This window comes from Corynebacterium sp. MSK047 (assembly GCF_030232285.1).
Classification (GTDB): Bacteria; Actinomycetota; Actinomycetes; order Mycobacteriales; family Mycobacteriaceae; genus Corynebacterium; species Corynebacterium jeikeium_D.
Genome location: NZ_JASPJI010000007.1, coordinates 57,309 through 114,979, shown reverse-complemented (window position 1 = coordinate 114,979; position 57,671 = coordinate 57,309). Strand labels below are relative to the sequence as shown.

Below are 57,671 nucleotides of genomic sequence, written 5' to 3'. Positions count from 1 at the left end.
GCTTTTCGAGCGCGTCCCACTTGAGCGCGTTGCGCAAAGACGTTGTAGTTCATGCGCTCAATTTCGCCGAGAATGTCTGAGTAGAGAATCTCCGCGGCACGGATAGCCTGACGCCCTGGCACCTCCAACATGTCCACGCCGCTGCTGGCTTCGGCATAGAGTGCGCGGTTGCGAGCGATGAAGAAGGCCAATGCCTGACGTACCGCCGGGGTCGTCTGTCCCGTGGCGGCACAGTAGCCGATCTCCTCGGTACCCACTCCGAAGGCCTCCCACTCATTCAGTGGTAGGTAAATACGGCCACGGCGAAAATCCTCGGCGATGTCGCGGAGGAAATTTGTCACCTGAAAGGCTTTTCCCAGGCACTCTGCGTAGGGGGTGGCTTCCTCACGGGAGACTCCTGTGCGGGTGCCTAGGATAGGCATCATCTCAAGGCCAATGACTGCTGCGGAGCCCCACATATACGAGTCGAGTTGCTCCCATGTTTCAAAATGCGCAATGTGGCACGATGTGTCGGGCACGTCCATCAACATGGAGTGAACAAAGTCCGCAGAGAGCTGTGGATCGATGTCGTAGTCGCGAAAAGTCTGTGCGGCCGCCGAGATGACGGCGCGGTCGCGGTCGCGGTGGACGTCGTCAAGCGAACCGATGACGACAGCTGAGTGGAAAAGCTCGCTTAAACGTGTGACCGTGGCTTCGATGTGCGTGGGGGAGCGGTCGGCGTCGGCGGGGCAGTCGACGTAGTCATCGACGATGCGTGCCCAGGCGTAGAGAGACCACACCGCACGCTGTTGGCGGGGTGCCAATAGTCGCGTGGCCAGGGAATACGTGCGACCGTGGGAGGCCATAATATCGCGGCAGAGCTCGTAGGACTGTGGCAGCGCGATTGTCGAGAGAGGCTGTGGGGTGGGCATGGACAACTATGCGACCTCGATCGACCGCGATAGGGGCGCTACCGTGGAATCCGTGTCTGCGGCGGTTTTATCGTCGCGCCACGGGTACTTCCAGCTGAACTTTCCAGTGGTCAGCCAGCCGACGGCCAGCCAGCCGAGAACGGTAATGATAACCATCCAGGGCACGTCGTAGAAGCGGTGATTGCCGCCGCCGGCGAAGGACAGCGACAGGATGAATGTGAACAACACGGTGCCTTGAATCACCCATCGTGGCGGGCGAATCGTTCCCATGGGAGTCAATAAGCTGGCGTAGTACCAGGGAAGTGCCACGGCATTAAATACGCAGGCCACCACGTAGGCGGCAATCATGCCAGCGACATTGTTACGAGGGGTGGCTCGGAAGTAGAACCAGGAGATCACGAGTCCCACCAGCATGATGATAGAGGAGACCACGCGTGTGTGGCTGACGATGACATTGAAACCGATGTCGTCGTTGAACCACGCCATGACGCCCGAGATCACACCAGCGACCGCTGACGGTGCTGCCAGGGGGTTAATCACCTTGGTATTGCCACTGATCTCGGAAATCCAGCCCCAGCTCGAGCCGGTCAGCCACGTCACCACTGCAAGCGTGCCGACGCAGACTGCGACCAACACGATGCCCACACCGGCAATCGCCGGAATCTTGCGCAGCATCTCTTGAACCGTGGCGATGGGCTCGCGCCTGGTCAACACAATCCACACGACGAAGGGAAGCGCCAGGACAGCGGTGGCTTTCAGCGCGACGCCGATTCCGATGAGGACAGCAGCGACCAGGCCACCCCGCATGTGCTCCATGTGCAGTGCGGCAACTAGTGCCAGGCTGACCAATCCGACCATCAGTGCCTCGTTGTGCATACCCGCAATCAGATGCAGTAGCACCAGTGGATTGAGCACACCGAGCCACTGTGCGAAAGCCGGATTTGCTCCAAGCTCCCGGGCGATTCGCGGGATCGACCAGACAATGGCGGCGAAGCCCAGCAGACACACAATGCGGTAGAGAATCACGCCGACGGTGATGTTGTCGCCGACAATCCGCGTGATGACCTCGCCAATTCCCAGATGCAGCGGGCCATACGGGGTGGTGGTATTCCGCCAATCTGCGGATACCTCCAGCAGCATCGGCCCTGGATTAGCTGCAGCTCCCTCGGTGTAGGGATCAAACCCATCGCGGACCATCGCGCCCTGCATGAGATACGAATAGACATCGCGAGAGAACAGCGGTGCGGCCAGCGCGAGGGGAATTGCCCAGGCCACCAGGATTGAATTGAACAGACGCAACGTGGACTCATCGCCGCCAGCGTTCGCTGGAACCGCAGCGTCTGCTGCGTCGCCAGCATGGGCAGAACCGGCCACAATGTCCCGGATGGTCCCCTTCGAGAACAGCAGTTCCCGCCCGATGCGCAGCCACGAGATAAGCAGCAGGGCGATACCTACCCAAATCACAATCTCACAGAAAATCTGACCGTGACCGTAGGTGATCCAGTCGAGTCCCAGAGCGTGGACAAGGCCGCCACGGTAGCGATTCGCACCGGAACCGTAGGAGCCCAGAGCAATGAGGATGCCACCGTAGACACCCAGCTGAGCACTCCGCGATAATTTCATGTCAACCTAAACAATCGATACATTGCTGATGCATTAATCCTAGTTGGTCAGTGACCACCGGCAGACATCCGGGAGACATTCATGAGCTAAGGCGTTTCAAACCGCTGTGCCGCAAGTCGTCCCGAAATCATGACCGTCGGCACGCCAACCCCCGGCACCGTCGTCGATCCCGCCAGCGTCAGATTCTTTGGCATCTTCGGAGAGAAGTTGCGGGGACGGAACGGCCCCGTCTGTCGGAACAGATGCGCCAGCCCAAACGGCGAGCCAACGCCCATGTCGCGTTCTTGCCACTGCTGAGGGGTATCGATCCGACCGACTCGCCACTTCGTAGAAATCCCGGTCAGTCCGCGCCGCTCCAGCTCAGCGGTTATGTTCGCAACGTAGTCCCCACTGATTCGTGACCAGATCAGATTGGCCGACTGCAAGTTTGGGCACGGCGCGAGCACACTGACGGGCTCCCACTGCACGCCGTTCGCATCTGTGACAATACGCTCCGGCGCGCTCACCGCAGGCCGGGTGACCAGCAATGATGGGTCCGACATTAGCTTTCCATGGCGCGGTGACGAGATCTCTTCAAAGGTTTCGTTCCACTTTTCGCCAAACGAAATCAGGTGATGCCGCTTCGGCCAGGTCGCAGTCTCCAAAACCGGAATCAGTCCGTGCGCCACCACCGCCGATGGGGAAAATCGAACTGGGAACAGCCGTCGCGCTCCCGGCCGCTTTACGACGCTCCGAAGGCCTCGCCGCTTCGATAAGCTACCGGCGGCAGAGGTATTCGCGTCGTGAAGCCAGCTCTGCACCACAGGTAAATCGGTCGTAGCGATGACGGCATCGGTGGGACGCTCGCCAGTTGCCGTGGTGATGGCGGAGACAAAGCCTGCCTCGTCGACTTTCAGCCCAGTGACATCAACGCCGAAGTCGATGGTTCCGCCAGCTCGACGGACGGCCTCGGCGAGCAACTCGCTGACGGCGCCTATACCCGAACCAAATGCGGGGGAGTGCGGATAGTAAACCCCCATCGAGGTATCCATGTGGGAAATGCAGCCGTAGACCGCACGGGCCTTAGCGGGAGGTACACCTGCGTAAAGCGCCTGGAAGCTGAAAACGCGAGCGAGATCATTATCTCCGAGGAAGGCACGAATCTTAGGTTCGAGGGCGCCGAAGGCACCGAGTCGGAGGAGCGCAGTGAGGTCGCGAAGCGCGCCGGGCCCGGTGAATAGGTCTGTAACGCGGTCAAAGCTGCGGGACATGAAGTTCTCGAAGCAGGCATTGAAGAGAGCTTGCAGCCACGTGCGAAGTTTGCGGTAACCGGCGACGGTGGAGTCAGAGGCACCGAAGCGCGCGAGTTCATCGGCCATCATGTCTTCGTTGGAAAACACGTCGAGTCCGCCGCGGGTGGCAAATTCCGCACGGTAGGTGGGCGTGATTGGGGAGGCCGAAAAACCCGGGTCGATATCGCGCGCGTAGAGGCCGACGGCGGCGAGGGCATCGTCGACAAGCGAGGGCATGGTCCATACAGTTGCGCCAGTGTCGAAGACCGCGGTGAGCGATTGCTCGTCGATGTCGACGGTGACGGGTTCACTGGCGCAGCGTCCGCCGACGAAACTTTCCCGCTCGACAACGGTGACATCGTAGCCATCGGCGATGGCGTAGAGCGCGGCGGTAAGTCCGGACAGGCCTGCGCCGATGATGGTCAGTCGTGGTTTGGAGCCCTTATGAGGACGAGTGACCGCACGTCGCAGACGCGGGGAATTAATGGGGGCACGAGTGGGGGAAGCAGCGGGCATGACTACGCAACACCTGGTCTAATGCTGACGAGCGGTGGCGCGAACGCCCATAGCAATGAGGTTCTCGCGCGACGTTGCAGGCAGGTCGGCATTCTCGATAGTGGAGAAAGCGCGGCTGGTCAGGCGGTCAATTTCACGTTCGACGGCATCGGCAGCGCCGGAATCAGCGATGAGATTTCGTAGCTCATCAATATCTGCAGCAGACGAGACCGCTCCCAGGCGTTCATCGATAAAGCGGGCCTTTTCAGGTGCGGAATCGCGGTAGAGGCTCAAAGCCTGGCCGACCAGGACGGTTCGCTTGCCCTCGCGGAGGTCATCGCCGGCGGGTTTGCCCGTGACCTCGGGATCGCCGAAAACGCCCAGCTGATCGTCGCGGAGCTGGAATGCCACACCGATATCGCGGCCGAAGCTGCGGTAGGCCTCAACCAATTCCGCTGGGGCGCCGGCAATCGCAGCACCAATGTGGAGCGGCCGCTCGATGGTGTAGGCGGCGGTCTTGAACAGATTGATTTTCTCAGCGGTCTCGACACGACTGTCCCGGCTGGCTTCGGCCGTGATATCGAGCAGTTGGCCGCCAAGTACTTCAGTGCGCATCGCCCGCCAGGGGACAAGTGCGCGGGTTAGCGCCTCCGAGCTGAGGCCTGAAGAGTGCATCATGTCATCAGCCCAGGTCAGAGCAACATCGCCAATGAGGATTGCGGCCGAAATACCGAAGCGGTCGGCGGCTCCATTCCAGCTATTGGCCTCGTGCTTGGCCTCGAATACCTTGTGGATAGTCGGTGCGCCACGGCGCGTATCAGCGTCATCGATGATGTCGTCATGAATGAGTGCACAGGCTTGAATGAGTTCCAGGGCGCTCACCGCGTTCATCACAGCCTGGGAATCCTCTGCTGGGGAGAAACGGCCTTCGAGGCCGCCTGCTCCCAACCACCCCTGCCAGGCGAAGGCTGGACGTACGCGCTTGCCCCCATTGAGGACGAAGGAGTGGAGCGAATCTATGGCCTCGGTGTATACCGCATCGACCGATGCGACATCGTCGCCACGGCTTTTGAGGTAGTTCTCCAGCGTTTTGGTAACAGTAGCTGGTACTTCGCGGGGCTGTAGCGCGGCCAAATCCAGTTCTTCGCTCATGTGAGCCTCTCGTCGATGACGGGTAATGCTGACTCAAGAATAGGACACCGCTTAGTATGAGTGACTATGTCCTCAACAATGCCACCGTCGCCAGGCCGCCAAGTGACAATCCGCCAGGCGCTTTCAATGCCGAGCGCGGGCAGTATTCCCTTCTCGGTCGAGTTCATGCCCCCGCGTGACGACGCGGCCGAGGAACGTCTTCTCCGAGCAGCTGAGGCTTTCCATGATCTTGGTGCCTCCTTTGCATCCGTGACCTACGGCGCCGGTGGTTCTAGCCGCGACCGCACCCTGCGAATCGCCCAGCGCGTTTCGAGGCAGCCGCTGACAACGCTTGTGCACCTGACATTGGTAGAGCACACTGTCGACGAGCTGCGGGAAATCCTGCGCTCTTATCTCAGCGCGGGGCTGACGAATCTGCTCGTTCTGCGTGGTGACCCACCGGGAGAACCGCTTGGCCCTTGGGTGGAGACCGAGGGCGGTCTGCACTACGCCAGCGAACTGATTGAGCTGATTAAGGCCGAGCCGGAGTTCGAGAAATTTGAAATCGGCATTGCGTCGTTCCCGGAGGGACATTACCGCTCGCCGGATTTGGACCATGACACGCAGTACACGCTGGCCAAGCTGCGCGCGGGAGCCGAATACTCGATTACGCAGATGTTCTTCGATATTGAGCACTACTTGCGCCTTCGAGACCGCCTGGTGGAAGCCGACCCAGTGCACGGTGCCAAGCCCATCATTCCGGGGCTGATGCCGATTACATCGCTGCGCTCAGTGCGCAGGCAGGTTGAGCTCTCCGGGGCACAGTTGCCATCCGATTTGGAGGAACGCCTGATTAAGGCAGCAGATGGTGACGAGCAGGCCAATAAAGATGAGATTCGCAAGATTGGTATCGAGTTTTCGACCAACATGGCAGAGCGGCTCATCGCCGAAGGCGTGCCGGGGCTGCACTTTATGACTATGAACTTCGCTCGCGCCTCCCAGGAAGTTTTGCACAACCTCGGCATGGCGCCCGAATGGGGCACCGGCCAGGATATGCTGCGCGGCGGTTTTTAATTGCTAAAAGTCCTGCATGTCGCGAACTCTTCGCGCCCACAGGACACCTAGCACTGAGGCTAGGACACCGGCGGCTGTGGTCACACCGGCAAATAATAGGAATTGATTCCGCTTGGTGGATCCAGCCGGCGACGAAGCCCATACATTATGGTTCTCGCCACTGGCGAGCTGCCATTCCACCTTGTTCGGTTCGGTCTGGCGGCCATTGGAGTCAGTAACCTGCTCCGGGAACGCGACGACGAAATCAACCTTCGCGCCGGGCAGGTGAGTCAAATCCATGTGGCCGTTCATCGAAATCTTGCCGCCACCGGTACGGTCTAGGTCGATGTCTACGCGATCGTCGGAAAGCTGTCGGAGCGTATCGGTGAGTTCAATGAAGTGCAGCTCGTTGAACGAGACTTCCATCTTTCCTGTGGAGGAGTCGATTACTCCCTGCGAGACGCGGTCGGAGAGATCTTCCGGTACTTGCCACTGCTCAAATTGGGAACGGACTTCCTCCGTGGGTGTTACGTGAATTGTGCCCGAGACCCTGTCGTCGCCGGAAATGGTAATGCCAGCCTGTGCGTCAAAGCAGCCGCTGAGCGGCAAGATAGCGGCAATTCCGGCTATTGCGGTGGCAATGCGCAGAGGCGAAAGCCGTCGACGTGGTGTGGAAGGTTCACTCGGTGATGATGTCACGGGGAAGATCTACTCCTAGAACTGCGAAGGGACGGGAGTCCCCTGTGAAATAAAAGTTCCTTAAAACATCCTTGAAACCAAATTGGCGGTAGAGCTGCCATGCCCTATTGGCCTCATTCGGGTATTCCGGGGTTGACAACAGAACTCGCGTCTCTGGGCGGGAATCGACCAACTCGCGGAGCAGTCGTTTACCGAGTCCCCGCCCCTGAAAGCTGGGGTGTATGTGAATCTCAGACAGTTCGGCGTAGTTGCCCAAGAGCTTGACGACGTCCGGTAGCGAGCGCCCGTCCATGAGCAGTCCATCTCTTACCTGGCGATACCACCAGTGCGTGTCCAATCCTGTACGGCAGTAGCCGATGCCGACCAACCTGCAGCGCGGGTCGCGGAGAGCCTGGGCAGGGGAGAGCTCTTCGGGGTGAGCTATGGCTGCAGCAGCCATGAAGCCGGGTTGAGTGGTTTGCTTCTGCCATTCGTGGAGACGACCGGGCAAGATCGCGGGGTTGTACTGCATCGCGGTGATGTAGAGAGCCACTGCTTCTTGCAGGCGGAGATTGAAGTCTCCTGCTGTCATCGGAACCACGCTGTATTTCACAGTGACCAGATTAGCGACTTAGACGAACTTAGTTGTGAGATTACTGCAATAACATCGAGTCGAACAGGTGTGCGAAAGTATGCCTGGCGTAGTCCGGGGTTGGGGATAGATTGCAGTCAATCCCGCTAAGGAGAAGCGGAAAATCCGTGCTCATGTGAATGCTGTGTGAAAGGAGAAGCAGGGTGGTGGCAAGGTCGAACGTGGTGGAGTTTAGGGCGATTTCGCAGTCGGGTTCGGTCGCCCCGGTCGGTGTCTCAAGGCAATCGCTGGAGCTGCTGGGGCGGGCAGAGGCTCTGCTAGCGAATGCTCGGAATGCCAGCTCTGATGAGATGTTGGAGCTTTCCTACTGTGCGGCGCTGCGTTGCGCAGGCGCGCTGTTGAATCGCGACGATGTGTCGGTGGCTGGGGGTTCTGGCTCGGGCGCTCGTTCGGGCTCGGTAGTTAAGCGTCGTCGTTCGGCAACACAGAGTGCCTGGTTGCGTTTAAAGAAAGAGCAGCCCGAATTTGATAGCTGGGTCACCAAGTTTGAGCAGTTCACCGCGCTGCGTGAGGAAGTCCGGTTGGGTATTTCGCGTCGCATTGACTCTCGGCGGGCGCAGGAGTTGTGGGATTTAAGTTGTGCATTCTTGGGGGCTGTCCGGGCTGAGCTGGGTGTTCTGCCCGCAGCTGCGTAAGCCGGTGGGGGCGTGTTAGAGCGTTGCTTTCCTAAATAAATGGGGGATTGTTCGGATTCATGGAACAATAGAGGTGAGTCGCCCGTTGAAGGGGTAAGAATGAAGCTAACGGACGCCGCGTTAGCAGCACGTGGCCTGTAATTAACTTTGTTGTATCGGCATTGTTAGTTGAGGGGTCAAGGCTCGCCAGTATCGCGGTGGGCAATGCTCAAGTAGGCGATGGAGGAATTGTGGGACTATCTGAGCACGAACAGCGGATGCTCGACGAAATCGAGTCTGCACTCTACGCTGAGGATCCTAAATTTAGTTCGACGATGGCCGGAAATGCGTTCAGCTTTCCGGAGGAAAACAGCGCACCTCGTGGGTTTTCCATCCAGGTTTTTGCGCTCATGCTCCTCGGTCTGCTGATGTTGATTGGCGGCGTCGCTCTTTTCTCTGTGAGCAATTGGTTCATTGTGTTATCGGTTGCCGGCTTTGGCCTTATGTTCGGTTCCGGCGTTTGGGCTCTGACCGGCGCCGGTAAGCAGGAGAAGGCTAGTTCTGCTTCGGGGCTGAGCTTTGGAAAGACTAAGTCCGGGGCGGCAAAGAGTCGTCGAGGGACCTCGGGTAGCCGTGGCTCCTCTGGTGATTCCACGTTGGAATCGCGTTTCCGTGGCCGCTTCGAGGGGCGTTAGGGGATAAGCCTCAAGAATTAACAAGTGAGGGCAAGCCAGCGATGGCTTGCTCTCACTTTTTTGTTTTTCTAGACGTGAATCGTCTCCACAAGATCTCACCCACTTTGCCCCACCCCGAGTCTCCACTTTCCCCCACTTAGCTATTGGGATGGAGGAATTCTTATCTGCGGTCGTTGTTGGTATCTCCGAAAGTTTGGCTCTGGCGACATAAAATTGCAGGTCAACGCGCTAAGTCTGGCGACCAGGTTGAATCTGGATGGTTTTTAGCAGGTAAGTGGTGGGTAGTGGGGCGTAAACTGCTTTCTGTTAACAATGTGGTTGGTGTGGCGTCGTTATCGGCGTGGTTGCGGGTGGGTGCCCCACTTTTTATTCGCGCTTTAATTGTCGAGGTGATTCTTTAAAAGTCCAGGTCAATTGGGTTAAAGTGGATGTCCTGGCGGCGGGGTTGCGCTGATTCTGTGACTATTTTTCTTCTTCTTGTGTTGATAGTGGCAGATAGTGGGGTAAAGTGGGGCGTGATGTTGATTGAGGTTGGTCAACATTGCAGAAGTGAATATCCGATTTGCGCTTAAAGTTTGGCGAGATTTTGGCACTGCGGTAAAGCACAGCCCTCCGGCTCTGCTTGAAGGCAACGCCTAAATCCCTGAATTCGGTAAGCGTTTGTGCGTTGACATTGAGGTTGACACGGGGATAGGAGGCCAGTGACGCATGTTTCTGGGCACCTATACGCCGAAGCTTGATGACAAAGGGCGCCTGACGTTGCCAGCGAAGTTCCGTGAGGATCTCGCAGGTGGCCTGATGGTCACTAAAGGGCAGGATCATTCTCTGGCGGTGTATCCGAAAGAGGAGTTCGTCAAATTAGCTCAGCGGGCTACTAAGGCCTCTCGTACGAATGCCAAGGCGCGAGCTTTCATCCGAAATCTTGCGGCGAGCACCGATGAGCAGCGTCCTGATGGCTCGGGGCGAATCACGTTATCGATGGATCACCGTCGGTACGCGAATCTCTCCAAGGAGTGCGTGGTTATCGGCTCTATTGACTTTCTGGAGATCTGGGACAAAGAGTCCTGGGAGGCCTACCAGGCGGAGCATGAAGCTGATTTCTCCGAAGGTGAGGATGACTCGCTGTTCGGCGTTTTATAAACCGCTTGGAATAACCGAAAAGAGGGAATGTCCGCATGGACTCTGCCTGATAGCCCCTGGTGTACTTCCCCGATACCAGGTTCTGTCAGGCGGGGCCCTGTGAACATCCCCGCTTTTTGTTTTAAGCACCGATAGCAGCATTCCCAGTAGTGCTCATGAGGTGCGGTCTGGTTGCTGGCGCGGCACTCGTCGTTAAGCAAACCGGGAATACACTCGATAGATTCTCTGACCAGTGCGAACATACCCGGTGAGGAGGGGAAATGAACGGATCGGCACCTGCGGATGATCGCAAGTCCGGCGAGTTTGGTCATGTCCCCGTTTTGCTTCATCGAGTAACTGATTTGTTGCGCCCGGGCATCGAGGCACTGGGTGACGACGCAGTAGTTGTCGACGGCACTCTTGGTGCCGGTGGACACACGGAATACCTGTTGGAGCAGTTCCCGAAGCTCTGCGTTGTTGGACTCGATCGCGATGACAATGCATTGCGAGGGGCAGAAGAACGTCTCGCGCGCTTCGGTGATCGCTTTGTAGGGTTCCGTGTGCGTTTCGATTCGCTCGCCGAGGTGCTCAGTGGTGAAATTTCTGCAGCCGCGGGTGGAAGTGGCGCGGAGGACATTCTCGCCCGCGCCGCTGAGAAGGGCATTGCAGGTGCGCTTTTCGATCTCGGTGTTTCCTCGATGCAGCTTGACCAAGTCAATCGTGGATTCGCCTACCGAGTCGACGCCCCGCTGGACATGCGCATGGATGCAAGCCAGGGGATTACCGCAGCGGATGTGCTCAATACCTATTCGCACGGTGATATCGCGCGCATCCTATCGACTTACGGCGACGAGCGCTTCGCCGGCAAGATCGCCTCGGCAGTCCTGCGTGAGCGGGAGAAGGAACCGTTTACGACCTCCGGTCGTCTGGTCGAGCTGCTCTACGAAACCATTCCGGCGGCATCTCGCCGCAAGGGCGGACACCCGGCCAAGCGTACGTTTCAGGCTCTTCGTATCGAGGTAAATCGTGAGCTTGAAGCTCTGGAAAATGTACTGCCACAGGTCTGCAATGCACTCGCAGTCGATGGGCGTGCAGTGTTCATGAGCTACCAGAGTCTGGAAGACCGCATCGTCAAGAAGGACTTTGCGGAGCGCGTGAAGTCGACAACCCCACCGGGGCTCCCGATGGAGCTTCCGGGGCATGAACCGCACTTTGCTCTCATCACGAGAGGTGCGGAGAAGGCGTCGGCAAGCGAGATCGAAGACAACCCCCGAGCCGCACCGGTGAGAGTTCGCTGTATCGAGCGGATTCGAGCCGATTGACCCAAACCTTTCAACCGCACCAAACGCACCCTTAACGATCTAAGTACTGGGAGAACTTTCGAGCATGGCAACGACAATCACGGAGCACGCCCCCACCCGGCGCACCTCCCGCGGCGCATCTGCAACCGTCGCCGGTGCCAAGACGAAGACTCGTCAGCGCGGTCGCAGCGCCCGCACGAAACAGGATCTTTATCAGCGCCGGCGGTTTGGGCGCACAGGTTCTCAGCAGGTCATCTCGGTGCGTGGGCGTCGCGTTACGACGTCCTCGAGGGATAACCACAAGTTTGCCGGTGCGGCCGTGATGATCATTCTCGTCGTTGCCGGAATCGTGGCGGCGATGTGGCTGTCGGGTATTTCGACCTCGACATCCTTGCAGCTGGATGCTGCGCAGACCAAGGAAAAGGAGCTGCGTAACCAGCTGGAGGTGCTCGAGCGGGATGTTGCTTACATGAAGTCAACCGGTGCTATCGCGCAGCGTGCTGTGGAAGAGGGCATGGTCAATCCGGAGCAGCCTGCCGTTTTGACGACCGATCCGGAAGGCAAGGTCGTGGAAGTGCGACCGGGCGATGAGAAGCAGCAGAAGATTGTCGACCTCAATAACGAGTCGCCGAATATTCCGCATGCGCCGTCGTCGAACCCGAAGGACACCGAGAATGTTCCGGGGATGCAGGCACCGGCCATTGAGGAAGCGCACCCACGTCCGAACGGGTTGCCGGCAACCGCTCCGTATGCGCCGCAGAACCATGAGCCCGCACCAGCACCTGCGCCGGCTCCGGCACCCGCGCCTGAGGCTGAAGCGCCAGCGCCAGCCCCAGAAGCGCCAGCCGCGGCGCCGGAAGCACCGGAAGCTCCGGCACCCGAGCCAGCTCCAGCACCGTAGGAACTTAGAAAACAAACTGGGCCAAACTGGCCAACTGTCCGATATTCTGGCGGTTCCACTGTTTCTGGTCAGTCGACTGTAGACTAATTAATTCAGTACTCGCGATGGCAGGGAATACCGCCTAACGTTATCGCGCGCGGGAGAATCGACTTAGTAGAAAGCACTAGCGCATGATTCGATCTGAAGACGACTACCCCAACCGTGGAGGGGGGTATGACTTCGGCGAACGTGCTTACCGAATTACATCCCGTGAGCGCAGAGGCCAAAGTCGCGTTCGGGATGGTCAGCGCAGCCGGGGGCTCGATGCTAAAACCAACCGAAGCGTGCCCCCGCGCGAAAAAATGCGCATTAGTAATAAGGACTTCATCCGACGTCGCAACTGGCTGCAGTTTATAGGCGCTATCGCAGTTGTAGTGCTGGTCTCCCGTTTGGCTTGGGTGCAGCTCGTCGCAGGTCCTGACCTGTCGGCGGCGGCGCAGAATCAGCGCACGGTGGAAGTTGTTGATGCAGCTCGGCGCGGTGCGATTCTCGATCGTAACGGAGCTCAGCTTGCCTTCACTATGGAGGCACGCAGTATTACCGTTCACCCGAACACTTTGCGCAAGTGGATTGGGGACGCCCATAAGCAGCGCCCGGATGATGTCGCTACCTACGATGAACGCCTCGAGCAGATCGCCAAGGATTTGCCGAAGCTACTCGACGTGGCCGACATCGACGCGGAGAAGTCGGGAAGCAGTCGCCGTCGTCAAGCGGAACCCGAAACCGAGGAGAACTCGGTGATGAGCGCGCCGTCCCGGGTGAGCTCGAAGGACATTCTGGAGAAGCTGCGCAATGAGGACAGCACCTATGAGGTGCTCGTGCGTAATGTCGACCCGGACAAGGCCGCTGCCATCGTGGAAAAGTATCCGGAACTGGTGGCGGAGCGTCAGGATATTCGCCAGTACCCGAATGGGGCGACGGCGGCTAACGTCATCGGCAAGATTGGCATGGATGGCGTCGGCCAGTTCGGCTTTGAAGCCTCTCGTGATGCCACTTTGCAGGGTATTAACGGTGGCAAGACCATTGATATCGCCTCTAACGGTGTGGCAATCCCGGGATCCACGCGCGATGTCCACGCAGCTGTGGACGGTACGACTTACGAGCTGACCCTGGACCTCGACATGCAGTACTTTGTCCAGCAGCAGGTCAACCAGGCGAAGGCCAACTCGGGAGCGAAGGATGCGTCGGCAGTCGTGCTCGACGCGAAGACCGGCGAAGTGCTTGCAATGGCGCAGGCGGACACGGCTAACCCGAATAAGGATATGGGGGCCGAGCTCGAAGAGGGGCGCACTATCGGAAACTCCGCTGTATCGAACCCATTTGAGCCGGGCTCTGTAGCAAAGATCATTACCGCCGCGGCCGCTATCGAAGATGGCAAGACCACACCGGATGAGGTTCTGCAGGTCCCGGGCACGATTGATATGGCGGGTGTCACCGTGCGCGATGCATGGGAGCACGGCACGGAAGCTTTCACGACGACCGGTGTATTCGGCAAGTCCTCCAATGTCGGCACCCTAATGCTGGCAGAGCGTTTGGGTCAGGACCGCTTCGCTGAGATGCTGCATCTCTTCGGGCTGGGGCAGTCCACGGGTATCGAGTTGCCCAGTGAATCGTCCGGCTTTGTGCCACAGCGTCCGCAGTGGTCCGGCGGTACATTTGCGAACCTGCCCATTGGTCAGGGTATGGCCATGACACTGCTGCAGATGACAGGAGTTTTCCAGGCAATCGCCAACGATGGCGAGCGCATCCCGCCGCGTATGATTCGTTCGACAATTTCCCCGGACGGCACGAAGACGGCAACAGAGCGCCCGGAAACAGTGCGTGTGGTTAGCCCGGAGACCGCCCAAACTGTGCGCGCTATGTTTGAAGGCGTTATGCAGTCTGATCCCACGGGGCAGCAGTCGGGTACCGCGGCCGGCAATAGTATTGAGGGATACTCGCTCACAGGCAAGACAGGTACGGCGCAGAAGTTTGACCCCGACACCGGCGCGTACTCGAATTCCAAGTACCACATCACGTTTGCAGGCATCGCGCCTGCCGACGATCCCCGTTTTGTCATTGGCATTATGCTTGACGAACCCCAGCGTGGTGTCCATGGTGACGGCGGTCAGTCAGCAGCCCCACTGTTTAAGGACATCGCCGCTTGGGCGCTTAACCGCTACAACGTACCGCCGTCGCCACCCCGCGAGGGCAAGTTGTTGCTGCAGCCGTAACGAGGTCACCACCACAATGAAGTTACCGCGACAGCACTAATACACAGACTTTTATTACTTTGGTTTCTGCAAAGTGAATCTCTTGAATTTTTCCAACCTGTTGTACACCAACGACTGACTTGAAAGAGGGAACAGCCAATGACCGCCACCCTTGCGAAATTGTGTAACCTCGCGCATGGCCGACTTGACGGCATTACCGAATCCGCGGCGGCAGGAGCGGATATCGCCGCAATCGAACTCAACGCTGCCGAAGTGCCTGAAGGCGGAATGTTTGCTGCCGTCCCAGGTACTCGCACGCATGGTGCGCGCTACGCGCAGCAGTCGGCTGCTACAGCGATTCTGACTGATGAGGAAGGTCTGAAAATCCTGCGGGAAGCAGGGGAGACTCGACCAGTCCTGGTTGTCGACGATGTCCGGGCCGTCATGGGGCACGTTGCTGCAGAAATCTACGATCACCCCTCGGATTCACTGACCATCATTGGGGTTACCGGCACCTCTGGCAAGACCACCACGACCTACATGCTGGAGGGCGCGCTCCTGGCAGCTGGATGCTCGACAGGCATCATTGGTACTACCGGCACGCGCATCAATGGCCGTGCCGTTCCGTCGAGCCTGACTACCCCAGAAGCTCCGGCCCTCCAGCGCCTGTTCCACCAGATGCTCTCCGAGGGGGTGACGCACGTTGTCATGGAGGTTTCTTCTCACGCACTGTCGTTGGGGCGTGTAGACGGAGTCAGTTTCGAGGTCGGGTGTTTCCTCAACCTCTCGCAGGATCATCTGGACTTCCACAAGACCTTGGAAGAGTATTTCCAAGCCAAGGCCAAGCTCTTTGATCCCGCAGGTCCGACACATGCACCGAAGGCTGTCGTGTGCATCGACGACGACTGGGGTGTCCGCATGGCAGATATCGCTGCCGGCGACCCGGATGTCCAAGTCACCACTGTCCATACTCAGCATCGCGTAACCGACAAGACGCCAGCTGCCGAGGTCTTTGCAGAATGGCACGCCGCTGCAGCCACTGTCGCCACCAACGGTGTCCAACATGTGGAGCTAACGCGAAATAACACTGACACAGTTGAGGTGGAAGTTCCTCTGCCGGGTGCTTTCAACGTTGCCAATGCCGCAGTCGCATGGGCTGTGCTCGATGCGATTGGGCATGCCAATCACGCGGCCAAGAGCGGTCTGGCACAGGTGCGTGTGCCAGGCCGCATGGAGCGCATCGATCGCGGACAGGACTTCCTGGCTGTGGTGGACTATGCCCACAAGCCAGCCGCAGTAGCTGAAGTGTTGGCCACCTTGCGTGCACAGACCGAAGGTCGCGTGCTGGTTGTCGTCGGCGCCGGTGGCGACCGCGATAGTGCCAAGCGTCCAATTATGGGAGCTGAGGCTGCATACGGTGCCGATGTCGTCATCATCACCGATGACAATCCACGCTCCGAGGTGCCCTCTGAAATCCGTGCGGCCGTGGTCGCCGGTGCGAAGGAAGCGGTTGCCAGCGGCAAGGCCAGTTCTGACACGGTTGTTGAGGAAATCGGCGATCGCGGCCAGGCAATTCGCCGTGTCGTCGAGCTCGCCCACAGCGGCGACAGCATCGTGGTGGCAGGCAAGGGACACGAAACCGGCCAGAATATCGGTGGCGTAATTCACCCGTTCGATGACCGTGAACAGCTGGCCGAAGCACTCACACAGCGACTGGAGGGATCCGCTGATTGAGATTGCTGAAATCGCTGAGGAAGCGCACCACCTGACATGCCTACCGCGAACCATTCGCGGTAGGCGAATAAAATCAAGAAATCATCCTTTACTAGGCGCCTGGAACTCTAACCAACAAGGACTATAGACATCATGATTGCCCTGACCGCCGCGGAAATCGCTCACATCGTGGGAGGTGAACTCGCCCACGTCAATGATGACGCCACAGTGACTCAGCCCGCAGAATTCGACTCCCGAAAGATTCGCGAAGGCTCGCTCTTCCTCGCCCTGCCGGGCGCGCGTGTCGACGGCCACGACTTCATCGATCAGGCTGTAGCAGCTGGAGCGCCGATGGCACTGGCGGCACGAGATGTTGGGCAACCTGCGGTCGTCGTCAAGCCCCTTGGTAAGCAGGACTCCAATGCCGACGCATTTGCACACGATCCGGATGGTTCCGGGGCGGCGGTGCTGGAAGCGCTTGGTAATTTGGCGCGTTACGTCGTCGACGAGTTGAAGAAGGATCAGCTGCATGTTGTCGGTGTGACGGGTTCGGCGGGAAAGACGTCGACGAAGGACATGATGGCGACGCTGCTGCGTACCGACGGTCCGACGGTGGCGCCGAAGGGGTCCTTTAACAACGAAATTGGGCATCCGTATACGGTGCTGCAGTGCACTCCGGAGACGAAGTACCTGGTTGCGGAGATGAGCGCACGCGGAATTGGGCATGTGGCCCACCTGGCGCGCATTGCGCCACCGACCATTGGTGCGGTGCTCAATGTTGGCACGGCGCACCTTGGTGAGTTTGGCTCGCGCGAGGCAATCGCGCAGGCTAAGGGCGAGCTCGTGGAAGCGCTGCCGGCTGCGGAGCAGGGCGGTGTGGCCGTACTCAATGCCGACGATGACTACGTCACTGGCATGGCTCCGCGTACCCAGGCGAAGGTGGTGTTCTTCTCTGCCGATGAGAACTCCGAACGCCACGCAACCGCGGATTACCGCGCCACGAATGTGCAGCTCGATGATTTTGCTCGTGCATCTTTTGACCTGCATGTACCGGATGGGCGTACATTCCCGATCCAACTGCAGGTCTATGGTGCGCACCAAGTGGCCAATGCCCTGGCGGCGATTGCGGTGGCAGTGGAGTCCGGTATTGATGCTGAGCAGGTCGCAAAGGCGATGGCTGCGCATGTGGCAGCGTCAGAGCGGCGCATGGATGTCCAGCAGCTCACTGGCAATATCGTCGTTATTAACGACTCCTACAATGCCAACCCTGATTCGATGCGTGCGGGGATTGACGCTCTGGCACGTACAGCAGCTGGCCCAACGCACCAGGACGCCTCATCGTGGGCGGTGCTTGGACAGATGGGTGAGCTTGGCGATTCCGCTGAAGATGAGCACTCGTCGCTTGGCGAGTACCTTGTGGGCCGCGGCATCGATCGACTAATTGCAGTCGGAGAGAGTTCTAATGTGCATGCCCTGGCCGACAAAGCGGAAGAGTTGGGGTTAAATACTTCTAGGGTGCCGGATACATCCACTGCCGCGGATTTGGTGGCGGCCGAGGTGCGTCCGGACGATGTGGTGTTAGTCAAGGCCTCCTATGCGGACGGTATGTGGCGGGTCGCGGACTCGCTGGCTGCCAAGGTTGGGACTACGCCCGAAGGTGAAAGCGGAGAGGAAAAGTAAGTGATTCAACTTATTCTCAGTGGTGCGATTGCATTTCTGGTGAGTGTCTTTTTAACACCAGTGCTTATTCGCAAATTCTCTGCTGAAGGTCTTGGCCAGGAGATCCGTGAAGAAGGGCCGAAGAGCCACCTGCGCAAGCGGGGAACTCCGACTATGGGCGGCATCGCCATCATCGCCGCAATCGTCGCTGGCTATTTCCTCTCACACCTCGTTACGTATATCCAGACTGGCGTGGGGCCGTCCGCCTCCGGTCTGTTGGTGATGTTCCTTGTTCTGGCGATGGGCGCATTGGGTTTTGCCGATGACTTCATCAAACTCTACAAAGGACGCAACCTGGGGCTGAACAAGACAGCGAAGCTGGTTGGGCAGCTGGCGGCAGCGCTGATTTTCGGCGTGCTGCTGCTGCAGTTCCCGGATGCGTCTGGCTTGACTCCCGGTTCGACGAGCTTGTCGCTGATTCGAGATATTCCGTTCCTGAATCTGGCACCGGGGCCTGTGTGGTTCGGCATGATTGTCTTCCTGGTATTTGTCTTCATCGTCATTGCCGCATGGACGAATGCCGTCAATCTCACTGATGGCCTTGACGGCCTGGCCGCTGGCGCCACCGCACTGCTACTGGCCACCTACACGCTGATTTCCTTCTGGCAGTTCCGTAACTCTTGCGAGGCTTCGCTGGGCAGCGGTTGCTACAACGTCCGCGATCCACTGGATATCGCCGTTATTTCCGTCGCGGGTCTGGGCGCCTGTTTGGGCTTCCTGTGGTGGAATGCAGCGCCGGCAAAGATCTTCATGGGAGATACCGGTTCGCTGGCTCTTGGCGGTTTGGTAGCGGGGCTGTCATTTGTCACCAAGACTGAGCTGCTGATGGTTATCATTGGCTTCATCTTCGTGATGGAAGTTGCTTCCGTGGCAATCCAGATCGCGGTTTTCCAGACGACTGGCAAGCGCGTATTCCGCATGGCTCCTCTCCATCACCACTTCGAAAACGGAGGTTGGGCGGAGACAACTGTTGTCGTTCGCTTCTGGCTACTCGCAGGCATTTTTAACATGATTGGCGCAGCCATCTTCTACAGTGACTGGCTCTCTCAGGTAGGCGTATTTCAATGATTAACTCACCAGACCCGACCAACCTCACCGATATCCGAAATCTCGACTTAGTCGCTACGGTGCGCTCTGGTCGAGTTCTGGTGGCAGGAGCCGGAGTTTCCGGTCGCGGTGCCATTGCGATGCTCAAGGACATCGGCTGTCCGGAAATTGTCGTCGTGGATGACTCCGCGCTCGGCGCACTGGTTGCCGCCGACTTTTCGGTTCGGCACGTCACAACCGCAGACGCTCGCGACGAGCTTGCCGACGCGGTTGCGATCGTGACCTCCCCGGGGTGGCGTCCGACCAGTCCGCTGTTCGGCGCCGCCGCTGAGGCCGGTGTCCCGGTATTCGGTGATGTGGCGCTGGCTTTCGCCGGCGACTGTGCCCAGCTGTGGGGTCCGAAACGGACCTGGCTGGTAGTCACCGGCACTAACGGCAAGACCACAACCACCTCCATGCTGGCCGCCATGCTCGGGGAGCAGGGCGCAGCTGTGGGCAACATTGGTGTGGCCCTGTACGACGCACTGACTGCTGAGCCTCGTATCGAGGTGTTGGCCGCAGAGCTGTCCAGCTTCCAGCTGCACTGGGCTCCAAACATTCGCCCAGATGCGGGAGTACTGCTGAACCTGGCGGAAGACCACATCGACTGGCACGGTTCTTACGAAAACTACGGTCTGGACAAGACCCGTGCGCTGCGCGGTACTGTCGCAATCTACGGTGCGGATGACGCAGATGTCGTCGAGCACGTGGAAAAGATGTTGAAAAACGACGAGCTCGGCAACTCCGTCGTGGGCTTTACCGATGGTCCCCCGGAGGCACACCAGGTCGGAGTTCGCGACGGCATGATTGTCGACCGTGCTTTTGGCGGCGGCGATGCCGCAGCTGACGACTCTGGTCCGGGCATTGTCATCGCACCGGTAGCGGGAATTTCTCCTCCCGGCCGGGCGGGTGTTCTCGACGCAGTGGCCGCCACTGCGATGGCGCGCAGTATCGGTACCTCACCGAAGCAAATTGCAGCGGCATTGGAGACTTTCGAAGTTCGCGCACACCGCGGTCAGATTGTCCATAAGGCAAATGATGTCGTGTGGATTGATGACTCCAAGGCCACCAACCCCCACGCTGCCGACGCTGCACTGTCCGGTCATGAGCGTGTCGTTTGGATCGTCGGTGGTCAGCTCAAGGGCGCGGAAATCTCGCCGCTAGTGGCGAAGCATGCTCATCGCCTGCAGGCCGCCGTGGTTCTGGGCGTCGATAGGCAACTAGTCAGCGATGCGCTCTCCCGCATCGCACCTGCTGTGCCGGTCGTTGTCATTGATGACACTGACAAGGTCGATGCCATGGCAAAGGTCTGTATGGCAGCTAGTGATTATGCCAACCCTGGGGATGTGGTGCTGTTGGCACCAGCTGCCGCCAGCTTGGACATGTACTCCGGAATGGCTGAACGTGGCGACTTGTTCGCGCAATGGGCGCAGAAGGTGACGTCAACTGATGGATAACTCCCGCAAGGCTCGTAATTTAAGCGCTAGCGCCGCGACGGCACAAAAGGGGACGAAGGCTACCAGTTCACAGCGGCCCTCGTCGTCAAGCTCTAGTGCTCGAGAGCGGCCGGCGTGGGTGGAGCGTTTTAACGACTGGAAGTCGCGTCCGCTGTTCGACTACCACCTGCTGATGATTATCGTCGCGCTGCTGACGTCAATCGGACTGGTGATGGTGCTGTCGGCATCCATGGCCAGCGCGGGTAATGACTCGGGCAGCGTGTGGTCGGTGTTCATCCGTCAGCTGGTCATGGTGGTGGCGGGTCTTATCTCCATGTGGATTGTGCTGCGAATGCGGGTGGAATTGATTCGCTCGCTATCGACAGCAGCGCTGATTTTGTCCTTTGTGCTGCTGGTTTTGGTGATTATCCCTGGTATCGGCATCGGCCTGGAGGAAACCGGTGCGCGTTCGTGGCTGAGTATTGGTGGTATCACCATGCAGCCATCAGAAATCGCGAAGATCGCGCTGGCACTGTGGGGTTCGAAGCTGCTGGCTGAAAAGGTCCGCACCGCTGTGTCCTATACCGATTTGTTCGGGCTGTTCGGTGCGGTCAGCTTCGTGATATTGGCACTGGTGATGCTGCAGCGTGACCTCGGCATGGTTGCTTCCATGGCGTTCGTCGTGGTGGCGTTGGCGTGGTTCGCTGGCCTGCCGCGCGTATTCATCACCGGGCTGCTTGCCGCTGCGGCTTTCGCCCTGGTGATTTTTACCGTCACCGCGGGTTTCCGTTCGGCGCGAATCAGGGTCTACTTGGACTCGCTGCTTGGTAACTTCAACGACGTGCAGGGCGATGCCTACCAGTCCTACCAGGGCTTTCTTTCGCTTGCCGACGGCTCTCTCACAGGTGTCGGTCTCGGTCAGTCGAGCGCGAAGTGGGGATACCTACCGGAGGCGAAGAATGACTTCATTTTCGCCATTATCGGTGAGGAGACTGGTTTCCTCGGCGCGCTGATGGTTATTTTGCTCTACGCAGCGCTCGGCTGGGTGGGACTTCGTATCGCCGGTCGTCAGAACGATCCGTTTCTCCGTCTGCTCGCGGGCACGATTACTGCTGCAACCGTGGTGCAGGCTTTCATCAACATCGGCTACGTCGTTGGTGCGTTGCCAGTGACTGGTCTGCAGCTGCCGCTGATTTCCGCCGGTGGTACATCGGCGATGGTGACGTTGTTCTCGATGGGTCTGCTGGCCACATGTGCCCGCCACGAATCGGAGGCAGTCTCTGCAATGCAGACTTCGGGACGTCCGGGGCTGGACAGGTTCCTGGGTATTCCGGAACCAATCCCGTATGACGAATCGCGTCGCCACGCGCCGAAGGTGCGTGCCCATCGCGATCCGCAACGCTTCGGTCCGCCCGTGGTGACCAGTGGAGCGCGTACTCCACGTGGCGAGGGGGCGCAAGTGCGGGAAACCTACAGTGGCCGAGCTGACCGACCCAATCGGGCCGGCCGTAGTGGAGGCAGCCGCAGTGGTCGAGGTGCCGCCCCGCAGCGTGGCTCCCGAACCTCCGGCAGCTCCGGAAACTCGGGCAGCGTTCGTGGCCGCGAAGTGGATTATTCCTCTCGTAGTGACAACGGACGGACGCGGGGTTTTACAGCGAGGTCGCCGCGGACTGGACGGTCACAGGGCTCCTGGTCGTCGTCAAGCTCAGGCCGGGGCAGTAGGATTCGGGGCGAAGGTCGTGGCGGACAGTCGCGTTCGCGCCAGCGCCCGGGCCGAAACAATAGGAACGGCGGTTCAGCACCGCGGAGGAGGAATCGATAACACCATGGCAGACAAGAATCTGGGCGCAGCCGCTGGGGCGAAAGGCGCTTCGGAGTCTGAGCAGTTTCTCAAGGAAGATGGCTCTGCTCCGACCATTGTGGTGGCCGGCGGTGGTACGGCTGGCCATATCGAACCCGCATTGGCTGTGGCGGATGCGATTTTGAACCTGCAGCCGGAAGCCCGCGTCATTGCACTCGGTACGAATCGGGGGTTGGAGTCAACCCTCGTACCGGCGCGAGGCTATGACCTGGAGCTGATTCCGCCAGTGCCGGTGCCGCGCAAGCCGACTGCGGATTTGTTCAAGCTGCCTCTCAACGTCGCTCGTGCGGTGCGTGAGACCCGCAAGGTTTTCAAGCGTATTGACGCTGATGCGGTCATCGGCTTTGGTGGCTACGTATCGGCACCGGCCTACATGGCGTGCCGTGCGGGGAAGAAGATTCCGTTCCTGGTTCACGAGGCCAACGCCCGTGCGGGCCTGGCCAATAAGCTCGGTGTCGCACTCGGGGGCGTCGGTTTGGCTGCCGTGACTGGCTCTGGCCTGAAGGCCGAGGTCGTTGGCAATCCCGTGCGTGCCAGCCTCGCGGCGCTGGACCGTGACGCCAAGCGTGCCGAAGCCCGCGAGTTCTTCGGTTTACCGCAGGAGGGACCGGTGCTCTTTGTCACCGGTGGTTCGCAGGGGGCACGTTCCATCAACGAAGCTGTTACCGGTGCAGCCGCAGAGCTCGCCAACGCCGGTGTATCTGTACTGCATGCCTACGGCAAGAAGAATCACGTCGAGGTCGAGGCTATCCGCGAGGACGCCCCCTATGCCGCTGTGCCGTACATCGACCGGATGGATCTGGCGTACTCCGCCGCCGACCTGATTTTGTGCCGTTCCGGTGCGATGACGGTGGCTGAAGTCTCAGCTGTCGGCTTGCCTGCGGTGTATGTACCGCTGCCACACGGAAATGGAGAACAGGCGCTCAACGCCACCGATGTCATCGATGCTGGTGGCGGTATTCTCATCGCCGACGAGTCGCTGACTGCGGCATCAGTTTCGGATATCGTGATTCCGCTGGTCACGTCCCCAGAAAAGCTTGCCGACGGGCGCCGCGCCCTGGCCAACATTGGACATGGTAACGCTGCGGAGAACATCGCCCGTCGGGTGCTGTCTGCGGCTGTGAACTCTAAGAAGTAAAGCGAGCATAAACATGAACGTTAATTTCGATGACTTTCAGCCGGTAACGGGAGAGCTGCCCGCAAGTGTCCACATGATTGGCATTGGCGGTGCCGGTATGTCCGGTATCGCTCGCATCCTGTTGGCTCGTGGCATTCGTGTTACCGGTTCCGATGTCAAGGAGTCCCGCGCGGTGGTGGGACTGCGTGCGATGGGAGCCACCATCGCCATTGGCCATGACCGTACGAATCTTGAGCTTGCTGGCGAGGGAGAGCTGCCGGACGCAGTGGTCATTTCCTTCGCTGCTATCCCGAAGACGAATCCGGAGCTGGCCGGTGCACATGAGCTGGACATTCCGGTGCTCAAGCGCTCCGATGTGTTAGCGCTGTTGATGCAGGACTCCAAGGCTCTCCTGATCGCCGGTACTCACGGCAAAACCTCGACTACATCGATGACCGTCGCCGCTTTGCAGGCAGCTGGTTTGGATCCGTCTTTTGCCGTTGGCGGTCTGATGAGCAAGGCCGGCGTCAATGCTCACCAGGGCAGTGGTGACGTTTTTGTTGCTGAGGCCGATGAGTCGGATGCCTCGCTGTTGACCTACCAGCCGGAAGTGGCCGTAATTACCAACATCGAGCCCGATCACCTTGACTTTTTCGGTGACGACGAGACCTACTACGCCGTCTTTGACGCTTTTGCAGAGCGCATTAAGGATGGCGGTCATCTGGTCATCTGTGCTGAGGATCCGCATGCGGCCGCATTGGGCGAGCGCGCGGTGGAGCGCGGCATTAACGTGCTGGCTTATGGTGGGGAAGAAGCCTTGGCTAAACACCCGACGCTGCCGGTCGGTGCCGTTTTGCACGGCTGGACTCCCGTCGGTGGTGGCGCCCGCGTGGAGGCCACTGTTGGCTCGACATCGGTGAGGTTTGAACTGCATCAGCCCGGCCGTCACATGGCGCTCAACGCGCTGGCCGCAATGGTTGGTGGCGACTGCGTCGGGGCAGATTTGGGGCGTATGGCGCGCGGTCTCGGTGAATTCACCGGTGTCCGTCGCCGCTTTGACTACCACGGCAGTATCGGCGAGGGGCCATTTGTTGGCGCTCGTATCTACGACGACTACGCGCATCACCCGACCGAGGTCTCCGCAGTTCTCGGCGCAGCTCGGGAGTTGGTCACCGAGGCCGGTCGTGGCAAGGTCATCGCTGTGTTCCAGCCGCACTTGTACTCGCGTACTCGCAACTTTGCCGACGAGTTCGCTGCCGCCCTGTCTCTGGCGGACAAGGCCGTATTGCTCGATGTCTTCGGCGCCCGCGAGGAGCCACTGCCGGGCGTCGACGGCGCGCTCATTGCCAACAAAATGACCATCCCTGTGACGTATGAGCCGCATTTCACCAGCGTCCCGGCTCGCGTTCGCGAAATCGCCGAACCGCACGACGTCATCCTGACCATCGGCGCTGGCTCTGTGACGATGCTTGCCGACGAAATCGTGCGCGAGCTCAGCGGAGACAACGACGAACAGGTGGAGTCGTAGCACTGTGAAAACCAGCCGAAAGCAATCTCAGCAGACCGACGGTGCAGACCGGGGCACAACAGCGTCGCGGCGTCGGCGTTCAGCGCGCGCCCCGCGACGCGGCTGGCTCATCGGCGGTGGCCTGGTCGCGATTATCGCCATCGTTGCAGCGGTGGTGTGGTTTTCGCCGTGGCTGGTTGTGAAAAACATCGATGTTGAAGGCGTCGTCCACGGGGATAAAGACGCGATTGTCGAGGCCAGTGGTATCTCCGAGAATCAAAAGCTCATTCGCTTGGACACGGATGCCTCAGCGCGCTCCGTGGCGGGGCAGCCGTGGGTCGATAGCGTGACTGTCAGTCGTTCGTGGCCGCAGGGCGTGACTATTTCGGTACGGGAATTCACCCCGGTGGTGTTTGTCCGTGCCACTGACGGAGAGCATCTGTTTTCCGCAAATGGTCAGGAGTTCGTCACGGCAGCCCCGCCGGCGGGTGTCATCGAGGTTGTTGATGCACCTCGTGTGGATGAGCCAACAGACGGCAAAGTTGACCCCGAACCGCGCGTTATCAAGGCGGTTTTGAACGTCGTCAAGGCGTTGCCAGAGCCCGTTGCACACCGTGTGGAGCGGATTAGCGCTCCTTCCGAGGCAGAGATCAAGCTATTTCTGACCGATGGATACGAGGTGTACTTCGGGTCCTCGGATAATGCGGCAGAAAAGGCACGCGCGACGGAGATTGTGCTGAACCGTGGCGAGAAGATTTGGAATGTCTCCAACCCCCGACTACCCGCTGCTAAGGGAGAGTAGAGAATGGTGGTGTCTGGAGTGATTTCTGTGGCTAAACACTATCCCTCAAGTGCAGGTTTAAGGTAGCGACACGCGCTAAAAGGTCGCTGAATTATTTGCAGTTTTCGACCACAATGGGGTCAACAGCTTTTCGGCCATGATGCACTTCTTCCGTGCGGTGTCATGGAGAGCTGTACTGCCCGGCGGTGCCAATGCTGTCGTGCGGCCCATGTGCAACGTGGCTAGATGAAATTATTTAGGACCTATAGGAAAGGGCGAGAAACGCGCAATGACCTCCCCGAATAACTACCTCGCCGTTATCAAAGTCGTCGGTGTCGGCGGCGGTGGCGTCAATGCTGTCAACCGCATGATCGAGGAGGGGCTGAAGGGTGTCGAATTTATCGCAGTCAACACCGACTCGCAGGCCCTGATGTTCTCCGACGCTGATGTCAAGCTCGACATTGGGCGTGAGGCAACTCGTGGTCTGGGAGCTGGCGCTAACCCCGAGGTTGGCCGCACTTCCGCGGAAGACCACAAGGACGAGATTGAAGAGACCCTCAAGGGCGCCGACATGGTCTTCGTTACCGCAGGTGAGGGCGGTGGAACCGGTACCGGTGCAGCTCCGGTTGTCGCGAGCATCGCCAAGAAGTCCGGTGCCCTGACTGTTGGTGTCGTAACCAAGCCGTTCGACTTCGAGGGCAAGCGCCGTGCACGCCAGGCCGCCGAGGGCATTGAAACCCTCAAGGAGGTCTGTGACACCCTTATCACCATTCCGAACCAGCGTCTGCTGCAGATTGGTGAACAGGATCTGTCCATGATGGACGCGTTCCGCTTCGCCGACGAGATTCTTTACAACGGTGTCCAGGGTATTACTGACCTGATTACCATTCCGGGCATGATTAACGTCGACTTCGCCGACGTCCGCTCGGTAATGGCTGAGGCTGGCTCGGCTCTGATGGGCGTTGGTTCCGCACGCGGCGACGACCGTGTGATGAACGCCGCTACTCAGGCCATTAACTCCCCGCTGCTGGAGTCCACCATGGATGGTGCACAGGGTGTGCTTATTTCCGTCGCCGGTGGCTCCGACCTGGGCTTGATGGAGGTCAATGCCGCCGCGTCCATCGTGGAGGAAAAGGCTGACCCGGATGCCAACATCATCTTCGGTACCATCATCGACGACAACCTCGGTGACGAAGTTCGCGTCACTGTGATTGCTACCGGTTTTGAGCAGGGTAACGGAAACCCGCTGGACAAGCCAGCCGCAGGTGCCGCTGCACGTCCGGCTACACAGGATGCCGAGGCGCGTCCGGCCGCTGAGCAGGCACCGCGACAGGGCAGCGCACTGCCGGGCGGTGACAACCTCGGCGCTCCGGCCCCGCGTGTGGAGGAAGAGCGCCCGGTCGCACAGCCGCGCGAGCGTGAGGATCGCGACCGCTTTGTCCCGCGCACCAACCCGAACAGCGGTGGTCTGTTCACCGATAACCCGACACCGCGTACGCAGGAAAACCGCACCTACCGTGGTGCTCACCGTTACGAGGATCGCGATGACCGCGACGACCGTCGTGGCGGCTACCAGGCTTCCAGCGACCTGCCGGAGTGGGGCTTCTAAGAAATCATGACTGAATCCCGCCGCAGCCGAAAAATTCTGACGAATCGGCGCGGCGGGTTTTCGCTGCCACCATATGATTCCTTCAATCTTGGAGATCATGTCGGCGATGACCCGTCCGCAGTCGAACGCAACCGCCAGCGCTTGGCCGATTCTCTGGGAATCGACCGTGCCCGCTTCGTCTATATGGAGCAGCTTCACACCAACACGGTCACCGTCGTCAACGAACCACAAACTGAGCCTGTCCCGGCCACCGACGCCATCGTCACGACCACGCCGGGTCTCGCGCTGGTAGTACTCGTTGCCGATTGCGTTCCCGTCTTGCTTTCCGACGATCATGCGGGTGTCGCCGCTGCGGTACACGCGGGGCGAACCGGCGCCCGCAACGGAATCGTTCGTAAATCTGTCGAGAAGATGATTGAGCTCGGTGCCATGCCCGAGAATATCCATGCGCTTCTCGGTGCGGCGGCTTCTGGCCACAATTACGAGGTGCCTGAGTCGATGGCCGATGACGTCGATAAGCATTTACCCGGAGCGAAGACGCGAACGAAGCAGGGGACTGCCGGTGTTGACGTGCGCGCCGGCCTGATGCGTCAGCTCTATGACCTCGGTGTACGGCATGTCAATGTCGAGCCCAGCTGCACTATTGAAAGTGAGCAGTACTTTTCCTACCGGCGGGAGGGGAAGACCGGCCGTCAGGCGGGCATCGTAATCCTGCCTGAGCAGGGCTAAGTTTCAAAGTTGTAATTTTGGCGCGCCAAATTTGCGCGTGTCTATGCGATATTGCCAACCCAGCCGGTAGGTTGTGGGTAGCACAGACTTAAATTCGCACACTAAGAAGGACGTAGCAGAAGATGGCTGATTTCTTCCGTGGGGTTTCAAATTTCTTCGGTCTTACCCCGACTGATGACGCGGCTTACGACGAGCACTACGACGAGTTTGACCGCCGTGACGAGGAGCGTTTTGATGACTCCTATGCCGACTCGCGTCGTGCGGAGCGTCACCGCTACGAGCTGCGCGAAGAGGCTCCACGTGAGGCTGCAAGTGTGAACTCCCGCGAGGAGGACTACCGCTACGGCAACCTGCACTCCGTTGCTGAGACCAAGGAACCGGAGCAGGTCTTCATCAAGCCGGAAAGTGGTTTCCAGGACAAGTACTCCAAGGCTCCGGACATCGGTTCGCACTTCCGCGACGGTGACATTGTCACCTTCGATCTGAGTGAGCTTGACCCATCTGAGGCTAAGCGCTACGTCGACTTCGTTGCTGGACTGGTTTTCGGTTTGCGCGGTCGAATCAAGGCTGACGGCTCCGTGTTCACCCTGTACCCGCATGGCTGCGATGTCAACGAGGGCCAGTTCGACCGGATGTCCGGCTAGTCAGCCGGCTCGCATGGCTTGTTAGTGTTTCGTATTTCGATCAATTAGCTAGACTGTTTATTCGTGTCTTCACTACTGCTAGTTCTGCTAATCCTGCTGAAGCTTTTCACCTATCTGCTGTTGGCTCGCATTGTGATTGAAATGATTCAGTCATTTTCTCGCTCTTGGCGACCAGGCAGGGTGTTTTCGTCGATTGGCGAAGTTGTTTTTGTCATTACCGACCCGCCGGTGAAGCTGTTGCGCCGACTCATCCCGCCTATGCCGATGGGCAACGTGATGGTGGACATGTCTGTGCTTGTTTTGTTCTTTATCCTTATGATTCTGCGAATGGTGCTGCAGGTAGCTCTCGGCGCGGTGGCGTAAATATCGCTAACTGTTTGCTTGGGGTCCACAATGTGGATTTCGGTGGAGCTGTGTTGTTTTGACTGTCCCGAATGTGATGTTCTCGGGCATTGAATTGCTACCGGGGGTGTTAATCGGGGGCAATAATAGGAACCCGTTGGGGAATGTAATCCCCAATGGGTTTTTATTGTGTCGGGGGTAAAGTTCTGTGGCTAAAGGTGCAGGGTAAGGGCGAGGTTTAACGTTTTACTAGAACTTTGCCATTGGTTAGAACGTGGGGGATAGAGTCCTGCCCAAAATAAATGGGGTGAGGACTGTGACTAGAGCAGGTAGGATTGGCCGGGTAAACAGTACTACTGGAAATAATTCTCTTAAGATTTCTTAAGAACTGTCCGCTCAAAGTGTTAGGGGAACTCACCATGCCGTTGACTCCGGCTGATGTGCATAATGTGGCTTTCAGCAAGCCTCCGATTGGCAAGCGTGGTTACAACGAGGACGAGGTCGATCAGTTCCTCGACCTCGTAGAGGACGCACTGGGTGAGCTCCAGGATGAAAACGCTGAGCTGCGCCAGCGCGTTGAGGACCTTGAAGGTCAGCTAGAGCAGGGTAGCGGCGCAGACTACGCTTCTTCCGGTGCTGCGGCTGCGGCGCCGGCTGTCGATGAGGACAAGCTGCGCAAGGAAATTGAGCAGGAGCTGCGCGCTGAGTACAACGAGCGCCTGAGCGCTCAGCAGCAGGAGATTGAGGCTCACTACCAGGATCGTCTGGATGCTCTTGAGAAGCGTGCTTCTGAGGCAGAGGCTTCTGCACAGCAGGCTTCCTCCGCAGCTGCGGAGCAGCCGCAGGCAGTTGCAGCAAGCACCGGCACCGAGTCGCAGGAAGTTAGCCTCCGCGCTGCTCGTATCCTGCAGGCTGCTCAGGACACCGCTGATCGCGTCACCACTGACGCCGATGCTGAGGCCAACAAGCTTGTCACCGAGGCTCGTGAAAACGCTGACCGCACCGTGGCAGAGGCCAATGAAGAGGCCGAGCGCACTATCACCAACGCTCGCAATGAGGCAGAAGCAACTTTGGCTGATGCCAAGGAGCGCAGTGAGCAGCTGCTGGCTGATGCCCGCAACGAGTCTGAGTCGACCCTCACTGACGCTCGCCAGCGCAGCGAGCAGATGATCAGCGACGCAGACGCTCGCTCTAACGCCACCATCACCGCAGCGCAGCAGAAGGCAACCGCGCTGCAGGACGATGCAGAGCGCAAGCACCACGAGATTATGACCACCGTCAAGGAGCAGCAGACCGCTCTGGAGGGGCGCATCGAGGAGCTGCACATCTTCGAGCGCGAGTACCGCACCCGCCTGAAGACCTTCCTGGAGTCCCAGCTGGACGACTTGAACTCTCGCGAGTCGGCTGCCCCGGCCGACGGCTACAACAACTAATTACGTAGCCAACACGTAGAAAACCACCACGCTCGGCTCCACAGAGAGGGGAGGCAGAGCGCGGTGGTTTTTGTTATCTTTCCCTGCGAACCAATCGCATTCTTTGTTCCGGTCAGGGTTGTAGTAGTTGCCTGAGACACTGCTATACTGACACCCATACGCGCAATGAGCCGGCCATCACCGGGGAGCGTTTCGGAAGAACAGTCCAGTAGAAAATGGGCCCAGTAGAACCGAACGGTTTGGCACCGTTACAAAGCCTTATTAAATAAGCGGGCTATCGCGTGAAACCGCATGGTTCTTGTTCGCAAGAACCGTCGTAAAGCGTGATGCCAAGCGGGGTGGTACCGCGCGAGACTCCTTTTCAGCGTCACCAGTAACAACGCTGAAGGGGCTAGGCATGCGTCCCCGTGGTGAGTATTAATGATGTTCGACCACGGAAGTGACGTAGAAACGGTGTCTAATTCGAACGATGTAAATGCCTCTGCTGAGGCCACTCCGGCAGGTGGCGCGTATCCGCGCACTGCTGACTTTGGTAAGTACACCTCCAGCCCGAAGTTCCCGGAGCTGGAAGAAAAGGTCCTGGAGTACTGGGGCAAGGACAGCACTTTCCAGGCCTCTATCGATCAGCGTGATGGTGCTGACGAATACGTCTTTTATGATGGCCCGCCGTTCGCCAACGGTCTACCGCACTACGGTCACCTGCTGACCGGTTACGTCAAGGACATCGTTCCGCGTTACAAGACCATGCGTGGCTACCAGGTTGGTCGCGTCTTTGGCTGGGACTGCCATGGTCTGCCGGCTGAGCTGGAGGCAGAGAAGCAGCTCGGTATTAAGGACAAGGGCCAGATCGAGGAAATGGGTCTGGCTAACTTCAACAAGTACTGCGCTGAGTCGGTGTTGCGGTACGCGGGCGAGTGGAAGGAATATGTCACTCGTCAAGCGCGTTGGGTTGATTTTGACGGCGGATACAAGACCATGGACATGAGTTACATGGAGTCCGTGATTTGGGCCTTCAAGGAGCTCTACAACAAGGGCCTGGTCTACCAGGGATTCCGCGTGCTGCCGTACTCCTGGGCAGAGCACACCCCGCTGTCCAACCAGGAGACCCGCCTGGATGACTCCTACAAGATGCGGCAGGACCCGACCCTGACCGTGACTTTCCCGTTCACCGGCGCCAAGGCAGGCTCGGCAGCGGAGAAGACGCTGGCGGACAACCCGGTGCTCGCTGACACTGCGGCTATCGCTTGGACCACCACGCCGTGGACGCTGCCGTCCAACCTTGGTCTGGCCGTGAACCCGAAGGTCACCTACGCCGTAGTTAAGGTCGGCGAGGATTCCTCCGTGCCGGAGTTTGCAGGTAAGACCTTCCTGCTGGCAGAAGCACTGATTGGTGCCTACGCCAAGGAATTGGGCAAGGAACACGAGGTCGTGGCTACCTTCGCTGGTGCTGACCTGGAAGGCCTGACCTATCAGCCGATCTTCGACTACTTCGCAGATCACCCGAACGCTTTCCAGATCATGGTGGCCGACTATGTCACCACCGAGGACGGTACTGGTGTGGTCCACCAGGCGCCGGCCTTCGGTGAAGACGATATGAACACCTGTAATGAATACGGCATTGATGTCATCATTCCGGTGGACATGGACGGTAAGTTCACTTCACAGGTGCCGGAGTACCAGGGCAAGTTGGTCTTTGACGCCAATAAGGACATCATCCGTGACCTGAAGGCCGCTGGCCGCGTCGTCCAGCACCGCACCATCGAGCACTCCTACCCGCACTCCTGGCGTTCGGGCGAGCCGCTGATCTACATGGCACTGCCGAGCTGGTTTGTGTCCGTTACCAAGATCCGCGAGCGCATGGTGGAGCTCAACCACAACGAGATTGAGTGGATGCCGGAGCACGTCCGCGACGGTCAGTTCGGCAAGTGGCTCGAGGGCGCACGTGACTGGAACATCTCCCGTACCCGCTACTGGGGTTCGCCTATTCCAGTGTGGGTTTCCGACAACGACGAGTACCCGCGTGTCGACGTCTACGGTTCCCTCGATGAGCTGGAGGCGGACTTCGGCGTTCGCCCGACCACACTGCACCGCCCGGAGATTGACGAGCTGGTTCGTCCGAACCCGGACGACCCGACCGGTAAGTCCATGATGCGCCGCGTCCCGGATGTCTTGGATGTCTGGTTCGACTCCGGTTCCATGCCGTTTGCGCAGTTCCACTACCCGTTCGAGAACAAGGAGTGGTTCGAGTCCCACGCACCGGCCGACTTCATTGTGGAGTACATCGGCCAGTCCCGCGGCTGGTTCTACCTGCTTCACGTCCTGTCGGTTGCACTGTTTGACCGCCCGGCGTTCAAGAAGGTCGTCGCCCACGGCATCGTGTTGGGCGATGACGGCAACAAGATGAGTAAGTCCAAGCGCAACTACCCGGACGTCAACGAGGTCTTCGACCGCGACGGCTCCGACGCCATGCGCTGGTTCCTCATGTCCAGCCCGATTCTGCGCGGCGGCAACCTGATTGTCACCGAGCAGGGTATTCGTGAGGGCGTGCGCCAGGCGCTGCTGCCGATGTGGAACGCATACTCGTTCCTGCAGCTCTACGCTTCCAAACCGGCCGAGTGGTCGGTAGACTCCGACAACATCCTGGACAAGTACATCCTGGCCAAGCTTGCAGCAACCGTCCGTGCTGTTACTGAGTGCCTGGACAACACTGACATTGCTTCTGCCACCGATGAGGTCCGTCAGTTCTGTGACGCACTGACCAACTGGTACGTGCGCCGCTCCCGCGACCGCTTCTGGGCCGGCGATGTCAAGCACCCAGAGGCCTTCAATACCTTGTACACGGTGCTGGAGGTTCTCACCCGCGTGGCTGCTCCGCTGCTGCCGATGGCCACCGAGGTCATCTGGCGCTCGCTCACTGGCGGCCGCTCGGTGCACCTGGAGGATTGGCCGGACGTCGACAAGCTGCCGACCGATGACGAACTCGTTGAGTCCATGGACATTGTCCGCAATGTCTGCTCGGCAACATCGCGCATCCGCAAGGCCAACCAGCTGCGTAACCGCTTGCCGCTGAAGAAGCTGACCCTGGCATTCCCGGATGCCGAGCGTCTGCGTGAGTACACCGACATCGTTTCCTCCGAGGCCAACGTCGACAAGGTGGAGTTCACCTCCGACGTGGACTCGGTGGGACGTTTCGAAGTCTCCGTTAACGCTCGCGTGGCCGGTCCACGCCTGGGTAAGGACGTCCAGAAGGTCATTAAGGCTGTGAAGTCTGGCAACTACGAGGTTGCCGACGGCACGGTTGTCGCCGATGGTATTCCGCTGCAGGAGGGTGAGTACACCCGCAACCTGGTCGCGATCTCGCCAGATTCCACCGCTGAGGTCGACGGCGTCAATGGCCTGGTTGTGCTCGACACTGAGCTCGACGAGGACCTGGAGTCCCGCGGTTGGGCCGCTGACCGCATCCGTGGTCTGCAGGATGCCCGCAAGAACGCTGGCCTTGAGGTCACCGACCGCATTTCGGTGAAGTTGCAGGTGCCGGCCGAGCGTGAGGAGTGGGCCAACCGCCACGCTGACCTCATCGCCCGGGAAGTTCTCGCAACCGCTTTCGAGGTCGTCGCTGGCGGAGAGTCCCTGAGCTACGACGTGGCGGACGGCTGCTCGGCGGATATTGCCAAGCAGTAGGGGAGAGTAATCTCTATGCCGACTTCCGGGCGGTGGGTTCTGCACATCGACATGGACGCGTTCTTCGCGTCCGTCGAGCAGCTCACTCGCCCGACTCTGCGCGGGCGGCCAGTTCTCGTCGGCGGGCTGGGTGGTCGAGGTGTGGTCGCCGGTGCCTCCTATGAGGCCCGCGCGTACGGCGCGCACTCGGCTATGCCGATGGCTCGCGCACGTCGTCTCATGCCACCGACCGCAGTGACGGTCAGCGCGCGCAAGGGCATCTACGGGCCGGTGTCGCGCCGCGTGTTCTCTGTAATCCGCGAGCGCGTGCCCGTGGTCGAGCAGCTCAGCGTTGACGAGGCTTTCATGGAACCCGAAGAGCTGCAAGGCGCCTCGAAGGAGCAGGTCATTGCCTGGGCGGAGCAGCTGCGGGCAGATATTCGGCGGGAGACCGGCTTGGCCTCGTCGATAGGCGCGGGCGCGGGCAAGCAGTTCGCGAAAATTGCGTCAGGCCTGGCGAAACCCGATGGCGTGTACGTGCTGGACCCCGCACGCAATCACGAGCTTCTACACCCATTACCGGTAGAGAAGCTCTGGGGCATCGGCCCTGTCACCGCTGCAAAATTGCACACGCTGGGCGTGGAGACGATCGGTGATTTTGCCGCCATGTCCCAGCGCGATGTCGAGGTTTCGCTGACATCCAAAACCGGTGTGATGCTGTGGCAGCTGGCGCAGGGGACGGACGATCGGCCGGTTAAGGAGCGAGATGTCGCCAAGTCTGTATCGGCGGAGTACACCTACCCTGAGGATTTGGAGTCGCAGGCCCAGCTCCACGCCGCCGTCGATCGCGCGGGTGAGTCCGCTTTTCGACGGCTCAAAAAAGATGGCCGTGGTGCCCGCACCATCACTTGCAAGGTGCGTCTGTCTGACCTGAGCATCCATACCCGATCTGAGACACTCGCCTATGCCACACAGGATTTCGACACTCTCATGGCCGTGGCGCACCGAATCGCGTTCACGCCCGCGGAGGTCGGCCCAGTGCGACTGGTGGGCGTCGGTTTCTCCGGGCTGGATTCGCACATACAAGAAGTCCTGTTTCCTGAGCTCGACCGCGCTATCACCGTCGAAGATCGAGTGCCAGCACCTGCGCTTTCCGACGCTCCCGCCGGCCTGGTCGAGCTATCTGGAACCGGTGCGTTGCCGACCGTTCGGCTTTCCGATTCCAAGTGGGCACCTACCTCGGATGTGCACCACAGCGAGTATGGACATGGTTGGGTGCAGGGTTCGGGGCACGGGATTGTGACTGTCCGCTTTGAAAGCCGCACCAGTGGCCCCGGGCGCATGATTACGCTGAAGGAGGACGACCCGGAGCTGCGCCCGTGCTCCGCGGTGTGCAGTTTGGACTGGCCGGAGTGGCTGGCATCCGACGAAGCAGCAGCTCTCGACTTGCCGCAACCTGAACGGGAAAGCGAAGACGAACTCGGCCCCGACGCGGATGCTTGATGCGGTTGCCTGCCTCGATGCCGTTCGCGGCGCTCTGTTTATGCGCTGTCCGTAAACTGGGGCACTATGACTACCGAATCCCGCATTGCAGAGCTTGAGACAGCTCGCCGCGCCTCGTTGCGCAACACCGATCGAGATCCGAATCCGTCGACCACACTTCCCGACGACGGTCTGGATAACCGCCAGCGCATGCTGAACGGTCAGTGGTATATCGCCGATCATCCGGAATCACAGGCTCTGAACGCGCGAATTGGCCAGGTGGCCGCTGAATTTGAGGTCGCATTCCGCGAAAACCAGCAGGCAGCACAGCAAGTGCTAGCACCGGCACTGGGGTCTTTCGGAGAGAGCAGCACCGTTCGCCCGCCGATCTACCTGGACTACGGCGATAACATCCACATCGGCGACAACGTTTTCATCAACTTTGGGCTCACCGCACTTGACGTGGTGAAGGTGACAATCTGCGACTATGCGCAGCTCGGGCCCAACGTGCAGCTGCTTCCACCAGTACACCCACTGGGAGCTGAGGCCCGCGCCGCTTATCTAGAGTCTGGAGATGAAATCATCATCGGACGCAATGCCTGGATCGGTGGCGGAGCCATCATCCTGGGCGGTGTTCACGTCGGCGACAATTCTGTGGTCGCCGCGGGTGCCGTGGTGACTAAGGACGTTCCCGCGGGCGTAGTCGTGGCTGGAAACCCGGCGAAAATCATCCGCATCATCGAGGCGTGAATTAGAACAGCGTCTGCGGATGCACATTCGCAGCCAGCGCGGCGGCGAGAATGATGCGCGCCTGCGGTGCATGCACGCAACCAGCGCTAATCACACCGTGCCGAGCCAGCGTCGCACCGCCACCGGCACCGCCGTAGGCGGCGTGGACATCACCGCGCGGAACGCGCGTTGCCATCACGACGGTCACATCAGCCGCAATGGCCCGGTCAATGGCAGCGGCAAACTCATCGGAGACATTGCCCGACCCCAGGCCCTCTACGACAATGCCGCGTGCACCGGCGGCGACTGCCGAATCCAGCAGTGATCCATCTGCACCCAAGTAGGCGGGGATAATCTCTACCTTCGAGCCCGCCAAAGCCGCCAGAGGCAGCGGATCTGGACGAACCGGCTCCTCCGGTGCATTAGTGGCAAAAGCCAAAGGATCGGTTGTGTGCCACTTCGTCGCACCTCGTACCGGCAAGACTGCGTGGCCAAAGACAATAAGAACGCCAATTCCCTGCGCAGAGGCATCGGAAGCAATGGTCACGGCCTCAAAGAGGTTCCCCGGTCCGTCGGTTTCCGGATGATCATAGGGAAGTTGTGCACCAGTAAAGACAACCGGACGCGAGTCAGCATGGAAAATATCGGCAGCCATGGCCGTTTCCTCCATCGTGTCCGTGCCATGAGTTACGACGACACCGTCCACGGAGTCGTCGTCAAGCACTTCGTGAATAGTGGCGAGAATACGGTCAACGTCGGTGAACGCGAGATTCGACGAGTCCAGCATCCCGAGCTCACGAACCTCCAGCTCTAACATGCCCTCTGGATAACGCTGCGCGACCGCTGCGACGAGCTCCGTGCCCGAGATGGTCGGGGTTAGCGCACCGCTGTGATCCGTGGTGCAGGCGATGGTGCCGCCGGTGGTGATGACAACGATTCGGCGAGGGGAGGCCGTGCTAGACGAGGCCGAGCTAGCCGGGGAATGATCCTGAGTCGACATGTCCACCATCTTACCCAGGCGTTGTTTTGGCCTTGTGTAGGATTATGGAAGGCGTGAAGCCAGCGAATCTTCATGCAGATTTTATTGGAGTAGTGCACATATGAAAGTCCCCTGCAACCAGCGCGTTAGCGGAATGCGTTGGCGCACAGCGCGTGGTGTGACAGTAGCGGCAATGGTCTCGGTCAGCGCACTTGGGCTCGCTGCCTGCGGTGGTGGCAATACTGCAGCGCCGACGACTGAATCGAAGACATCCAGCTCGGCGGAACCAGTCATCATGCTGCCGACGCGCGCAGAGCTTAACGACGTCCTCGCACGCCTTATCAACCCCGATTTACCTATCGAGGAAAAGGCGCTGACCATCGAGGACGGAGATACTGCCGGCGATTTCTTCGACATTGTCACCAATAGTGCCAATGAGCAGGAAATCAGCTTTGATGTCATTGATCCGATCACGCCCGGCTTCACGACGAAGCAGGCCGTAGCCGGCGTCAATATCCTCCGCCCGGAGGAAGATCCGATGCTCGTGGATCAGGTGGACTTCATTTACAGGGATGGCCGTTGGATGCTGAGCAAGGAATGGGCCTGCAACCTGGCATCGACGCTTGATCCGGAGCACAAGCCGGGGTTCTGTCTCGCGCCGGGCGAAACCCCTCCGCCGCCGCCTGAGCCGGAGGAAGAAGCCCCAGTTGAAGAGGCTCCGGTCGAGGAGGCCCCAGCACCGGTCGAGGAGCCAGCCCCGGCTCCGGCGCCCGAACCACCCGCTGAGGAAGTTCCGCCTCCTGCACCTGAACCGCCGGCTGAGGAGGTCCCGCCTCCTGCGCCGGCCCCGGCTCCGGCTCCGGCGGAGGACGCGCCTCCTCCGCCTCCACCGGCTTAGGCGCCATCGGGCCAGGTATCACAGCCTAGTCCGGTCGGGTGCACTGGGGCAGACAAAAGAAAGTGTCTAGGTTTATGACAGTTCCGCCCATTTTTTGGGCAGAAAAGTGACATAAACCTAGACACTTTCTCGTCTTCTAACCTTGCGCTGGCCAGAGCTATTTCTTCTGGGCTACTTCTTCGACCCGCTGCCGTCCTTAAACTCCAGCCCGCGGTGCGTCTGCTGAGTGATGCGCACATCGGAGTTGCCGTCGCCGTAGGTCACGGAGGTCACAAAGTCGATGTTGCCCTTCATCGGAAGCGGCTTAGTCAGGTCGATGGTGACGCGGTCGGCAAGCATGTCAGTCGTGGCCTCGACAACCTTCAGTGCACCCTCGCCGCCAGTGTCCAACTCGGTGACGGTCGGCACCTGCTTGACATCGACCTTCAAATTAACAATGTCGCCCGCACGGCTGAGCAGGGTATAGGTCACCTTCTGCGTCATCGTGGTCTGGCCTTCGACCTCGCTTTCGACCGTCCAGGTTGCATCCTTTCCGATGTCCTCGGAGGGGAAGACGATAGGTACGGAATGCAGCTGTTGCAGCGCCATCTCCACACCAGCGCGAGCGGTGTCGGTCGCCTTCTCCGGCGCTCCCAGTTTGAGTTCCTTGACCTCACCAGTGGCCGTTGTTGACCAATCAGAGATAAAGCCCTGTGCGGTAGCGATATCCTCATTCAGCTCATCGTTGGAGCCGTGGGGTTTACCCACCTCTGACGTCACCACACGAGTATCGTTATCGCTGGTAACAGTGCTGGTCAGGGGGATTTCCAGGCGGGTGTCCGGGAACGTCTGGTCGCTATTGGCGTTTCCGCCACGCTGCGCGAAGCCCTGCGTCACCGCCACGGTCGACTCCTGCTCTGCACCGTCGTCCTTCCAGCGCACGCTCGCCAGCTCACCGCTACCAGCACTGGTCAATTCGACCTTGGGTTGTGCAACGTCCACGGGTTGCGTTTCCACCGAGCTTTCCGACGAGCACGCGGCCAATGACACCACAGTGGTAGCGGCAACAACAGCGGTGCCGACCCTCGCCAGCAGGCCATGCTTGGTGTGACCAGGCTGGTCGCTGCGGCTAGGTCGACGGAACCACGAGGAGGTGGTGTCTCCTGCACGTCGTAAAGCAGTGGAGGCCGGAACAAACTGAGATTGGAAACGTCGAGTCACACCGGTTAGCGTACCGGTTTCGCGGTGGATAGGAACCACCCGGGCGGTGTCAGTTGGCTGAATATGGGTTTGTTAGGCCATTATGGGACAGTGACTAAGAAGGAAACGAGGACATATTTCCCGCGGCGGGGGATTCTCGCTGCGGTTATTGTGTCAGTTGCGATCATTGATCAGCTGACCAAGATTATCGCTTTGAAGACTCTCGATGGCCGTCCTGCGGTGCAGGTGATCGGCGATCTCTTCGAGTTGCGGCTCGTTTTTAACCCCGGTGCAGCCTTTTCCTTTGGCACGAACGCCACCTGGGTTTTTACTACGTTGCAGCTGGTTTACATCCTGGCTGTGATGTGCTTTTCCCATTGGTTGCGCAGTCCTATATCGGCGACTGCGGCGGGGCTTATTGCTGGTGGTGCGCTGGGCAACCTCATCGATAGGCTGTTTCGGGAACCCGGTTTCTACGTCGGCCACGTCGTCGATTTCCTGTCGGTTAAGGGTTTTGCCGTATTTAATATCGCGGACTCCGCGATTACAGTGGGCGTTATTATCCTCGTTATCTGGATGGTTTTTTCCAAGGAGCCGGATCTCTTCGCTGATCAGATTGCAGCGGAGAAGAAATCTTCCCAGACGGATCATAAGCAGTCGGCGGAGGGAGGACAGCAGTGAACGACAATGCAGTAAATACCGGTGCAGCACTCGGGGGAGCGCACCAGCCCGACCGAGAAACCCGGCAGATGCCCGTTCCACCGGGCTTGGCCGGTATGCGGGTAGACGCCGGTGTGTCTAAATTGCTGGGACTCTCGCGCACCGCGGTGGCTGATTTGGCAGCGGCTGGGGACATCACGGTCGATGGCGTGAGCGTTGGCAAGTCCGACCGACTGGAAGAAAACGCTTTCCTCTCTGTGTTGTTACCGCCGGTGGAAAAGCCATTGGTTCCCAAAGAAGAACTCGTCGAGGGCATGGACGTGCTCTACCACGACTCCGATTTGGTGGCTGTTCACAAGCCTGTCGGTGTGGCCGCACATCCGTCGGTCGGTTGGGAAGGCCCAACGGTTATCGGCGGACTGGCGGCTGCTGGTTTCCGCATTTCTACCTCCGGTCCGCCCGAGCGAAAAGGCATCGTACATCGCCTCGATGTTGGCACCTCTGGCGTGATGGTTGTCGCCTGCTCCGAACGGGGCTACTCCGTGCTCAAGCGGGCGTTCAAAAACCGTGAGGTGTCCAAGACCTATCACGCTCTGGTTCAGGGGCATCCGGATCCGCTGTCGGGGACAATTGATGCGCCGATTGGCCGTCACCCTTCGGCGGGTTGGCGCTTTGCCGTCCGCCAGGATGGCAAGCATGCTGTGACGCACTACGAAACGCTTGAGGCCTTCGCCCCAGCAACGCTGCTGAAGGTGAATCTAGAGACTGGGCGCACGCACCAGATTCGCGTGCACTTCTCTGCGCTGAATCACCCATGCTGCGGCGATCCCATGTACGGTTCCGATCCGGCATTGGCCAAGCGGCTGGGGCTCAACCGCCAGTGGCTTCACGCGGTCTCGCTTGGTTTCCACCATCCGGCAGATGGACGCTGGATGGAAATCGAATGTCCATACCCAGATGATTTGAACCACGCATTGGAAGTTTTGAGGCAGAGCGCATGACGCAGACCCCATCAGGATCCAAGAACCCACCACGCCGTGAAACTCGTGCGAAAAGCACTGGTGACGGCAGTATTTCGCCAGTGATGGCACTGATCTCTGGTTTCTGTGTTGTCATTTTGGTGATTGTGTTAGCAGTCGCTTCGACCTCCGATCGGGTAAGCAAGCCGCAGAACCTCAACGGCGATGCGCTCGGCCCGGACCCGTGGGAAGCAACCGAGCAGTACGTAGAGCGTGCCGACGAGTCCCTCGCGAATATGAAGAAAGAGGACTACCGGCTAAAGACCGGCCAGCCAGTCGTGGAGGACCCGAAGTTCTGGGCGATGGTGACTTTTGACCGGCTGCTCGATGCGCAAGAAGCGGCACAGGTCTATGAAAAAGAGCCCTCTCTGCGAGTATCGACTGCAATCATCGGCGGTGTGAGCACCCGGTATTTGCCGCAGCCGAGTAAAACAGCGAGCGAAGAAAAGCTGCTGCAAGATCAGCTGGAGTTAGCGGCTGCTTACGCAGACGTCGCGATTGACGACGAACGGCTCGGCTTCAACGGTTTACTGGTCTATGGTGACGCTGAATCGTTGATGGATGTCAAGAAAATGCCCGATGTGAAAGCTGTCGAGGCGCTGCCGTCAGATGCGGCGCGTGGCCGTTTTGGTATTCGCCCGGTGCTGAGTTCCGGCTTCACGGATAAAGATCCGCTCTTTGCGCCGGGGCTGAGCCAGAACTAAGCGGCCAGACCTAATAGAAGCCAGGACTAAGCGGCCAAGTCCAAACGACTAGGATGAAGCGGCTAGAACTCTGCTGCCAGTACGCAGTCAGTTTCAACAAGAACGAAAAGGAGTCAGTCAACAGTGATTCAGGCATTCGGTGCGTACCTTTTGTGGGCGCTGTTTCCGCTCTATTTCCCCTTGCTGGAACCAGCAGGGGCCGTAGAGATTTTGGCGCACCGATTCGTCTGGACCCTTGTCTTTATGGTCATTGCCCTCAGCTTCATGCGCGCATGGCCAGAGCTGAAGGCCGCGAGTGCCAAGACCTGGGGCACTATTTTTATTGCCGCACTGTTGATCTCCGTCAACTGGGGTGTGTACGTCTACCTGGTCAACAATGGGCAGGTGGCGGAGGCTGCGCTCGGCTACTTCATCAACCCGCTGGTCAGCGTTTTGTTGGCGATGATTTTCTTCCGTGAAAGCATCTCGCGGTTGCAGCTCGGCAGTGTCATCCTGGCAACCATTGCGGTCATTGTTCTCACAATTGGTGTGGGACATCCGCCGTTGGGTGCGCTGGCGCTGGCGTTCAGTTTCGGTTTTTACGGACTAATGAAGAAGCGGGTATCGCTTTCCTCCGCAGCTTCGCTGACGGCCGAGTCCGCCGTAATTACACCGATTGCGCTGGCATACATCCTCTGGTTGACCTACAACGGGCAGAGCACCTTTACCTCCGAAGGAACTGGTCACGTGCTGCTCATGATGAGCGCCGGTGTTGCTACCGCCATTCCGTTGCTTCTCTTCGGCGAAGGTGCCAAACGCCTGCCGCTGGCCACCTTGGGTCTGATGCAGTACCTGACTCCAGTTCTCCAAATCACCCTGGCAGTCACTGTGCTGGGCGAGGAGCTCGAACCGGAGCGCTGGATCGGATTCTTCATCATCTGGGGTGCCGTCGCGCTGTTCATCTGCGATCTCATCCTGAAGATGCGGCGCCAGAGGCGGGTACGCCGGGAACTCCACAAGGCCGGTGTTGAACCGGCCGCGGTTTCCGACGATGCCGCCGACCAGACGGATGGGGCGGTTACCCGGGACGTCGTAAAGCCGGCAGATAATTAGCAGAAAAGTTCGCGTAGGTGCTCGTTGAGGAAGATTCCCTGCGGGTCGACCTTTTCCCGTAGTGCCTGGACCTCGCCGAACAGCGGATAACGTTCCGCGAAATCCTCCGTGCGAAGCGTGTGCAATTTGCCCCAGTGTGGGCGACCTTCGTGGGCCTTGAAAATCGGCTCGATGAGGTTGAAGTACTCTCGGTAGTTTTCCTTCCAGTAGCGGTGGATGGCGATGTAGGCACTGTCGCGACCGTACGCAGTGGACAGGGCCACATCATCGGCTTTCGCGGAGCGCACCTCGATGGGGAAGGAGACTTTCATCCTCTTGCGGGCAATCGCGTCGCGGATTTCCCCGAGGACATCGGAAGCGGCCTCGAGCGGGACGGAGTACTCCATCTCGGAGAAACGCACTCGGCGCGGCGAGACAAAGACCTTGTGCGCCTCATTGGAGTAGCGGCGCTCTGGCACGGTGTTGGTGGCAATCCGGTTGATGGTATCGGTCGTAGCGGGAATGGCCTTAGCAATCTCGCAGCACGCCAAGAGTCCCATGTTGTTGACGACTTCGTCGTTAAGATACGTACGCGCGCTGCCCAGGCGCTGCTTCAGGCTATTGCGGCTCGGGCGGCGGTGGCGCTGCGGTTCAATGCGAGTATTGTGCTTGACCAGCGTCTCGCGCTGTCCCGGGAACCAGAAAAACTCCAGGTGGTCAGCTTCTTTGCAGCGCTCGGCGAAACTCTTGCGCAGGGAATCAAACTCTTCGCGGTGCTCGTCGGCGTGCAGATCAAACGCTGGCACGACGGACATCGTGACCTCCGTAAGCACGCCGAAGACACCCAGTCCCAGCCGGCCGAGGCGGTAGAGCTCGCCGTCGATTCCCTCAGCGTCCGGATGGCAGTGCCTGACGACGCCATCCGCGGTGACAATCTTGAATCCTTTCACGGTGCCTGCGAAGCCGGTGAATCCAAGCCCGGTGCCGTGTGTGCCAGTAGAGATAGCACCGGCCAGCGACTGCGGATCGACATCGCCCTGGTTGGGAAGTGCCCAACCGAGCGGGCGCAGAATACCTGGAGTGTCGCGCAGGCGAGTGCCGGCACGCAGCGTGGCGGTCTGGTTGGCGGCGTCGAGTTCGACCAGACCAGAGCAGCGGTCGAGTTGAATGCGGTGCCCATCGGTGGTGGCCACGGAAGTAAAAGAATGACCGGCCCCCAGCGGGCGCACCGTAGTCCCTTCGGTCTTCGCCGCTTTAATTACCGAGATGACGCCCTCATCATCGTGCGGCTGATGAGTGTAGGACGGGGTGCACGATTGCGTGTGCGCCCAATTGCTCCAATGCGAGTTGGCGACGGCTTTCGCCTGCGCACGCCGACGTACGCGTGGTACTCGGGACTCAACTGTAGAGACTGTGAAGCGGGCGTTGTTGTGTGAATTGCTCATGTGAAGATCAATCCCTTTCCTCGGTACGTGGGCCAGTGGGCGATGATGGTGCCATCTCGAACTGCAATGACTTCTTGTGTGTGCTCGGCTATTTCGCCGGCCTTGGCGTGGCGGAACCACACGGGATCTCCCAGCGAAATTGCGTCGGCGGTCTTGCCGAGCAGCGGAGTCTGCACCTCACCTGGTCCTTCCTCTGCCGCGTAGCGCAGGCCAGTGGGGTACCAGGGCGTTGGCAGCCGGTCAGCTCCTGCCGGTCCAGAGGCAATTCGACCACCGCCGGACACCGTGACCACGCCCTTCTTAGGACGTCGCGTCGCCGGCAACACAAACCAGGACGCCGGGCGCAGATTGAATGCACGATAGTTATCGAAGAGGGTTGGTGCCAGGAACCCCGACCCCGCCGCTGCCTCGGTGACTGCGGCCTCGGCGCACGTCGACTCCAGCGACCCCGTGCCACCACCGTTGACAAACTCCAGCGGCCCCGCCACTTTCTCGACTGCAGCGACAATTTTCTCGCGGCGCTTTGCCAATTCCTTCTTTGAGACGGCCTGCATCACTCGAATTGCGCGCGCACGCAGGGATTTTCCGGCATCGCCCACCCCGGCAATGTGCCCCTCATACATCATGATTCCGGCCAGCTGCAGCTCCGGACGGGCAATAATCTGCTTGGCAAACGCCGCTGCCTGCTTCGGCGAGAACAGGCTTGAGCGCAGCGTACCGATATGCACGCCGGGGAGGGGACGAAAGGATGCGTCGACGTCCATACACACGCGGATTGGCGCATTTTCGCTTGCCGACGACGCCAGCGCCTCTAGATGCTCGGGACGGTCAACCATGACGCAGATGGCGGCACGCGCTGCATCATCGTCGGCAAGCTCTGAGATAGCGCGGGCGTCAAGAGTTGGGTAGGCGACGACGATGTCGTCACTAATGCCTTCTCGGAATAGGTACAGCGCCTCTGCCAGTGAATATGCCAGCACGCCCTGGAAACCGGGGAAGGCCAGGGCGTGCGAAATAAGCTGTGGAATGCGAATCGATTTCGAGGCCACGCGGATAGGCATCCCGTTTGCACGGCGGAGCATATCGCGGGCATTGGCTTCGACCGCCGCGAGGTCGACGACGACTGCAGGAAGGGAAGTGCAGTTAAGCAGCGTGTCGGTAGCTAGTGGCGGGCGGGCTGTCTGGGACGTCTGCGGCGGCAGCGCCTCGGGTAAATGAGACGTCGGTGTCGGAGCCGGGCGGGATGTACCCGAGGACTCCGGGGCAGAAGCTCGAGAAAGTTTCATGCCCTAAAACGTAATCATTGAAAACCTGTACTGTCTTTGATTTTGAAAAGAAAGTCAGAATTTTCCAGGTCTGCGCTTTTTTTAGACCAGCCAGCTGTAGCGGGCGGCATCCATGTTGGAGGTGATGACATCGCCATCGATGAGGTAGCCGGCGGCAACGGGGCGGCGGTCGATGGTTGCAAGAACCTCGTCAAGCTCGGGCTTGGGGAAGTAGGTGAAGTGGCCATCGGAAAGTGGTGCGAACACTGTATTGCTCCTTTGGTTCTTTGCTTGAGGGCAGTGTGTTTCTCTATGGCCGCGAGGAAATATGAGGACTTCCTCACGAACCGTGGTGTTGAGTATTGTCAACTGGTTTTGAAAAGTAAAGGAAAAGTAAGAGTGATGTTGCACACGTCTTTAGCTATAACTGTGCAGGCATAAGGGGCTGCTTCATTTTGGGTGTTCGAAGGAATCTTGTTCAGTCCGGGGGATTGTCTACAATCTGGACTCATGGCTAACTCCTCCTTCGTGCACCTCCACAATCACACCGAGTACTCCATGCTCGACGGTATGGCGAAGATTGATTTGCTTGCCGACGAGGTTGCGCGACAGGGAATGCCTGCGGTCGGTGTCACCGACCATGGCAATATGTTTGGCTCGAATGCGTTCTATCGGCAGATGAAGTCCAAGGGCATCAAGCCAATCATCGGCATTGAGGCATATATGGCGCCGGAGAGCCGTTTTAATAAAAAGCGCATTCAGTGGGGTGAACCGCATCAGCGTCGAGACGACGTCTCGGGTCGTGGCTCCTACTTGCACCAGACCATGTTGGCTGCGAATGCGCAGGGCCTGCGGAACCTGTTCTACCTGTCGTCGATGGCGTCGTATGAGGGACAAATTAGTAAGTACCCGCGTATGGATGCCGAGTTGGTGGCAGAACGCGCCGAGGGCATTATCGCGACCACTGGTTGCCCGTCGGGTGATGTGCAGACGCGTCTGCGCCTGGGGCAGTTCGACGAGGCTCTGCAGGCCGCCGGGATGTGGCAGGACATCTACGGCAAGGAAAACTACTTCCTTGAGCTGATGGATCACGGGCTGGATATTGAGACCCGTGTGCGCAGTGAGTTACTGGAGATTGGCCGGAAGCTGAACCTGCCGCCGCTGGTTACGAATGACTGCCACTATGTCACCCGTGACCAGGCCAAGGCTCACGAGGCCATGCTCTGTGTGCAGACGGGTAAGACGCTCAATGACCCGGACCGTTTTAAGTTCGACGGTGACGGCTACTTTATTAAGTCCGCCGAAGAAATGCGCGCGACCTGGGATCACCTAGTCCCGGGTGCCTGCGATAACACGCTGCTCATCGCAGAGCGCGTCGAGGACTACGACGAGCTGTGGGAGGAGCACCCGCACGATCGCATGCCGAAGGCGGACGTTCCGGAAGGGGAGACGCCGACGACATGGCTGCATCACAACGTGATGGAGGGGCTGCGCAAGCGCTTTGAAGGGCGCGAGGTACCGGAGGAGTACATCCGGCGCGCGGAGTACGAAATTGAGGTTATTGACGGTAAGGGCTACCCGTCGTACTTCCTTATCGTTGCGGAGTTGATCCGCCATGCCCGTGAGGTGGGCATCAAGGTCGGTCCGGGGCGTGGTTCCGCTGCCGGTTCCCTGGTTGCATACGCGACGTGGATTACCAATATCGACCCGATTGAGCACGGTCTTCTCTTCGAGCGATTCCTGAACCCAGAGCGTCCGTCCGCGCCGGATATCGATATCGACTTCGATGACCGCCGCCGCGATGAAATGATTCGCTACGCCGCCGATCGCTGGGGCGAAGACAAGGTGGCGCAGGTGGTCACCTTCGGTACGGTGAAGACCAAGCAGGCTCTGAAGGACTCGGCGCGTGTGCAGTTCGGTCAGCCGGGTTACCAGATTGCAGACCGCATTACTAAGGCGCTGCCACCTGCGATTATGGCTAAGGACATTCCGCTGAGCGGTATCGTCGACCCGGAGCACCCTCGCTACGGCGAGGCCGCCGAGGTCCGACAGCTTATTGAAACCGACCCCGATGTGGCTCGAATTTACGAGACAGCCCGTGGCCTCGAGGGCGTCGTTAGGCAGACCGGCGTGCACGCCTGTGCCGTGGTGATGGCGTCGGTGCCACTCTTGGATCACATCCCGATGTGGAAGCGACAGGCTGACGGCGCGATTATCACTGGCTGGGACTATCCGGCGTGTGAGGCCATCGGTCTGTTGAAGATGGACTTCCTGGGTCTTCGAAACCTGACGGTTATCGGTGACTGTATTGAGCACATCAAGTCCAACCGAGGCGAGACAGTTCTGCTCGATGACCTTCAGACCGATGATCCAAAGGTCTATGAGCTCCTGTCACGCGGTGACACCCTCGGCGTGTTCCAGCTCGATGGTGGCGGAATGCGTGAGCTGCTCAAGCGCATGCAGCCAACGGGCTTCGACGACATCGTGGCATCGCTGGCGCTGTACCGTCCGGGGCCGATGGGTGTGAACGCGCACTTTGACTACGCGGATATTAAGAATGGTCGCAAGCCTTATAACGCCATCCACGCGGAACTGGATGAGCAGCTGAAAGAAATCCTGGAAGAAACACACGGCCTGATTGTGTACCAGGAGCAGATCATGAAGATCTCGCAGAAGCTGGCGAATTACACCGCGGGCCAAGCAGATGGTTTCCGTAAGGCCATGGGTAAGAAGAAGCCCGAGGTGCTGGCCAAGGAGTTCGTGAACTTCGAAGGCGGCATGTTGGAAAATGGTTTCTCTAAGGATGCTGTCCAGAAGCTGTGGGATATTATTCTGCCCTTCGCTTCGTACGCGTTTAACAAGTCTCACGCGGCGGGCTACGGCCTGGTGTCCTACTGGACCGCGTATCTGAAGGCCAACTACACCGCTGAGTACATGGCGGCGCTGTTGACCTCGGTGGCGGATGATAAGAACAAGCTGGCTATTTATCTGTCGGACTGTCGCCACCTTGGCATTAAGGTGCTGCCGCCGGATGTCAATGAGTCGGGTATGGACTTCGAGCCGGTCGGTGAGGATATTCGCTTCGGCCTTGGCGCTATCCGCAACGTCGGCCATGATGTGGTCGCGTCGATTGTGAAGACGCGCGAGGAGAAGGGCAAGTTCACGTCGTTCTCGGACTATCTGGACAAGATTGAGACGCTGCCGTGTAACAAGCGCATCACCGAGTCGCTGATTAAGGCCGGCGCTTTCGACTCGCTGGGGCACCCACGAAAGGGCCTTGCGCTCATTCACGAAGAAGCCATTGACTCGGTGCTGTCGACCAAGAAGGCTGCAGACAAGGGACAGTTCGACCTGTTTGCGGGCTTCGGTGGGGAAGAGGACACCGGATCGGAGAGCATCTTTGAAATCCGTGTGCCGGATGAAAAGTGGGATCGCAAGCACGAGCTGACCCTGGAACGAGAAATGCTGGGCCTCTATGTCTCCGGTCATCCACTCGATGGGTTCGAAGAATCGCTGGCCGCGCAGACCGATACCGCTTTGACCACGGTCGTCGGTGGGGAAGTCGCTAACAACACCGAAATCACTATTGGTGGCATTGTCTCTAGCGTTGACCGTCGCGTGAATAAGAACGGTCAGCCCTGGGCGATTATCGGTATTGAGGACCACAACGGCGCGCGCGTGGAAGTCATGGCTTTTGCGAGGACCTACGCGATGATTGCCACCAGCATTGCTGAAGACGCCATTGTGCTTATTCGTGCTCGCGTTCAGTACCGCGATGACCGCATGAGTGTGGTCTGTGATGACCTGAAGCTGCCGGATCTTGGCCGTAATGGCTCCACTTCGGCGCCGCTGCGTTTGACCATGCGCACTGATCAGTGCACTCCGGAGATGATTGCCAAGCTGAAGTCAGTACTGCTGGACAACCCAGGCGACTCCGACGTTTACCTCAAGCTTGTCGACGGCGATTCCCACACCACTTTGGTTCTCGGCGAGCACTTGCGGGTTGACCGGGACGCCAGCTTGATTGGTGATCTGAAGGCGACGATTGGGGCCAGCATTTTGGGGTAGCTTATCGTGGCCCTGATTGTCGCAACCGGTTGTATGACCGAGTAGAGTCATAGCTCATGAGTGAGAATTCCGTGCCTGCTTCCCAGACCGAACGCCGACTTGTCCACGCGGCCGATATTCAGATTGCGCAGGCACGAATTTCTTCGGTTATTGCGGCCACTCCGCTGCAGTTCAGCCCACGTCTTTCCGAAATCACCGGCGCTAAGGTATTCCTCAAGCGGGAAGACCTCCAGGACGTGCGCTCGTACAAGATTCGCGGTGCCTACAACGCCATGGTTCAGGTCACCGACGAAGAGCGAGCAGCAGGCGTCGTTGCGGCATCTGCAGGAAACCACGCTCAAGGCGTGGCATATGCCTGTCGTCAGCTGGGTATTAAGGGGCGCATCTATGTGCCCAATGCCACGCCGAAGCAGAAGCGCGACCGTATCGCTTACCACGGCCGCGATGCCGTTGAGATTGTCGTTGTCGGGGACTCCTTCGATGAGGCCGCCGCTGCTGCGCGTGCTGACGCACAGCGCACTGGTGCCACCATGGTGGAGCCATTCGACTCCTTCAACACCATCGTCGGACAAGGCACTGTCGCAGCTGAAATTATTGCGCAGCTCTCCGGTCAGGGGTTGACTCTGGATACCATCTGCGTACCGGTCGGTGGCGGTGGTCTGCTCAGCGGTGTCACCTCTTACCTGTCGGATATGTCGCCGAACACCCAGGTCATGGGTGTGGAACCTGCGGGTGCGGCCTGCATGCGCGCAGCCCTGGAGAACAACGGCCCGATTACGCTGGGGCACACCGATCCGTTCGTCGATGGCGCCGCGGTGGCCCGTTTCGGTGACCTGCCATGGCACATTCTGGAGGCCAACCGCAACCGCGTTCATCCGATGATTGCGCCGGAGGGCGCGGTCTGTGAGGCGCAGCTGGATCTCTATCAGAACGAAGGGATTATCGCTGAGCCGGCCGGTGCGCTGTCTGTGGCAGCTCTGGAGCAGATGCAGTTTGAACCGGACGAGGTTGTTGTCTGCATCATCTCGGGCGGTAATAACGACGTGTTGCGCTATGCCGAGATCATGGAGCGCTCGCTGGTCTACCGCGGCCTCAAGCACTACTTCCTGGTCAACTTCCCGCAGAAGCCCGGCCAGCTCCGCATGTTCCTCAGCGATGTTCTCGGCCCGGATGACGACATCTCGCAGTTCGAGTACCTCAAGCGCAACAATCGCGAAACTGGCGCGGCTCTTGTCGGTATTGAGCTACGTCGTGCCTCTGACCTCGAGGAATTGCTGGCACGCATGGATGCCTCGCCGCTGAAGTGCCGCCGACTGGTACCCGGCACACCAGAGTATGACTTTTTGACCTAGACTTGCTGGGTCCAGCTGGGAAACCTCCGAGGAAGTCCTCCCAGCTCCGTTAATTAAATGAATCTTTTCGAGCAAGCTTTGTAGCGAAGGGGAGCGTCCACCCACTATGACTGGGGCAAGCAGTGTCGACCAGGGTGTCCGAGTGGAAAATACCGTGATTGTCGAAATGTGGCTGGCTGCCGCAGAGCAGGACCTGGCCACCCGGATTCCGGGTCTGCTGGAATCCGCCACACAGGCCAAAGTTGAGCCACTGTTTGTCTGGTCAGGGCTGGCGATGGACGAGGTTGAGCGTATCGACCGCTTCCTGGGAACGCTCCTGGCCCATCATCTGGCGGGTGGTACTGCTGCCGATATTGAAGCTGCGAAGAGTGTCGTTGACAATCACCCGCTGGTCACCCTTGCCTCGCTGGTAGGACGCGCCGCGCGTGTTGCGTCGGCAAGCGAAATGTGGCTGGACTGGCCTGCGGCTCTGCAGTTGGATCCAGACGCTGACACTACCGGCGCGCTCGTCAAGCACCTCGCCGCCGCAGTGCCGACAATGCTGTCCAATGCTGGTTTGCCTAACGACGTCGACAGCAACCAAGCCGACGCGGATCCGCTGCAGCGGGCAGCGCAGGTGCTTTTGCTGCACGCGGGAGTGCAGCTGTCAGTGATGCCACTGATTATCGAGCGCTGCGAGGAACTTGCCGGGGTAGCGGAGCTATCCGACCCTTCATCAAATGACTTGGTACAGGCGCTGTCGAAGGTTCACCCGCTGCTCGAGGAGCTGCTGACCGAAATCGCAGAGGCGGAAGATGGTGTCTACCCGCTGGCGCTGCGGCAGTTGGCCAGGACGGCACCTCGTCAGGCACACAAGTTGTTTAAGGCAACCCTCGGCTACGCCATTGCCACGGCTGCCGATCCGGCCAACTGGGAGGCCCGGGAAGAACTCGGCCAGCTCGATGCGGGGCTGCCGCCCATGCTGGTGGCCGCTGCGCGTGAAGAGCTGCGTATGCGTCCGGCGGGTACTGCGAATCGTCGTGAAGCGGTGGGCGTGGTGGCAACGACCGGCCGCCCGCAGCTGTACTTCGATGAGCTGACGCAGACCGTTGGCGTACAGCTACCGACGCCGCTGGATCCGGCGGGACGGACCTGGCGTGTCACCTTCGGCGGCACGGTAGCAACGACGCCGGTGGTGGGCCTGCAGGATTCGCTGCCGCGTCCAGTGGTGACCATCGATGAGCCGGTGCGCGATGTGCTGGTGGAAATCGGCGATGAGAAGCACTGGCGAGTCCCTGCGATTAGCACTGAGGACCCGATTCTCATTTTCGGTGCCGACGGTCAGTCGGTCACAGACAAGGTCTCGCTACACTCGACGTCCGCTACGGTGGTCTACCCGGTTGATGCCACGCTCGTTGACCCCGTCACGGGTGCTGAGGTGCCATTGCTATCGGACCCGCGCCCATTTAACTGGGAGTTGTGGCAAGTCGCTGAGATCGATCTTCGCGATGTTCATGCAGTTCAGGTTCGTCGGTCTGGGGCGGCAGGCGAGGTTCGCTCGGCATCACCGCAGCGTCAACCGCGAATGACCATGCCCCACGCGCGTCTCGACGGCACGGTGTCTGCCTACGGCACCCCGGTTTACGCCGGTGGTCCGGTCGCTGTGTTCCCGCCGACGCTGTCCGGTAAGGACGAGTCCTGGCGCGCCATCGTCACCGATTTTGGTGGCTATGGTGCGTTTACCACGGATTCCGTCATGGTCTATGACCTCGAGGTGCCCGCCGCGGGTGGCGAGGTTGAGATCCTTACCGATGACGATTATCCGTGGGTCGGCGAGTTCGTGGTTCGCCTGGTCAATCCGCGTGGCCGCAGCTTCCAGAAGCACTTCGCCATTGCGGAGCAGGCGGACCTCACGATCACTTACAGCGGTGGTGGTGACGGCTTCCGCATCCCAACCATCGACGGTCTGAGCCCCGCTGACATCCGCGTTGTCTCCGGCGACAAGCCGCTTGACGCCGAGCCCGCTATCGTGCGCCTCGGGGCGGACGAAGTCACAGGTACCGTCGAGCTTTCCACCGAGGAGGGCGCATGGCTGCAGTTGCAGGTCACGCCAGGAACGCTGCAGTTTGAGGTTCCGCTTGCCGACGAATCCGTCGCCCGCCGCACCACTACATTGGTCACCCGCCCGAAGCGTGTCGATGCCTTCGGCAAGATTGTCGTCAATGCCCCGGGCGAGCTGCGCCATGCGCATATTGCAGTTTCCAGCGGTGAGCGCGACATCTGTCGCGTCCCCATCAAGCGTTTCGGCGATACTGGCTACGCGGAGTTCGGCAAGTTTGCCGACCGTATCTCCCTGCTGAAGGCCCTGCGCATCAGTTTGGACTGGACACGTGTGACGGGACGGAAGCGCCTGTCTGTACCACTGGTGGAGGCTTCCTCCCGCGATGCCATCCGCCAGATTTCCTTCAACGATGAAGCCACTGACATCATCGAGGTTGATGTCGCTGACGATGTTTCGCACTTGCCGATGACCCTGTGGCTCTGGGCCGCCGGTCAACCGTGGCGCGAACCCGTCGCCCTGGAAGTCGTAGAGGGCGAATGCGAGCTTCCCGCCGAACTCCGCGGCCTCGGCCCATTCGTCGCGCAGGTGACTCTCGGTGTGGAAAAGGAACGCCACCCGCAGTGGCCGGCGGCCGGGTCGACCATTCTGAATCATGTCGATGATGCAGAGGCTATCGACCTCGATGGCGAGGACACCGATCCCGTTGCTCGCGCGCAGGAACTGTGGGGCGAGCTAAATCAGGATCAGCTCGCACGTTTGTGGACGCTACTGGCGACCTTGCGCGCTGGTCGTGCAACCGACATGGCGCAGGCGAATCCGCTGCTGGCCGCACCTAGGTTGGGTGCGATCTTGTGTGCCGAACCACGCGCCGGACTGGCAGCGTTGAACCGTTCAGTCATCGCGCTCGACGATCAGCCGGGTATGTTTATCGCCTCCGGACTCGTGCTGGGAGACTTCAGCGCTACTAAGCCAGTGCCGGGGCGTCGCCGTGTGCCGTGGCTCGGTGCATTGGCAGCATTAGCGGATCTCACTGATGAGAGCGTGGACCGTTCTCGTCAGCTGGATTACCTGCGCACAACTGGTGGCCAGGGACTGCTGGACATTGCTGCCAGCGGCCAGGACACCACCCTGGAGTCCGCTACTATCGACCAGAGCTCGGTGCAGATTACCTCGCTGCCGGAAGCACAGGCCAGCGCTATTCTGTCGCAGGTCTTTGATCCTTACCGCATGGTCCCGGGTCCGCTGACCGACGATGACGCTCGTTTCACGGCAATCTATGAAGTGGTACGCAATCGTGCTGAGATTGTGGAATCCGGTGTCATGACCCAGCTTGCCGCCGCCTCTCGAGTGTTGTTTAAGACGGTGTCGAAGGCGTCTCCACGACTGCGCAAGGCGGTCAATGTGCGCTTCCACAAGCTCGACGGCATCGATGCGGATGATCCTTCGCTGCACTGGACTCTGGTGCCGGGAACGTCACTGCTTATTGCAGTGGCTGCCCGCGTATTGGCTCGTACTCAGGCTGAGAACTCTGATGCCAGTGTCGCCGCTGTCCGTGAGCTGATTCCGATGTGGGCTCAGCTGGCGGACCTGGTTCCGACGTTGGTGATGAGCGATATTCTCATCGCAGACGCGTTGGTGGCTCACGTCCTCCACGGTGATGTCACCGAGTTGCCGTGGCCAGCACCCGAGCAGGGTGCGGCGGATGAGGAAGAGTCCGACACCGAGGCTGAAAGTCCGGCTGACTAGCTGAGCGAGACGACAGCGTAGCCCCACGCTGGAAGCGAGATTTCGGGACCGGCAGCTTCGTCATTGACGATGCTGGCTGCTGCGTCTTCAAAAGTGTGCAGCAGGTGGGCGGAACCGAACTCGGAATCCAGGCTGACGCTGGTTTCGGCGTCGGAGAAATTCGCCACCAAAGCGACAGTTTCAAAGGCATCCGAGTTCCGGGCACCCATTTCGCGCTCATCCTGGCTGCGCACAACGACGAGGCAACGATTGTCCTCGTCATACTCAGTCACCACAGATGCCGACCAGGGAGTGCGAAGCGGCGGGTGGGACTTCCGCAGCGCGAAGAGATCGCGGTAGGCCGCCAGAATAGTGGCGTGCGAGCCCTCCGAGACCTCCTGCCAATTGAGCTTCGAGTGGTGGAAGGTCTCTGGATCCGATGGGTCGGATACCTCCTTCGGATCCCACCCAGCACGGGCAAACTCACGTAGGCGTCCCTCGCGCGTGAGCCGCTGCAGCTCCGGATCTTCATGGGAACAGAAGAAAGCAAACGGGGTAGAGGCGCCCCATTCCTCACCTTGGAAGAGCATCGGGGTGAAAGGACTGCAGGCGATAACTGCTGCCTTTAAAACCTGCTGCGCCGGAGTGAGGTTCATCGACGGACGGTCACCGACAGCGCGGTTTCCCGTTTGATCATGTGTGGTCGTGTACGTTACGAAAGCATGCATGGGCTGTACAGACAGGTCGAAGAGACGACCATGAGTGCGACCACGGAACGTCGACATTGTGCCCGTATGCCAGAAGCCAGTTTCCAAAGCACTAGCTAGCGCTTCCACCGACCCAAAGTCTGAGTAGTAGGCGTGGTCCTCGCCAGAGACCAGCGTGTGCAGTGCATGGTGGACGTCATCATCCCACTGAGCGTTGAGGCCAAAGCCACCTGCAGCGCGCGGGCGGACCAAACGCGGATCATTCTGGTCGGACTCTGCAATCAAAGAACGCGGAATACCAGTCTCGGCTGCGACAGTGTCTGCGACAACCTGCATCTGCTCCAGAATGTGGAATGCCCCCTCGTCATGCAGGGCATGGACCGCGTCCAGACGAAGACCGTCGACGTGGTAATCCACCAGCCATTGGCGCACTGCATCCAAAATATACGCACGCACCTCATCAGAGTTGTCGCCAGTGAGATTGACAACCTCACCCCAACCCGTCGAACCACCAGCGGTGTAGGGGCCGAAAAATCCCACATAGTTGCCGTCTGGACCAAAGTGGTTAAAGACCACATCCAAGATGACAGCCAAACCCTTTCGGTGGCACGTATCAATCAGCTTCTGTAGACCCCGCGGGCCACCGTAGCCCTCGTGCACGCTGTGCCAGGACACACCGTCATAGCCCCAATTACGGTCACCACCGAAAGGCTGCACTGGCATCAGCTCAATATGTGTTACCCCCAGCTCAATCAGATGGTCTAGATGTTCCACCAAACCTTCGAAATCACCAGAATCGCTGAAGGTGCCCACATGCAGCTCATAAATCAGACCTCCTGGAAGAATCCGGCCCGACCAGGCCGAGTCCTTCCACTTATAGGCACCCAGGTCAACGACCTCGGAGAAACCATGCGGACCATCCGGCTGCGACTGGGAACGCGGATCTGGCAGCGGTATTGTCCAGTCACCGACAGCAGGGGAGGAGCCGTCCCCCGATTCGTCGTCAGGCGCGCCGTATCCCGCATGTGCCCGCAGCGAAAATGCGTAGCGATCCCCCGGTGTGCGAGCCACATCAGCTTCAAACCAACCAGAGTTGGCGCCGTAGTCATCGGTCGCGTCAGCGATGGGATGCATATCAAAAATCGCTGGCGCGTCAGGATTGCCCAACAGCAGACGGACTTCGGAAGCGTACGGGGCCCAGACTCGGTAGTTGCTCATGGGCACCATGGTAGGTCAGTCAGCGGATGGGCACAGGGAAACGTTTTCGAACACCGCGGATTCGAGGGGAGTCAAAGGTGAGGTCGAGAAAAGTACCGAGCGGCGGTGATTGGGTGTGCACTAAGCCCATAGGCAACAATGGACACTATGACCACCGAGCCATCCACTTCGACCGAAGCGACGCAGAATCAGCGTGACATCGAGCTGATTGTCCCCGCCGACGGTGACATCGTCACGAATGAAATCGAGATTAAGAAATCTCGCTTCATTACGTGGATCGCGCGTGCCGACGACGAAGACAGCGCCCGAGAGGTCATCAATTTGGCCAAGGCGGAGTACCCGGATGCTCGCCACCACTGCAGCGCATACATTCATGAGGTCGTCGGAGGGAATCGGGTGGAGCGATCCTCAGATGACGGTGAACCTGGTGGCACGGCAGGGCGCCCGATGCTCGATGTGCTCCAGGGCTCTGGAATGACGAATGTCACCGCCGTAGTGATCCGCTATTTTGGCGGCATCAAATTAGGCACGGGTGGGCTTGTGAGGGCCTATTCGGATTCGGTCTCAGAGTGTCTAGAAAAAGTCACACGCATGCGACGCGTGCAAAGAGCCTTGAGGGTAGTGAGTGTCTCCGCCGCAGATGCCGGTCGCATCGAAGCGGAATTGCGTGCTCGTGGTTATGAGATCGTGGAAACGCGGTGGGGCCAGAACGTGGAGTTTTCCATCGCGGTGACTGCCGATGGGATTGCCCAGCTTGACGGCGAAATGCAGGCGCTGACTAAGGGAGCTAGCGAGCCGTCTACGGACGGTGGCGAAA

The 57,671-nt window shown here is 59.4% G+C and carries 44 protein-coding genes (2 of these 44 cut by a window edge); 32 read left to right on the top strand and 12 right to left on the bottom strand.

The annotated features are described in order from the left end of the window. The 4 genes from QP981_RS04395 to QP981_RS04380 all read right to left on the bottom strand — a co-directional run. On the bottom strand, positions 1-911 hold the 5' portion of the coding sequence (locus tag QP981_RS04395) for a phytoene/squalene synthase family protein (protein ID WP_088611978.1). Its footprint begins 70 nt before the window's first position; only the first 911 of its 981 coding nucleotides appear in the window; its start codon is at positions 909-911; the stop codon falls past the left edge of the window. 6 nt (positions 912-917) lie between these two features. Then, the gene (locus tag QP981_RS04390) at positions 918-2,534 is read right to left on the bottom strand and encodes an alpha-(1->6)-mannopyranosyltransferase A (protein ID WP_284857466.1); all 1,617 of its coding nucleotides are present in this window, start codon (positions 2,532-2,534) and stop codon (positions 918-920) included. An 86-nt stretch (positions 2,535-2,620) separates the two neighbouring features. Beyond that, positions 2,621-4,321 carry a phytoene desaturase family protein gene (gene crtI, locus QP981_RS04385; protein ID WP_284857467.1) on the bottom strand — a complete coding sequence of 567 codons (1,701 nt, stop codon included), beginning with the start codon at positions 4,319-4,321 and terminating at the stop codon, positions 2,621-2,623. A gap of 18 nt (positions 4,322-4,339) precedes the next feature. Further along, positions 4,340-5,452 (bottom strand): polyprenyl synthetase family protein, encoded by a 1,113-nt coding sequence (locus QP981_RS04380; RefSeq protein WP_070603065.1) that lies wholly within the window; start codon positions 5,450-5,452, stop codon positions 4,340-4,342. Positions 5,453-5,518: 66 nt separating this feature from the next. On the opposite strand from QP981_RS04380, the gene metF reads away from it, so the two are divergent. Beyond that, positions 5,519-6,505, top strand: coding sequence for a methylenetetrahydrofolate reductase [NAD(P)H] (gene metF, locus QP981_RS04375; protein WP_070603067.1), 987 nt, complete (start codon positions 5,519-5,521; stop codon positions 6,503-6,505). A gap of 3 nt (positions 6,506-6,508) precedes the next feature. Here the strand turns inward: metF and QP981_RS04370 are convergent, their stop codons facing one another. Further along, positions 6,509-7,183 carry an LppM family (lipo)protein gene (locus QP981_RS04370; protein WP_049190486.1) on the bottom strand — a complete coding sequence of 225 codons (675 nt, stop codon included), beginning with the start codon at positions 7,181-7,183 and terminating at the stop codon, positions 6,509-6,511. Beyond that, complete coding sequence (locus QP981_RS04365; protein ID WP_049182147.1) at positions 7,164-7,754, bottom strand: GNAT family N-acetyltransferase; 591 nt, start codon at positions 7,752-7,754, stop codon at positions 7,164-7,166. Before QP981_RS04365 ends, QP981_RS04370 begins: the two co-directional genes overlap by 20 nt. Before the next feature lie 206 nt (positions 7,755-7,960). Here QP981_RS04365 and QP981_RS04360 point away from each other — a divergent pair, with 206 nt between their 5' ends. From QP981_RS04360 to QP981_RS04255, 22 genes are all read left to right on the top strand, one after another. Continuing rightward, positions 7,961-8,449 carry an SAV_6107 family HEPN domain-containing protein gene (locus QP981_RS04360; RefSeq protein ID WP_048731236.1) on the top strand — a complete coding sequence of 163 codons (489 nt, stop codon included), beginning with the start codon at positions 7,961-7,963 and terminating at the stop codon, positions 8,447-8,449. Between the two features lie 230 nt (positions 8,450-8,679). Beyond that, positions 8,680-9,123: a DUF3040 domain-containing protein gene (locus QP981_RS04355; RefSeq protein WP_048731191.1), complete on the top strand. Its 444-nt coding sequence runs from the start codon at positions 8,680-8,682 to the stop codon at positions 9,121-9,123. A gap of 708 nt (positions 9,124-9,831) precedes the next feature. Beyond that, complete coding sequence (gene mraZ / locus QP981_RS04350; protein WP_005510286.1) at positions 9,832-10,263, top strand: division/cell wall cluster transcriptional repressor MraZ; 432 nt, start codon at positions 9,832-9,834, stop codon at positions 10,261-10,263. A gap of 260 nt (positions 10,264-10,523) precedes the next feature. Beyond that, on the top strand, positions 10,524-11,564 hold the full coding sequence (gene rsmH, locus QP981_RS04345) for a 16S rRNA (cytosine(1402)-N(4))-methyltransferase RsmH (protein WP_016423007.1): 1,041 nt from the start codon (positions 10,524-10,526) through the stop codon (positions 11,562-11,564). A gap of 64 nt (positions 11,565-11,628) precedes the next feature. Further along, complete coding sequence (gene ftsL, locus QP981_RS04340; protein ID WP_016423006.1) at positions 11,629-12,444, top strand: cell division protein FtsL; 816 nt, start codon at positions 11,629-11,631, stop codon at positions 12,442-12,444. A gap of 341 nt (positions 12,445-12,785) precedes the next feature. Then, positions 12,786-14,696 carry a peptidoglycan D,D-transpeptidase FtsI family protein gene (locus QP981_RS04335; protein WP_048731186.1) on the top strand — a complete coding sequence of 637 codons (1,911 nt, stop codon included), beginning with the start codon at positions 12,786-12,788 and terminating at the stop codon, positions 14,694-14,696. Between the two features lie 138 nt (positions 14,697-14,834). Continuing rightward, entirely contained in the window at positions 14,835-16,409 is a 1,575-nt protein-coding gene (locus tag QP981_RS04330; protein ID WP_049192947.1) for a UDP-N-acetylmuramoyl-L-alanyl-D-glutamate--2,6-diaminopimelate ligase, read from the top strand. A gap of 132 nt (positions 16,410-16,541) precedes the next feature. Further along, the gene (locus tag QP981_RS04325; RefSeq protein ID WP_284857468.1) at positions 16,542-18,068 is read left to right on the top strand and encodes a UDP-N-acetylmuramoyl-tripeptide--D-alanyl-D-alanine ligase; all 1,527 of its coding nucleotides are present in this window, start codon (positions 16,542-16,544) and stop codon (positions 18,066-18,068) included. Next, positions 18,069-19,175, top strand: coding sequence for a phospho-N-acetylmuramoyl-pentapeptide-transferase (gene mraY, locus QP981_RS04320; RefSeq protein ID WP_016423002.1), 1,107 nt, complete (start codon positions 18,069-18,071; stop codon positions 19,173-19,175). Further along, positions 19,172-20,650, top strand: coding sequence for a UDP-N-acetylmuramoyl-L-alanine--D-glutamate ligase (murD, locus tag QP981_RS04315; protein WP_048731180.1), 1,479 nt, complete (start codon positions 19,172-19,174; stop codon positions 20,648-20,650). The genes mraY and murD overlap by 4 nt, the downstream gene beginning before the upstream one ends. After that, a complete protein-coding gene (ftsW, locus tag QP981_RS04310; protein ID WP_076771838.1) occupies positions 20,643-22,451 on the top strand; it encodes a putative lipid II flippase FtsW in 1,809 nt (602 codons plus the stop codon). Before murD ends, ftsW begins: the two co-directional genes overlap by 8 nt. 4 nt (positions 22,452-22,455) lie before the next feature. After that, positions 22,456-23,628, top strand: coding sequence for an undecaprenyldiphospho-muramoylpentapeptide beta-N-acetylglucosaminyltransferase (murG, locus tag QP981_RS04305; RefSeq protein ID WP_224433260.1), 1,173 nt, complete (start codon positions 22,456-22,458; stop codon positions 23,626-23,628). Between the two features lie 13 nt (positions 23,629-23,641). Then, the gene (murC, locus tag QP981_RS04300) at positions 23,642-25,135 is read left to right on the top strand and encodes a UDP-N-acetylmuramate--L-alanine ligase (protein ID WP_069359187.1); all 1,494 of its coding nucleotides are present in this window, start codon (positions 23,642-23,644) and stop codon (positions 25,133-25,135) included. A gap of 4 nt (positions 25,136-25,139) precedes the next feature. Continuing rightward, the gene (locus QP981_RS04295; RefSeq protein WP_049192950.1) at positions 25,140-25,916 is read left to right on the top strand and encodes a cell division protein FtsQ/DivIB; all 777 of its coding nucleotides are present in this window, start codon (positions 25,140-25,142) and stop codon (positions 25,914-25,916) included. A gap of 268 nt (positions 25,917-26,184) precedes the next feature. After that, entirely contained in the window at positions 26,185-27,504 is a 1,320-nt protein-coding gene (gene ftsZ / locus QP981_RS04290; RefSeq protein WP_187400342.1) for a cell division protein FtsZ, read from the top strand. Positions 27,505-27,510: 6 nt separating this feature from the next. Continuing rightward, positions 27,511-28,233, top strand: coding sequence for a peptidoglycan editing factor PgeF (gene pgeF, locus QP981_RS04285; protein ID WP_187400343.1), 723 nt, complete (start codon positions 27,511-27,513; stop codon positions 28,231-28,233). 122 nt (positions 28,234-28,355) lie between these two features. Then, positions 28,356-28,877: a cell division protein SepF gene (gene sepF, locus QP981_RS04280; RefSeq protein ID WP_070833944.1), complete on the top strand. Its 522-nt coding sequence runs from the start codon at positions 28,356-28,358 to the stop codon at positions 28,875-28,877. Positions 28,878-28,940: 63 nt separating this feature from the next. After that, positions 28,941-29,240 (top strand): YggT family protein, encoded by a 300-nt coding sequence (locus QP981_RS04275; RefSeq protein WP_048731166.1) that lies wholly within the window; start codon positions 28,941-28,943, stop codon positions 29,238-29,240. 398 nt (positions 29,241-29,638) lie between these two features. Continuing rightward, positions 29,639-30,652, top strand: coding sequence for a DivIVA domain-containing protein (locus tag QP981_RS04270; RefSeq protein WP_284857469.1), 1,014 nt, complete (start codon positions 29,639-29,641; stop codon positions 30,650-30,652). A 420-nt stretch (positions 30,653-31,072) separates the two neighbouring features. After that, positions 31,073-34,333 (top strand): isoleucine--tRNA ligase, encoded by a 3,261-nt coding sequence (gene ileS, locus QP981_RS04265; protein WP_284857471.1) that lies wholly within the window; start codon positions 31,073-31,075, stop codon positions 34,331-34,333. A gap of 15 nt (positions 34,334-34,348) precedes the next feature. Further along, positions 34,349-35,815 (top strand): DNA polymerase IV, encoded by a 1,467-nt coding sequence (locus QP981_RS04260; RefSeq protein ID WP_070429553.1) that lies wholly within the window; start codon positions 34,349-34,351, stop codon positions 35,813-35,815. Positions 35,816-35,881: 66 nt separating this feature from the next. Next, the gene (locus QP981_RS04255; RefSeq protein WP_284857472.1) at positions 35,882-36,544 is read left to right on the top strand and encodes a sugar O-acetyltransferase; all 663 of its coding nucleotides are present in this window, start codon (positions 35,882-35,884) and stop codon (positions 36,542-36,544) included. 1 nt (position 36,545) lies between these two features. Here QP981_RS04255 and QP981_RS04250 read toward each other — a convergent pair whose 3' ends face one another. After that, entirely contained in the window at positions 36,546-37,523 is a 978-nt protein-coding gene (locus QP981_RS04250; RefSeq protein ID WP_070607110.1) for an asparaginase, read from the bottom strand. 172 nt (positions 37,524-37,695) lie between these two features. Here QP981_RS04250 and QP981_RS04245 point away from each other — a divergent pair, with 172 nt between their 5' ends. Then, entirely contained in the window at positions 37,696-38,400 is a 705-nt protein-coding gene (locus QP981_RS04245) for a WKL family lipoprotein (RefSeq protein WP_284870003.1), read from the top strand. A 171-nt stretch (positions 38,401-38,571) separates the two neighbouring features. On the opposite strand, the gene QP981_RS04240 is transcribed toward QP981_RS04245, so the two are convergent. Continuing rightward, a complete protein-coding gene (locus QP981_RS04240; RefSeq protein WP_284857473.1) occupies positions 38,572-39,600 on the bottom strand; it encodes a hypothetical protein in 1,029 nt (342 codons plus the stop codon). A gap of 90 nt (positions 39,601-39,690) precedes the next feature. On the opposite strand from QP981_RS04240, the gene lspA reads away from it, so the two are divergent. From lspA to rarD, 4 genes are all read left to right on the top strand, one after another. Further along, a complete protein-coding gene (gene lspA, locus QP981_RS04235; protein WP_284857474.1) occupies positions 39,691-40,260 on the top strand; it encodes a signal peptidase II in 570 nt (189 codons plus the stop codon). Between the two features lie 68 nt (positions 40,261-40,328). Continuing rightward, positions 40,329-41,240: an RluA family pseudouridine synthase gene (locus QP981_RS04230; protein ID WP_284857500.1), complete on the top strand. Its 912-nt coding sequence runs from the start codon at positions 40,329-40,331 to the stop codon at positions 41,238-41,240. Continuing rightward, entirely contained in the window at positions 41,237-41,962 is a 726-nt protein-coding gene (locus tag QP981_RS04225; protein WP_048734791.1) for a hypothetical protein, read from the top strand. The genes QP981_RS04230 and QP981_RS04225 overlap by 4 nt, the downstream gene beginning before the upstream one ends. Before the next feature lie 123 nt (positions 41,963-42,085). Continuing rightward, a complete protein-coding gene (gene rarD, locus QP981_RS04220) occupies positions 42,086-43,054 on the top strand; it encodes an EamA family transporter RarD (protein WP_284857475.1) in 969 nt (322 codons plus the stop codon). Here the strand turns inward: rarD and QP981_RS04215 are convergent. The 3 genes from QP981_RS04215 to QP981_RS04205 all read right to left on the bottom strand — a co-directional run bounded on the left by QP981_RS04215 (position 43,051) and on the right by QP981_RS04205 (position 46,010). Continuing rightward, entirely contained in the window at positions 43,051-44,478 is a 1,428-nt protein-coding gene (locus tag QP981_RS04215; RefSeq protein ID WP_284857476.1) for a D-arabinono-1,4-lactone oxidase, read from the bottom strand. The two genes, rarD and QP981_RS04215, sit on opposite strands and share 4 nt — an antisense overlap. Further along, the gene (locus QP981_RS04210; protein WP_284857477.1) at positions 44,475-45,764 is read right to left on the bottom strand and encodes an alanine racemase; all 1,290 of its coding nucleotides are present in this window, start codon (positions 45,762-45,764) and stop codon (positions 44,475-44,477) included. Before QP981_RS04210 ends, QP981_RS04215 begins: the two co-directional genes overlap by 4 nt. Before the next feature lie 81 nt (positions 45,765-45,845). Beyond that, complete coding sequence (locus QP981_RS04205) at positions 45,846-46,010, bottom strand: hypothetical protein (RefSeq protein WP_016422979.1); 165 nt, start codon at positions 46,008-46,010, stop codon at positions 45,846-45,848. A gap of 243 nt (positions 46,011-46,253) precedes the next feature. On the opposite strand from QP981_RS04205, the gene dnaE reads away from it, so the two are divergent. From dnaE to QP981_RS04190, 3 genes are all read left to right on the top strand, one after another. After that, positions 46,254-49,811, top strand: a complete 3,558-nt coding sequence (gene dnaE, locus QP981_RS04200) for a DNA polymerase III subunit alpha (protein WP_016422978.1) — start codon at positions 46,254-46,256, stop codon at positions 49,809-49,811. Between the two features lie 56 nt (positions 49,812-49,867). Next, positions 49,868-51,163, top strand: a complete 1,296-nt coding sequence (gene ilvA, locus QP981_RS04195) for a threonine ammonia-lyase IlvA (RefSeq protein ID WP_049190440.1) — start codon at positions 49,868-49,870, stop codon at positions 51,161-51,163. Positions 51,164-51,269: 106 nt separating this feature from the next. Beyond that, positions 51,270-54,950: a hypothetical protein gene (locus QP981_RS04190; RefSeq protein WP_284857478.1), complete on the top strand. Its 3,681-nt coding sequence runs from the start codon at positions 51,270-51,272 to the stop codon at positions 54,948-54,950. Here QP981_RS04190 and treZ read toward each other — a convergent pair. Then, complete coding sequence (treZ, locus tag QP981_RS04185; protein WP_284857479.1) at positions 54,947-56,863, bottom strand: malto-oligosyltrehalose trehalohydrolase; 1,917 nt, start codon at positions 56,861-56,863, stop codon at positions 54,947-54,949. The genes QP981_RS04190 and treZ overlap by 4 nt on opposite strands. Before the next feature lie 129 nt (positions 56,864-56,992). Here treZ and QP981_RS04180 point away from each other — a divergent pair, with 129 nt between their 5' ends. Beyond that, a protein-coding gene (locus QP981_RS04180; protein ID WP_181895421.1) for a YigZ family protein crosses the window boundary here: on the top strand, positions 56,993-57,671 show its 5' portion. 23 nt of this gene lie beyond the right edge of the window; 679 of the gene's 702 nt are visible here — the first part of the coding sequence; it begins with the start codon at positions 56,993-56,995; its stop codon lies beyond the right edge, outside the window.

Excerpts from the sequence above, each read along its gene's own strand:
- QP981_RS04390 (WP_284857466.1), bottom strand. The coding sequence starts at position 2,534 with ATGAAATTATCGCGGAGTGCTCAGCTGGGTGTCTACGGTGGCATCCTC.
- crtI (WP_284857467.1), bottom strand. The coding sequence starts at position 4,321 with ATGCCCGCTGCTTCCCCCACTCGTGCCCCCATTAATTCCCCGCGTCTG.
- QP981_RS04380 (WP_070603065.1), bottom strand. The coding sequence starts at position 5,452 with ATGAGCGAAGAACTGGATTTGGCCGCGCTACAGCCCCGCGAAGTACCA.
- metF (WP_070603067.1), top strand. The coding sequence starts at position 5,519 with ATGTCCTCAACAATGCCACCGTCGCCAGGCCGCCAAGTGACAATCCGC.
- QP981_RS04365 (WP_049182147.1), bottom strand. The coding sequence starts at position 7,754 with ATGACAGCAGGAGACTTCAATCTCCGCCTGCAAGAAGCAGTGGCTCTC.
- mraZ (WP_005510286.1), top strand. The coding sequence starts at position 9,832 with ATGTTTCTGGGCACCTATACGCCGAAGCTTGATGACAAAGGGCGCCTG.
- rsmH (WP_016423007.1), top strand. The coding sequence starts at position 10,524 with ATGAACGGATCGGCACCTGCGGATGATCGCAAGTCCGGCGAGTTTGGT.
- ftsL (WP_016423006.1), top strand. The coding sequence starts at position 11,629 with ATGGCAACGACAATCACGGAGCACGCCCCCACCCGGCGCACCTCCCGC.
- QP981_RS04335 (WP_048731186.1), top strand. The coding sequence starts at position 12,786 with ATGCGCATTAGTAATAAGGACTTCATCCGACGTCGCAACTGGCTGCAG.
- QP981_RS04330 (WP_049192947.1), top strand. The coding sequence starts at position 14,835 with ATGACCGCCACCCTTGCGAAATTGTGTAACCTCGCGCATGGCCGACTT.
- QP981_RS04325 (WP_284857468.1), top strand. The coding sequence starts at position 16,542 with ATGATTGCCCTGACCGCCGCGGAAATCGCTCACATCGTGGGAGGTGAA.
- murD (WP_048731180.1), top strand. The coding sequence starts at position 19,172 with ATGATTAACTCACCAGACCCGACCAACCTCACCGATATCCGAAATCTC.
- ftsW (WP_076771838.1), top strand. The coding sequence starts at position 20,643 with ATGGATAACTCCCGCAAGGCTCGTAATTTAAGCGCTAGCGCCGCGACG.
- murG (WP_224433260.1), top strand. The coding sequence starts at position 22,456 with ATGGCAGACAAGAATCTGGGCGCAGCCGCTGGGGCGAAAGGCGCTTCG.
- murC (WP_069359187.1), top strand. The coding sequence starts at position 23,642 with ATGAACGTTAATTTCGATGACTTTCAGCCGGTAACGGGAGAGCTGCCC.
- ftsZ (WP_187400342.1), top strand. The coding sequence starts at position 26,185 with ATGACCTCCCCGAATAACTACCTCGCCGTTATCAAAGTCGTCGGTGTC.
- pgeF (WP_187400343.1), top strand. The coding sequence starts at position 27,511 with ATGACTGAATCCCGCCGCAGCCGAAAAATTCTGACGAATCGGCGCGGC.
- sepF (WP_070833944.1), top strand. The coding sequence starts at position 28,356 with ATGGCTGATTTCTTCCGTGGGGTTTCAAATTTCTTCGGTCTTACCCCG.
- QP981_RS04270 (WP_284857469.1), top strand. The coding sequence starts at position 29,639 with ATGCCGTTGACTCCGGCTGATGTGCATAATGTGGCTTTCAGCAAGCCT.
- ileS (WP_284857471.1), top strand. The coding sequence starts at position 31,073 with ATGATGTTCGACCACGGAAGTGACGTAGAAACGGTGTCTAATTCGAAC.
- QP981_RS04260 (WP_070429553.1), top strand. The coding sequence starts at position 34,349 with ATGCCGACTTCCGGGCGGTGGGTTCTGCACATCGACATGGACGCGTTC.
- QP981_RS04255 (WP_284857472.1), top strand. The coding sequence starts at position 35,882 with ATGACTACCGAATCCCGCATTGCAGAGCTTGAGACAGCTCGCCGCGCC.
- QP981_RS04250 (WP_070607110.1), bottom strand. The coding sequence starts at position 37,523 with ATGTCGACTCAGGATCATTCCCCGGCTAGCTCGGCCTCGTCTAGCACG.
- QP981_RS04245 (WP_284870003.1), top strand. The coding sequence starts at position 37,696 with ATGGTCTCGGTCAGCGCACTTGGGCTCGCTGCCTGCGGTGGTGGCAAT.
- QP981_RS04230 (WP_284857500.1), top strand. The coding sequence starts at position 40,329 with ATGCCCGTTCCACCGGGCTTGGCCGGTATGCGGGTAGACGCCGGTGTG.
- QP981_RS04225 (WP_048734791.1), top strand. The coding sequence starts at position 41,237 with ATGACGCAGACCCCATCAGGATCCAAGAACCCACCACGCCGTGAAACT.
- QP981_RS04215 (WP_284857476.1), bottom strand. The coding sequence starts at position 44,478 with ATGAGCAATTCACACAACAACGCCCGCTTCACAGTCTCTACAGTTGAG.
- QP981_RS04210 (WP_284857477.1), bottom strand. The coding sequence starts at position 45,764 with ATGAAACTTTCTCGAGCTTCTGCCCCGGAGTCCTCGGGTACATCCCGC.
- dnaE (WP_016422978.1), top strand. The coding sequence starts at position 46,254 with ATGGCTAACTCCTCCTTCGTGCACCTCCACAATCACACCGAGTACTCC.
- ilvA (WP_049190440.1), top strand. The coding sequence starts at position 49,868 with ATGAGTGAGAATTCCGTGCCTGCTTCCCAGACCGAACGCCGACTTGTC.
- QP981_RS04190 (WP_284857478.1), top strand. The coding sequence starts at position 51,270 with ATGACTGGGGCAAGCAGTGTCGACCAGGGTGTCCGAGTGGAAAATACC.
- treZ (WP_284857479.1), bottom strand. The coding sequence starts at position 56,863 with ATGGTGCCCATGAGCAACTACCGAGTCTGGGCCCCGTACGCTTCCGAA.